We start from the raw sequence: 52,356 nt of genomic DNA, 5'->3' as shown, positions 1-52,356 counted from the left end.
CGGCGGCGCGGGCGACGACCTGCTCTACGGCGGGCGCGACGGCGACCGGCTGGAGGGCGGCACGGGCAACGACCGGCTTTACGGCGAGGACGGCAACGACACGCTGATCGGCGGGGCGGGGGCCGACACGCTGGACGGGGGAACTGGAAATGACAGGCTGGAGGGCGGGGAGGGGGACGACTGGCTTGAGGGCAGGGCGGGGGCCGATACGTTCGTCTTTTCTCTTGGGGCGGATGTGGTGGCCGACTTCCGCGACAACGAAGACAAGATCGTCCTTGACCGGGCACTATGGTCCGGCGTGGCCCCGACCGTAGCCAGTATCCTATCCGGCGCAACTGTGACCGATGCAGGGCTACACTTCGATTTCGGCAATGGGAATAGTCTGGACATTCATGGAATTTTCGACGCAAACCTGCTTCTGGATGACATTCTGTTCATGTGAGGCACGGCGGTTCTTATGGCGATCAGGGTGCTGGTGACGGGCGGAGCGGGGTATATCGGATCGCATGCCTGCAAGGCGCTGGCGCGGGCCGGGTTCGAGCCGGTGGTCTTCGACAACCTCTCGACGGGATGGAAGGGCGCGGTCAAGTGGGGGCCGTTGGCGCAAGGCGACCTCATGGATCGGGGCAGCATCGACGCGGCACTGGCGCAGTACCGCCCGGAAGCGGTCATGCACTTCGCGGCGCTGTCGCTGGTGGGCGAATCGATGAAGGACCCCGGCCTCTACTGGCGGGTCAATGTGGGGGGGGCGCTGAACCTGCTGGAGGCCTGCGCGGCGGCTGGGGTGCGGAACTTTGTCTTTTCCTCGACTTGCGCGACCTACGGCGACCAGGACGGGGTCATGCTGACCGAAGAGACGCCACAACGGCCGATCAACGCCTATGGCGGATCGAAGCTGGCAATTGAACAGATGCTGCGTGATTTCGGGATGTCCGCAGGGATTTCCCATGTGATCTTTAGATATTTCAACGTGGCTGGGGCCGACCCCGAGGGCGAGGCCGGAGAGCAGCATCTGCCGGAGACACATCTGATACCGCTGATGCTGGACGCCGTGGCAGGCAAGCGCCCGGCGCTGACGGTGTTCGGAACGGATTATCCGACGACGGACGGCACCTGCGTGCGGGATTATGTCCACGTCTCGGATCTGGCCGATGCGCATGTCCTGGGCCTGCGGCGGCTGCTGGACGGGAAGGGTGATGGCGTCTTCTGCCTTGGCACGGGCCGCGGGTTCTCGGTCCGCGAAGTGATCGAGGCCAGCCGGATGGTCACGAACCGGGAGGTGCCGGTGGTGATCGGCGCCCGGCGCCCGGGGGATGCGGCGGCGCTGGTCTCATCCTCGACCCATGCGATCGAGGAACTGGGGTGGGAGCCGCAGCGATCCACCCTGCGGCAAATGATCGGCGATGCCTGGGCCTGGGCCCAGAAACCGGGGTTCGACGCGTAATCAGAGGTCCCAGTCGAGCGCGGATCTGGGCTTTGCTGACGACTGCTGCCTGCCGATGCCAAGCCAGGCACCGCGCAGGGGCAGTTTCCGCTCGGCCCCCCAATCGCCGGTGATTGCAAGCACGTCGCCTTCCAGCATCACCCCCGCGACCGACTGGCCCGAGGGCCAGCGGATCGCACCGATCACGTGGCGGATGTCGATGCAGCCCTGCGGATCCAGCGTCATCTGCCCGGGCTGGCCGGCGGCGGTCAGCGGATCCGGGGTCTCGCGGGATGACAGGCCGAGCATCGGAAGGGCCGCGCCTTCCTCGACCCCGAGGCAGCCCGAATGGCGACCGTTCCAGGGGGCATAGTCGCGCCCTCCGTTGGAATGCCAGAGCATCGTCATCGGCAGTTGCGCCGGGTTGCGGAGCGATAGGAAAAGATCGCCTTCCGCAGGTCGGACGACAGCCGTCCAACCAAGGCGCGAGGCGGGGTCCTCGATCCCGGCGACGAAGTCCTCGTGCGCTTCACCCCAAGGATAACGGTGGAGGTTCACCGTGCCGCCGTCCGCAGTGGGAAACTCGGTGGCGTCCTCGGCGCGGCGGGGGTAGGCGAGGCGCGAGCGGCCGCGGGTGGTCTCCAGCGGCTCGGCCAGGGTTTCCCACCAGCGCTTGCGCGAGAAAGAGAGTTTGCCGCCGTTGGGCAGCGCGACCATCGCGTGATTGGCGACGGGGAGCGCCCCGGTGCCGCCGATGAAGAGGTGGCGTTGGTAGACGAAGGGGTGGTCGTCCTGAAGCGACAGCTCCTTGATGACGGTCGCACCCTGGATCGCACCGTCAAGAACGGCGCGGAGCGTTCCGGGCGAGGCAGGGACGATGCGCCAATCACCATTGGCCGAGAGACCGTGGAGGTCGTCCGTGCCGACGCCGAAGGGGGCGGCGAGAAAGTCTCCGGCAAGCCAGGCCTGATGGGGCGGGGCGTCGGCGGGGACCTCGGATGCGGACCAGGGGGCCTTGTGGAGGGGGGCGATGGTGGAGCCCTCATCGGTGACTTCCATGCTTTGAAGTACCCCTCCGCGCGGGGCGAAGGCGATGCGGATGCCTTTGGCGCTGAGTGTCTGGGTCATGGCGGCCCCTTTCCTGTGCTGCAGGCTAGCCGCCAGCCCAGCCCACGCGCAAGATCAGGCGGGCAAAAGCTCCAGCGCGACGCCCTGTCCGACACCGACGCAAAGCGAGACGAGGGCGGAGCGCGCGCCGCTCTCGGCCAGGCGGCGGGCGGCGGTGCCAGCAAGGCGGGCGCCGGACATGCCGAGGGGGTGGCCCATCGCGATTGCACCGCCGCAGGAATTCAGGCGCGGATCGTCGTCGTTCATGCCCCAGGCGCGGATGCAGGCCAGCACCTGCGCGGCGAAGGCCTCGTTGAGCTCGATGACGTCATGGTCCTGCGCGGCGCGCCCGGTGCGGTCTGTCAGACGGCGGGCGGCTTCGACCGGACCGATGCCCATGACGCGGGGTTCGACTGCACCCGATGCGGCGGCACCGATGCGGGCCAGGGGGGTGAGGCCGTACTGGCGGACGGCGGCAGAGGAGGCAAGGAGGACGCCCGCCGCCCCGTCGTTGACACCCGAGGCGTTTCCGGCTGTCACGGTGCCGGGCCTTCGGAACGGTGTGGGAAGGGCGGCCAGTTTCTCCAATGTGGTTGGCCGGGGATGTTCGTCGGCAGAGACGATGCTGTCGGCTCTCCGGCCCTGGATGGTAACGGGAAGGATGTCTTTCGCGTGCCATCCGGCGTCATAGCGCGTCTGGGAAAGAACAGCGTAGCGGTCCTGGTCCAGACGGCTGATCCCATGTTCGGCAGCAAGGTTTTCGGCAGTTTCGGGCATACTGTCGGTGCCCCAGGTCTGCGCCATCCGGGGATGGACAAAGCGCCAGCCGATTGTCGTGTCGAAGATCTCGGGCGTGCGGGCAAAGGCGGTCTCGGCCTTGGGCATCACCAAGGGCGCGCGGGACATGCTTTCGACGCCGCCTGCGATGATGACGTCCGCCGCCCCGTCGCGGATGGTGCGGGCGCCAATGATCACGGCATCAAGACCCGAGGCACAGAGGCGGTTCACCGTCAGCGCAGGGACCGTCGGGCCAAGGCGGGAAAGCAGGACGGCCATCCGAGCGACGTTGCGGTTGTCTTCGCCGGCCTGATTGGCGCAGCCGAAGATCACCTCGTCGACTGGCAGGTCGTGCAGATCAAGAAGGCCGTTGATGACCAGGGTGGCAAGGTCGTCGGGGCGGACCGGGGCAAGCGCCCCCGCATAGCGGCCGATGGGCGTGCGGCGGTGGGCGCAGAGAAAGACCTCGGTCATGCGGCCTCCAGCCCCGGTGCGGGGTCGTAGCGGGGTTTCAGGGCGTCCGGGGCAGCGGCACGGAGATGGGAGAGTTCAGCCAGGATGGCTGCGCGACCGTGGCGTGCCAGGGCCTCGAACGGCCCGCGCGGGAAGTTCAGGCCAAGGCGCATGGCGGTGTCGATGCTCTCGGGCGTGGTGCCGCCGTCGGAAAGCAACCAGTGGGCCTCGTTGGCGAGGGCTGCTTCAATGCGCAGGGCGATGGCCTGGGCATCGGGCGGGGGCGGGGCAGGCGGGTCTGGAAAAATGAAGCCGCGCCCGGTCTTGCGACCCAGGTTGCCGCTGGCAACCTGGGCTTTCAGCGGCGGAAAGACGTGATAGCGGGGATGGCCCTGCATCGCGGTCTGCATCCCTTCGGTCGCGGCCAGGTTGATGTCGGCACCAACAAGGTCGATCAGCGCGAAGGGGCCAAGCCTGTAGCCTGCAGCGGTCATGGCGGCGTCGATCTCGGCGGGGCTGCGGCCTTCGGTCAGCAGTGCCAGCGCCTCGCCGTAGTAGGGCCTGGCGCAGCGGTTGACGATAAAGCCGGGGCGGTCGGGGCAGTGGATCACGGTCTTTCCTGCGGCCTCGGTCCAGGCTTTCGCCTTGGCGAGAGCGCCGGGATCGGTGGCGGCCTGGGGCGCCATTTCCACGAGCTTCATCGCGGTGGGCGGGTTGAAGAAGTGAAGCGCCAGGACACGGTCGGGGTGTCGCAAGCCATCTGCGATGGCGTGGATCGGCAGCGAGGAGGTATTGGTGGCGAGGATTGCCTTGGTGGAAACGACGTCCTCGAGCGCGGCGAAGAGGCTGCGCTTTGCCGTCAGTTGCTCGGCGATGGCCTCGATCACCAGACTGCAAGGGGCGAAAGTGGTCAGGTCCTCGGCTACCGTCAGGCGGGATAGGACGGCGGCGCGGCCGGGATCTGTCAACTTGCCCGCAGCCACCCGGGCATCCAGCGCAGCGGCCAGCCGGTCGCGTGCAGTGTTGCGGGCCGGGGGATGGGCGTCGGTCGCAATCACGGGGAAGCCCGCCTGCGCATAGACCTGCGCAATGCCAAGCCCCATCGTCCCAAGTCCGACGACGCCGATGATGGGCAGATCAGTCATTCCAGTGTTTCCGAGTCATCTCTTGCGCATCCTGCACCAGCACCGAGGAATTTCAAGCTAGAAATTTCAAGCTTGAAATTGTTGCGGGCGGATGGCAGGCTTTCGGGGAACAGGACTCGGGGGTATCAGGTGAAGATTCTCTGCCTTGGGGGCGGGCCGGCGGGCCTTTACTTCGCGATCTCGATGAAGTTGCGCGACCCCTCGCACCAGGTCACGGTGCTCGAGCGGAACCGCGCGAACGACACATTCGGCTGGGGGGTCGTGCTGTCGGACGATGCGCTGGGGCGGATGCAGAAGAACGACCCCCAGTCGACCGAATCGATCCGGTCCAATTTTGCCTATTGGGACGACATTGCCGTGATCCATGACGGGGTCCGCACGGTGTCGGGTGGGCACGGCTTTGCCGGGATCGGGCGCAAGACGCTGTTGATCCTGCTTCAGGCCAGGGCGCGCGAGCTGGGGGTCGACCTGCAGTTCGAGACCGAGTTCCGCACCGCCGAGGACTACCGCAAGGAATACGACCTGGTGGTGGCGACCGACGGCATCAACTCGCTGGTTCGACGCGAATATGCCGAGGTCTTCCAACCCGACATCGACACGCGGCTCTGCAAGTTCGTCTGGCTGGGGACCAAGGCCAAGTTCGATGACGCCTTCACTTTCATCTTCGAACGCACCGAACATGGCTGGGTCTGGGCCCACGTCTACCAGTTCGACGCCGATACCGCGACGTTCATCGTCGAATGTCTGCCCGAGACCTGGGATGCCTGGGGCTTTGCCGACATGACCAAGGAGGAAACGGTCGAGACCTGCCGCAAGATCTTTGCCGCACATCTGGGTGGGCATGAACTGATGTCCAATGCGGCACACCTGCGCGGCAGTGCGGTCTGGATGCAGTTCCCCCGCGTGATCTGCCAGCGCTGGTATCACGAGAACGTCGTCCTCATGGGCGATGCGGCGGCGACGGGGCATTTCTCGATCGGGTCGGGCACGCGGCTGGCGATGGATTCGGCGATTGCGCTGGCGGACTACCTGCACTCCGAACCGACGCTGGAGGCGGCCTTCCAGCGCTACCAGGACGAGCGCCGGGTCGAGGTGCTGCGGCTGCAATCGGCGGCGCGCAACAGCCTGGAGTGGTTCGAGCGGGTCGAGCGCTACCTGGACATGGCGCCGATGCAGTTCGCCTATTCGCTGCTGACGCGCAGCCAGCGGATCAGTCATGAAAACCTGCGCCTGCGTGACCCGCAGTGGTTGCGCAAGGCTGAAGACTGGTTCCAGTCGCAGGCGGGTGGTCAGCTCGGCCGCCAGCCCCTGTTCGCCCCGTTCCAGTTGCGGGACATGCGGCTGGAGAACCGGGTCGTCGTCTCGCCGATGGCGCAGTACAAGGCGGTCGATGGCTGCCCGACCGATTGGCATTTCGTGCATTACGCCGAGCGGGCCAAGGGCGGGGCCGGGCTGGTCTATGTCGAGATGACCTGCGTGTCGCCCGAAGGTCGGATCACCCCCGGCTGTCCGGGACTTTACGCGCCCGAGCATGAGGTGGCCTGGAAGCGGCTGGTCGATTTCGTCCACGCCGAAACAAAGGCCAAGCTCTGCTGCCAGATCGGCCATTCAGGACGCAAGGGCAGCACACAGCTGGGCTGGGAGGAAGGCGACGCCCCTCTGCCGAACGGCAACTGGCCGGTGATGAGCGCCAGCGCGATCCCGTGGACCGACCGGAGCGCCGTCCCCCGCGAGATGACACGCGCGGACATGGACATGGTCAGGGACCAGTTCGTTGCCTCGACACTAATGGCCGCGCGGGCCGGGTTTGACATGATCGAACTTCATGCGGCGCATGGTTACCTGATTTCCTCATTCATCAGCCCCAAATCGAACATCCGCACGGATGACTACGGCGGCAGCCTTGAAAACCGGATGCGCTATCCGCTGGAGGTGTTCCGGGCGATGCGAGAGGCCTGGCCTGCGGCAAAGCCCATGTCGGTCCGAATTTCGGCAAGCGACTGGGTGGGTGACGGCGGGGTGACACCGGACGAAGCGGTCGAGATCGCCAAGGCTTTCTCGGCTGCAGGGGCCGACATCATCGACGTCAGCGCCGGGCAGACCTCCACTGACGCAAAGCCCGTCTATGGCCGGATGTTCCAGACACCGTTCAGCGACCGCATCCGCAACGAGGCGGGTCTGGCGACCATCGCGGTCGGCAACATCACCGAGGCGGATCAGGTCAATGGCATCCTGCTGGCGGGGCGCGCCGATCTGGTGGCGCTGGCCCGACCGCATCTGGCCGACCCCTACTGGACGCTGCATGCGGCGGTGCAGGCGGGGGATGACAGGGTCTTCTGGCCGAACCCGTATCTCAACGGCCGGGACCAGGCTTTGCGGCTGCAAGCCCGCGCGCAGGAGGCGATCCGCGCATGACCCTGGCCGGTAAACGCGTGTTGATCACCGGGGGCGGCTCGGGTGCCGGGGCCGACTTGGCGCGTGGCTTTGCCGGGGCGGGGGCGGAAGTTGTGATCTCGGGTCGCCGGGCCGACGCGCTGCGCGCCGTGGCAGAACCGCTCGGCGCACGATGGGTGCAGGCCGACGTTACCGACGAGACATCCGTGCAACGGATGTACAAGGAGGCCGGCCCTTGCGACATCGTCATCGCCAATGCGGGGGCGGCAGACTCTGGGGTGATGGCGAAGACGACACTGGCCCAGTGGAACGCGATGATCGCGGTCAACCTGACCGGGGTTTTCCTGACCTTCCGCGAGGCGCTGGGGCAGTTTCGCGCCGAAGGGCGGCTGATCGCCGTGGCCTCGACGGCTGGCCTGAAGGGCTATGCCAAGGTCGCGCCCTATGCGGCGGCCAAGCATGGGGTGGTGGGCCTGGTGCGGTCGCTGGCATTGGAAGTGGCGCGGAAGCGGGTCACGGTGAACGCGATCTGCCCGGGGTTTCTGGACACGCCGATGACCGATCATTCGGTGCAGGTGATTGCCGAGAAGACCGGCAAGACGCTGGCGGAGGCGCGGGCGGCGCTGGAGGGCCTCAGCCCGCAAGGGCGGCTTTACCAACCATCGGAAGTGACGGCTGCGGCCCTGTATCTGGCGTCGGATGCCGCGTCGGGCGTGAACGGGGCCTGCCTTTCGATCTCGGGGGGCGAGGTATGAGCGAGGGGTCGAAGCGGCGGCTCAAGATGTGGATCCGCCTGCTGGGCGTGACGCGGGCTGCGGAAAACGAGCTGCGGGAATACCTGCGGCTGAAGCACGAAACGACCCTGCCGCGCTTCGACGTGATGGCGGCGCTTTACCGCCGCCGCGAGGGCGTGACGATGAGCGAGCTTTCCCGGATGCTTCTGGTGTCCAACGGCAATGCGACGGCGGTCGTCGACCGGCTGGAGGGCGAGGGGCTGGTCCTGCGCACGCCCAGCGAAGTGGACCGCCGGACGGTTCATGTCGCGCTGACGACGGCGGGGACGGTGGCCTTCGAGATCATGGCCGAAGGGCATGAGGCCGAAGTGGCGCGGCTGTTCGCAGGGCTGACCGACGACGAATTGGACCAGATGACCGGAATCCTGAAGAGGATGGGACGATGACCAAGATGGCTGGCCTCGTGCCTAAGCACTTCCTGTGGGAAGTTCAGGAGCGCGTCGCGGTGATCCGCCTGAACCGGCCGGACCGCAAGAACCCGCTGACTTTCGAAAGCTACGCCGAATTGCGCGATACGTTTCGGGCACTGGTCTATGCGGACGACGTGGACGTGGTGGTCTTTGCCTCGAACGGGGGGAACTTCTGCTCGGGCGGGGATGTGCACGACATCATCGGCCCCTTGATCGGGCTGCCGATGAAGGACCTGCTGGCGTTCACCCGGATGACGGGGGACCTGGTCAAGGCGATGATTTCCTGCGGCAAGCCGATCATTGCGGCGGTGGACGGGGTGGCCGTGGGGGCCGGTGCGATCATCGCGATGGCCTCGGACCTGCGGCTGGCGACTCCGGCCACCAAATGCGCGTTCCTGTTCACCAGGGTTGGGCTGGCGGGCTGCGACATGGGGGCTTGCGCGATGCTGCCCCGGATCATCGGGCAGGGGCGGGCGGCAGAGCTGCTATATACCGGGCGGACGATGGCGGCCGAAGAGGGCCACGCCTGGGGTTTCTGGAACGCCTTGCATCCGGCAGAGGCGCTTGAGGCCGAAGCCCTGGTGCTGGCGCGGCGGTTGGCGACCGGACCCACCTTTGCGCATGGGATCACCAAGACGCAGCTGAACCAGGAATGGAACATGGGTCTGGAGCAGGCGATCGAGGCCGAGGCCCAGGCGCAGGCGATCTGCATGCAGACGAAGGACTTTGAACGGGCCTACCGGGCCTTCGTGGCCAGGGAAAAGCCGGTGTTTCAGGGGGACTGAGCGTCCCCGGTTTCCTGAACCGATGGCGCAACCGTGACCGCACGCGGAGGATATTTGGGCAAAGATGAAATGAGTGACCGGAGTTTCCTTGACTGGCCGTTTTTCCAGCCCCGCCACCGCGAGCTTGCGGCGGGGCTGGAAGACTGGTGCGCGGCCAACCTGCCGGTGCCGCATGACGATGTGGACGCGGCCTGCAAGGGGCTGGTGGCGGCGCTGGGTGCCGGAGGCTGGTTGCAGCACTCGGGCGCGGGCGAGGGGGAGCGGCTGGATGTGCGCTCGCTTTGTCTGATCCGCGAGACGCTGGCGCGGCATGACGGGCTGGCGGATTTCGCTTTTGCCATGCAGGGGCTGGGGATGGGGGCGGTAAGCCTGTTCGGGACGGCGGCGCAGCGGGAGTGGCTGGCGCAGACGCGGGCGGGGCAGGCGATTTCCGGCTTTGCGCTGACCGAGCCGGGGTCGGGGTCCGACGTGGCAGCGACGGCGACGGTGGCCGAACGGGTGCAGGGCGGCTGGCGGCTTTCGGGCGAGAAGACCTATATCTCGAACGGCGGGATCGCGGATGTCTATGTGATCTTCGCGCGGACGGGCGAGGCTCCGGGCGCGAAGGGGTTGTCTGCGTTCCTGCTGCCGGCGGCGACGCAGGGGCTGGAGGTGGTCAGCCGGATCGAGGTGATGGCCCCGCATCCGCTGGCGCATCTGCGGCTTGACGGGGTGGAGTTGCCGGAGACCGCACTGATCGGCAAACCTGGCGAGGGGTTCAAGATCGCCATGTCGGTGCTGGACGTGTTCCGATCCACCGTGGGCGCAGCGGCGTTGGGGTTCGCGCGCCGCGCGCTGGATGAGGCACTGGCGCGCACGCAGTCGCGGCGCATCCAGGGGCAGGCTTTGAGTGACCTGCAACTGGTGCAGGGGCATCTGGCCGACATGGCGCTGGAGATCGACGCCTCGGCGCTGCTGGTCTACCGGGCGGCCTGGGTGAAGGACCAGGGCGCCGCAAGGGTCAGCCGCGAGGCGGCGATGGCAAAGCTTTACGCCACCGAGGCCGCGCAAAGGGTGATCGACATGGCGGTCCAGCTGCATGGCGGCGACGGGGTGCGGCACGGGTTCGCGGTGGAAAGCCTTTACCGCGAGATCCGGGCGCTGCGGATCTATGAAGGCGCCAGCGACGTGCAACGCATCGTCATCGCGCGGAGCATCCTGGGGTGACCTACGAGCGCATCATCCAGATCGAGTTCAACCACTGCGACCCGGCGGGGATCGTCTTTTACCCGCGCTATTTCGAGATGGTGAATTCGGTCATCGAGAACTTCTTCGCCGATGTGGTCGGGCGGTCCTTCGCGGCGATGCATTTTGGCGCGTCGAACGGCGTGCCGACAGTGGCGATGGAAGCGGTCTTCCAGCGGCCCTCGCGGCTGGGCGAAAAGGTGCGATTCCGCCTGCGGGTGGAGAAGGTCGGCGGCTCTTCGGTGAAGATGTGGATCGAGGGGCACGGGGACGACGGGCTGCGACTGAAGGTCGGCATGACGCTTGCCTGGATAGATGGAATGAAGGCCGCGCCCTGGCCGGCAGAGATGCGGGCGGCGCTAGAGCGATACAGGGAGACGCAGGATGCATGAGGTCCTTCACCCGAAGCACTGGAAACCGGCGCGGGGCTACGCCAACGGTGTCGCGGCGGAGGGCCGGATGGTCTTTACCGGCGGGATCATCGGCTGGAACGCGGATCAGGAGTTCGAGACCGACGACTTCGTGGGCCAGGTGGAACAGGCCTTGAGGTCGATTGTCGAGGTCCTGGCCGAGGCGGGGGCGGGGCCAGAGCATCTGGTGCGGCTGACCTGGTATGTGACCGACAAGCGGGAATACCTTGGCAGCCTCAAAGAGCTTGGCGCCGTCTACAAGGCGGTGATCGGGCGGCACTATCCGGCGATGGCGCTGGTGCAGGTGGTGGCGCTGGTCGAGGACCGGGCCCGCGTCGAGATCGAGGCGACGGCCGTCATTCCTAAGGGGGTTGCGTGATGCTTGGACCGACCGGACATAGCGACAGCTTCACCCGCGACCGCCTGCCCGCGCCCGAGGATTGGCCCGAGATCCGGCTGGACGGGTTCGACTATCCCGACTTGCTGAACGCGGGCGTGGAGCTGACCGATGCCATGGTGGCCAAGGGCTTTGGCGACAACACCGCGCTGATCGGCAACGGCCGCAGCCGGACCTACAAGGAGCTGACCGACTGGTCGAACCGCATCGCGCATGCGCTGGTCGAGGACTATGGGGTCAGGCCCGGCAACCGCGTCCTGATCCGGTCGGCCAACAATCCCGCGATGGTGGCCTGCTGGCTGGCGGCGACCAAAGCCGGGGCGGTCGTGGTCAACACCATGCCGATGCTGCGCGCGGGAGAGTTGTCGGCCATCGTCGATAAGGCCGAAATCAGCCATGCCCTGTGCGACACCCGGTTGATGGAGGAACTGGTCACCTGCGCCAAGGGGTCGCGCCACCTGCGGACGGTGGTGGGGTTCGATGGAACCGCGAACCATGATGCCGAGCTGGACCGGGTGGCACTGTCGAAATCGGTGAAGTTCCAGGCGGTGCCGACGGGGCGTGACGATGTTGCGCTTCTGGGCTTTACCAGCGGCACGACGGGCGAGCCCAAGGCCACGATGCATTTCCACCGCGACCTGATGATCATCGCCGACGGTTACGCGAAAGAGGTTCTTGGCGTCACGCCCGAGGATGTCTTCGTCGGCTCGCCGCCGCTGGCCTTTACCTTCGGACTTGGCGGTTTGGCGGTCTTTCCCTTGCGCTTCGGGGCGGCGGCGGCGCTTCTGGAACAGGCAAGCCCGCCGAACATGATCGACATCATCCAGAAGCACCGGGCGACGGTCTGTTTCACCGCGCCGACCGCCTACCGGGTGATGCTGAAGGCGATGGCAGAAGGCGCCGACCTGTCCTCGCTGCGCGCCGCCGTCAGTGCTGGGGAAACCCTGCCGGGCCCGGTCTACGAGGAGTGGATGGCGAAGACCGGCAAGCCGATGCTGGACGGGATCGGCGCGACCGAGATGCTGCACATCTTCATCACCAACCGCTTCGACGACCACCGCCCCGCCTGCACCGGGCGGCCCGTTGCGGGATACGAGGCGAAGATCGTCGGCGATGACATGGCGGACCTTCCCCGCGGGGAAGTCGGGCGGCTGGCCGTGCGCGGGCCGACGGGGTGCCGCTATCTCGCGGACAAGCGGCAGAAGGCCTATGTGAAGGACGGCTGGAACCTGACCGGGGACAGCTTCTGGCAGGACGAAGACGGCCGCTTCCATTTCGCCGCGCGGTCCGACGACATGATCATCAGCGCGGGCTACAATATCGCGGGGCCAGAGGTTGAAGCCGCCCTGCTGTCCCATCCCGCCGTGCTGGAATGTGCCGTCGTGGGTGCGCCGGACGACGAACGCGGCCAGGTCGTCGAGGCGCATGTCGTGCTGGCCCAGGGGCACTCGCCCGATGGGCTATTGGTCAAGATCTTGCAGGACCACGTCAAGCGCGCCATCGCGCCCTACAAGTACCCCCGCCGGGTCGTTTTCACCGATGCCTTGCCAAAGACGCAGACCGGGAAGATCCAGCGTTTCCGCCTGCGAAGCTGACCTCGTCCAGATTCCGCTTGAATCCCGGCCCCATCAGGGGCATATCGCCCCCCGGAAGCCTGCGGGGACCAACCTGCGGGCCCATCTGCAATGGAGAGACCATGGCCAAGGAAGACATTCTCGAATTCCCCGGTGTCGTGAAGGAACTCCTGCCGAACGCGACATTCAGGGTCGAACTCGAGAACGGCCATGAGTTGATCGCGGTGATGGCAGGCAAGATGCGCAAGAACCGCATCCGCGTTCTGGCCGGTGACAAAGTCCAGGTCGAAATGACCCCCTACGACCTGTCGAAGGGTCGCATCAACTACCGCTTCAAATAAGTTGCGGTTCATTCTGGGATCGGGAAGCCCGCGCCGGAAAGAGCTTCTGGCGCAGCTTGGCATCGTACCCGACCTGATCCTGCCCCCCGACATCGACGAGGACCCCCGCAAGGGTGAACTTCCGCGGCCCTATTGCCTGCGGCTGGCCGAGGAAAAGGCCCGCGCGGTCCCGGCGGGGCCGGAGGACGTGGTTCTTTGCGCTGACACCACTGTCGCTGTTGGTCGCCGCATCCTGGGAAAGCCGGCGGATGCGGGCGAAGCGGCCCAGTTCCTGACGGCTCTTGGCGGGCGGCGCCACCAGGTCATCACCGGAATTGCCGTGCGCCGTGGCGACCGGGTTCTGGTGCGGGAATCCCTGAGCACGGTGAAGATGAAGCGCCTCTCGGATGCAGAGATGAACGCTTATCTTGCCAGCAACGAATGGCAAGGCAAGGCGGGCGGCTACGGAATTCAGGGGCTGGCGGGGGCGTTCATCCCGTGGATTTCGGGGTCGTTCACCGGCATCATGGGCCTTCCCGTCGCCGAGACGGCGGCCCTTTTGACAGCGATCGGCTACCCGGTCTGGAGGCAGGAATGAAGGGCCGCTTGCTGGTTCTGGATGAAATCGATGGTCGCCAGGCAGCGGCATTGCTGGTCGACGGGCAACTGGAAGAGCTGGCCATCGACCCCTTGGGCGATGTGGCGATCCCTGGTGCGATTTACCGCGCTGTGGCCGACCGTCCGGTCAAGGGGCAGGGTGGCATCTTCGTCAAGCTGCCGGACGGCGCTTCGGGCTTTCTTCGGCAGATCTCTGGCGTGGCACCGGGCCAGCGGCTTCTGGTCCAGGTTACCGGCCCGGCCGAACCTGGCAAGGCCATCCCCGTCACGTCGCGACTGCTGTTCAAATCCCGCTTTGCGATCATCACGCCCGACGCGCCGGGTCTGAACATCTCGCGCAAGATCAAGGACGAAGAGCGGCGGGCAGACCTTTCCGACCTCGCGCAGACCGGAATGGCCGGCGCAAGCGAGCGTCTGGGCCTGATCCTGCGCTCTGGCTGCCTGGAGGCCGAGGACCAGGCCATCGCCGAAGATATCATGGCGATGCGTGGCCTGGCCGAAGCCGTGCTGGCCGACACGTCCGGCCCGCCCGAGCTTCTGGTCGACGGCCCCACGGCACATGATCTCGCGTTCCGCGACTGGCTGGACCCGGCCGTCGACGACGCCGACACCGATCCCGAAAGCTTTGAACGCCACGGCGTGTCCGAGATGCTGGATGCCCTGCGGGCCCCGCATGTCGCTCTGGAGGCTGGCGGTCACATGATGATCGAGCCCACGCGTGCGCTGGTATCTGTCGACGTGAACACCGGCCCCGATACCTCGCCCGCTGCCGCGCTGAAAGCCAACATAGCCGCCGCCCGCGACCTGCCGCGTCAGTTGCGCCTGCGCGGCCTTGGCGGCCAGATCGTCGTGGATTTCGCCCCGATGCCGAAACGCGACCGGCATATCCTAGACCAGGTCCTTAAAGCGGCCTTCAAGACCGACGGCGAGGCAAACCTCGCGGGCTGGACCACGCTTGGGCTTTACGAAATGACCCGCAAGCGCGACCGCCTGCCACTGTCCGAGCTTTTGCCAGGGGGCCTGCCATGACCTGCCCGATCTGTGGCAAGCCCACTGCCGCCGATTACCGCCCGTTCTGCTCGCGCCGTTGCGCTGATGTGGACCTTGGCCGCTGGCTCAATGAGAGCTACCGTCTCCCTGCCGAGACCGAGGAAGAGGCCGAAGAACAGCAGCCCGACGCCACCCCGCCGAAGGCGCATTGAGAGACGTTTTCCCACTGGACAGCCCCCCGCCGCTTGGGTATCACCCGCCCACCAAACGGTGCCCAGATAGCTCAGTTGGTAGAGCAGCGGATTGAAAATCCGCGTGTCGCTGGTTCGATTCCGGCTCTGGGCACCACTTACACCCCCCGAAAAGTGCCGAAAAGCTGTTTAGCTTCAGCGACTTGCGCGGTTTTCGCGAGGCCGAAAAGTAGGCTCGGCTAAAAACCGAAATGTACGAATTCTTGATCGATTCCGGCTTTTCGTACATTATTGGCATGGCAAAAAGCATGGCAAAAACCTGCCTTCGGCTTCAAGCCGAATCCTCTTCATCCCACACGAACCCCGGCGGCAGAGGCCCGCCAAGTCGGTAGTGGTGCAGCCCCACGGCAATGACAGGAACCTTGGCGGCGAAAAGTCGTGCCAGCCGCTTTGCGTCATTCTCAAAGATTGGCTCATGTTGGCCTGTAGGGTGGCGGTGTCCCGGTCCTTTGATCATGGTCATCCTATCGGTTCTTTTGCGCGGCGCGCTGGCCAGCGGAAGCCATGTCGGCGGCGACCTGTGACTTGCTGCGCTTGAAGCTGTCTGCGTCGCTATTCGGGAAATTGAAGCTCATGTTCTGGACCACGGTCTGCCCGCCCCCGGCGCTGTCCCCGTTAAGCTCGACCCCGATCTTCCGACCCTTGCTCAGGGGGATGACCGCTTCGTTATCGTGGAGCATTGCCGGGATGCCTGACGTGTTTGCCGTGCCCTGAGAGAAGTGCGGGGCGTTCCGGAATGCGGACGGAGACACGTTTGCGAACCCGACAGGGGAATTGCTCATGCCGCCTTCCGAGAATGCGCCGATTGCCATTCCTAGGAGGCTTTCCCAAGAGAACATTCCGCCCCCGCCACCTCCACCGGCCCCGCCCGCGACTGCCGCAGACAGGATAGGTGCGCCTTGCTGGGCACCCTGTACAACGCCACGGCCTAGCTCTGCCCCGCCCGTGCTGGACGCGATGCGGATGTTGTTTGAACCCGTGGCGAGGCCCGTCTGTGCCGCCGTGCGGACGTTGGTTGAACCTGCCGCGAGTCCACTCTGGACGGCTCCGCCTGCTTGCTGTCCCCCAGAGGTCATTGCGGCTTGGATATCCATTGCCACTTGCTGGCCTGCGGTTGTCATGCTGGTGGCGATGGTCGTACCGGCCTGCTGTCCGCCTGTGGCGATTGCTGCGGCGTCACCACCAAACCCCGGAATCTCGGTGTCGCCTGTGGAAGAGAAGAGTCCTGCCAGCATGCCGCCAAAGCCGCCGGTCGGGGACTGTTCCCCACGGCCCATCAAGGTCATCAATTCCTTGACGGCCTTATCAGCGACGATATCGGCGACGAGTCCAAGGATCGACTCCCCAAGGCTTTCGAGGTCGAATTTGCCCGTCTTGATGAAGTCGGAGAGCGTCGATTTCAGGGAGTCGATTGCCCCCATTTCGATCTGCTTACCGGCCTCAAGCCAGTTGGGAACGGAGTCCATCCATTCCTTGACCGGGTCCCGCGCGGCCTTCTTAAGCTCTTCGTTTAGCTTGGCGGCGACGTCGATTTGCTTGATCATCGCCATTGTCTGGGCGTCTACAGCGCCGCCTCCTGCGACCATGGCCTGAGCGAAAAGCTCTGCGGCTTCTGCGCTTTCGAATTGGTTCTGGGCGAGGGCTTGAAGCGTCACCCGTTCTTGTTCGAGTCCAGTCAGGCGTTCCGTCAGACTCTTGTTGAGTTCGTCTGCGGCCTTGGCTTCCTCGCTGAGTCCGCCCGCTCGCCCGCCACCTCCACCGGCAGACTTGGCGGGTTTGTTTTTCTCGCTGATCTCAGAGCGGAGTCGGTCGGTTTCTTTCGAAGCCGCGTCCAGTTCGGCAATAGCCTGATACTCGGATGCGATCTGGTCGAAGTTCAGTTTCTGTCCGCGTGTTCCGGCAGTCGTGACCATCGTGTCAAGTTGTACCCGGCGGTTGGCTGCGGCGCTGGACAGGCCTTCGGACAGTTCGTAGTTGAGCGCTGAATTCTGGGCGCGGATGGACTCAATCTGGCCTTGGACAGAGCGCCCCATAGCCGCCAATGCGCCGGGAACGCTGTTCAGGTTGCCAAGGAGTCTGGCGGCTTCGTCAGCCGCCGTGCCGATGGTGTAGGCGAGGCCAGACGCGGCCCCGCTGGCATTGTTCGCAGCCCCCGCTGTGCCATCCGTGGCGGCGTTGAGACGCATGCCTGCGTCTTCGGCCTTTAGGAGTTGGGTTAGGAATGCGAGCGCCCCGCCCTCTGCTTTCTTGATTCCGCCCGTTACCGATTCCACCTCTGTCCGCATCGCCGTGACAGCGGCTAGTTGCTCTTCGAAGGTCCGCGCGGCTTTGATCTGTTCAAGCATGCCCAAGAGGACTCGGGCTTCGTCGTTTGTGGTCGAGAATGCTATGCGCATATCGTCCACGTCAGTGGTCAAGAAGCCGCCTAGGAATTCGTCACCCACGGCGGACAGGGCCGCAGACGTTTTCTGCGTCGCTTCGATCCGGGCGATTTCCTGAAGCTTTTCGAGGTGAGTCTGTAGCTCGGCATTCACCCGCCCATAGCCCTCTGCAAGGCTTCCAAGGGACGCCCCGGCTAGGAGGTCGGTAGCCTGTCTGACTGCCGAAATGGAGCTATTGGCGTCCCCCAGAGCGTCTGAGAATGACCGGGTTTCGTCACTGCCTGACATCATCCACTGGACGATTGCAGAACCGAACCCGATCACCCCGATAGTGATCAAGCTCACAGGCGATAGGAGGGCCATAAAGCCCCCTCCTAGGGTCGAGAGAATGGACGAACCCTTGCCCAAACTTTGGAACGTCTGGGCAAGCTGCGTACCCTGTCCTACGGCGATGGACAGAGGCGACATTCCCCCAGCCAGCATCACCCCGATATCGTTAAGCTGGAAACCGACCTGTTGCGAGGCCATGGCCGCGTGGCGGGACTGCGTGGCGTACATGTCGGCTGCATTGCCAGCGGTCAGGTAGGACTGTGCCGCACGGTCGCGCATGGCAACGGCTTGGGCTTCGCTGACCACGTTCGCAGCGACCAAGGAGTCGATTTCTGACAGGGCGACGGCGTAGCGCTGACTTGACGCGTAGATCGGATCATGGGCCGCACGAAGGCGTTGCAGGGCGTCGGCATGTGTCGAGGCGGCGCGGGCGGCTTGCTCAAGTGCTCGCTCTTCGGCGATGGCAATCGCGTTCAACCGTTCCGCTTCTCTGGCGGTTCTGTTGAGTTCCGATGCGAGGTCAGCGTACCCGGCGCGAGCTTCCCGGACGTCTAGGCCAGAGGTGGCGGCGATCAGGTTGGACCGAAGGCGGGCAAGACCGGATTCGAGCTTCGCGAGGCCTGCGGTATCGCCAACTGAAAGAAGGCGGTCGCGCAAACGGGAAGCCTGATCGGTCGAGACGCGCAAGGCGTTTGTGGATGCGAGGGCGAGCCTGCGAATATCTGCGGCGGCGCGGTCGGAAGCGCTGCCCGCGCCCGTCAGGGCGGTCGAGAGGCCCCCGGCAGCCTTGCCGGTTCTGCGGATAGCGGCCTCGGCATCGGTCAACCGAGAAACGTCAACCTTGTTCAGTTTCGAGAATGCGCCAGTGGTGTCCCGTTCGAGGGATTCCACGGCTTTCGCGACGGCGGCAATCGCGCCGGTAAAGCGTTTCGCCCCGGACTCAGCTTGAGTCGGGTCGATCTTCAAATGGAGAGTGTGGGTTTCGGACAAGAGGCGGTCTTTCGCGCTTGGCCGGTCGGGGCGGCGCGGTGTCATTAGGGATTTGTCAGGGCCGGGAGGTCTGAATAATCGGGGCGCGGGAAGGAAAGAGAAAAACCCGCGCCCCAATCGACCGCCTTGACTTAAGAATAGTCTCACGAATTGAGGCGAATGTCACGCAAACGGCCTGAACGGTTCGCAACAATTATCCGGTCCAAATTCTAAATAATTGGAGGGCAGTCGCAATTCCGAATAGGGGGTACGGGCTTCCGGGGAATTACTTGACAGAGCAACCATCGCAACGGGGAAAGTCGGCTTGAAGCCGAAAGTTGCATAGTGGAAGGGCAAAAGTTGCTGCAACGTCTCTCCACTGCTACTGCCCGCTTTCGATGGGCCACCCCGGTATCCCGTCACGGGCCCCCGGACACTATATTTTGTGGTTTTGTCCCGCTGACGCGGGGCACGACCACAAGCTATAGCTTCTATCTCTGCGTCTCGCCTCGGTCTGCCAGCACCTTAGCCTGCAAGCCTGTCGAGTACATTCTTGACAGTGGTTGCATACCATTTCCCACCCCGCGCCGTCTTGATGCCCCGCTTATTCAACTCTGCCGCCATGTCCGTAAGGGTAGTAATTCCAGAGGCTCGCACGTCTGCCAGTACGTCTGAGAGGTCGTGGGCGCGCGTGACCGCGTCACTGCGTTGTGCTTCACAGGATGCACCATTTCCCTTGCCAGCGCGACGCAGGGCAGCGGCACCGTTCGGGTTGCCCAAGGCCTGCCCACGGGCCTTTGCTGCCCTCAGTGCGACTCTGGTACGCTCGCTAATGGCGCGGGCTTCGTCCTGTGCCACAAGAGCGAGGATACCGATTGTCAGGGGTGTGGCGGTGGGGTTGTCGCAGGCCACGAAATCCACTCCAGACTCCTGTAGATTCAGGAGAAATGCGGCATTTCGGGACAGACGATCAAGCTTGGCAATCACCAGCCGTGAGCCGGTTACGCGGGCGAGCTTGAGGGCGGCTTGCAGTTGCGGGCGAGCGTTGTTCCGGCCCGACTCCACCTCGGTGAAAGAGCCGACGATATGGGCCGCGTTAGCGGCGGCATAGGCGGCAATAGCTGCCTCTTGAGCTTCCAGCCCTAGGCCACTGCGGCCTTGGGATGCACTCGACACGCGGCGGTAGGTAACGATCTTCAAGGCAAACCCTCCGAATATAGACCGGCGCAACGACCGTTACGCAGGTTTATATCACGCGACCTGCATGATTCGCGAGTCATTTCAATGGCTTCCGTGGGGATCGATTACCATTTCGCGGCGTCTCGTCCTGTTATACAACCGTACAAGAAAAGTTGCTGTAACGCCGGTCGAGGGCGGCTGCGAAGGTGTTTGAGAGATGATGAAACTCAGGTCTGCCGCGTTTACGGGCTTTTCGCGTGTCAAGAGTTAGTTTATACTTGACAAGAACACAACGAGAACAAATATAGCAGGCAAGCAAAAGATGGTGGTAGTGGGATCGAGAGAGTGAAGGCGGCGACGTACATCGCGGTCTTCATGGGCGGAGCGATTGTCTGCTTTCTTTTGATCTCTTTGGGGATGGTCGACAAGGTTGATGGCATCCCCGGCACTCAAGAAGAACCGGTCATCAGCCTGCCAACGTACCTGAGCTTCCTGAGCGTAATGCTTACAGGAATTACGGTGGTTCTCGCTGCGCTGGCAATCGGCATCGGCCTGATTGCGGCGTACACCTTCCGCGAACTTAAAGAGGAAGCGGCGAAAGCTGCAACCAAGAAGCTAGACGAAGCGCTATCGGAAGATGCGTTCAACGAGAGAATTAACAAGCTGCTAATTGCTCGTCGCGCTAACCCCACAGTCGCGGAGCTGGAGGCAGGGTTCGACCAAGAAGATGATGGAAATCGGTAGGAGGCAGACATGGGCTTGAAAGAACTTGGCAGGATTTCACCCGAAGAGAGGACAATCCTTGCTCAGTATATGAGCGAGTATCCAGTCAGAATCGGTCAACTCGCCAAAGACCTTGGTGTTGCGATCCGGGTCTCTAGCATGCCCACTGGCGTGTCAGGGCAGATTTCGCGTGAGGGGGACAACTACGTTATCCGTGTCAATCGGAATGAAGCTCGCGAACGTCAGCGCTTCACAATCGGGCATGAGCTGGCCCACTACCTACTCCACCGCAACATCATAGACAGTTCGCCCGATGGCATTACTGATACGGTTCTCTACCGCTCTGGTGCGCCAGAGAGGATTGAGTTTGAAGCGAACAGGTTAGCGGCGGAAATCGTCATGCCCATGCACCTTATAGAGAAAGAACTGAGTGAGAAGTTCGGAGGGCTGGTGACTGAAGCTACGATTGAAGGGCTTGCTTCTAGCTTCGAAGTGTCGAAAGCTGCGATGGAAATCAAGCTGTCAACTCTTGTCGAAGCATAACGAGCAAACATGGTCCTAGAGAACAAGACCTACGTTCCTACGCTGGCTATACGAGCCAGTGAGATGAATGGTCTAGAGTTTCTGCCCGGCGCGACGAAGGAACGGATGGCCCCCTGCATCCTTCTCGCGCCTTGGGCTAACTCCTCTTCTTTGCAGAAGTCTCTAGACAGGGTCGAGAAAGCCCTAAGGCACCAGAATTACTTTCTCGACATTGATCGAGACTACGAATTTACGAACATGGAAAGCGGACCGCAGCAAGAGCTGGTCGCGCTGCTCAATCCAGCCAATGCATTCGAGAACTGGTGCAACTTTGTTGTTGAACAAAAATGGGTCTGGCCTTGCGTACAGACGCGGGGACAATCCGAAGCTGACATTCGTACACAGATTGAACGTTTTCAGGAGGCGGAGCGCACCTACTGCATGCGCATCTTCATGAACCGGATGCCCGGCAACATGGCGGAGGTCGTCTCAGCATTCGCTGCATCAGGTGCTGCTGACTACGTCATTCTGCTTGAGGGTGGGTGGGTGCAAGACCCTCTTAGCTTGGCGGTCTGGTTTGACGGCATGATCGGGGGCCACCTTCAAGCAATCGACGCGAATGTACCTATCGTACTTTCTTGTACATCCATGCCGAAGCTCTTCACTGATTTCGATGGCGGCATAAACCAAGTTCCCTTCGGCAATCGCGTGTTGCTGGATCAGATTCGACAACGTTGGGCCAACAGAGCGCGGATAATTTATGGAGATTGGGGTAGTACCCGCCCGCGTGAACCGGGCGGATTTGCGAGTCGTCCGCTGGACAGGGTAGACTATCCCACTCAAAGCGCTTGGGACATATCTCGCAACAAGTCTCAGGGTTGGGGATTCAAGAGAGCGGCTCAGGAAATCGTTGATAGCGCGGATTGGGACGGGAACCTTGGCATATGGGGAGAAGTCCAGATAGTGAACACTACGATTAGCCCTGCACTAGGGATCGACACTCCACAGAAGAATGTTGCGGCGCGTGTGAACATCCACCTTCACCGTCAAGCTTTCTACGACGCTGGCAACCCAAGTGGCATGAACCTTGACGAAGATTGGGAAGACTGACCGCTGACGCGGTTGGACACCATGGGGCGAGAGGCCCCGTCTTTCCCTTTGTTGTAAATGTTGTTGTTGTTGTAAGAATAATAACTACCACAAAACAGCGGTGGCAGGACACGCATCGACGGGGAAACGCCCGCGCGGAAAATCCTTGCGAACCGCCGGAACGCTGCAACAAGCAACATTTGCAACATTCCTTTGATTTCAAGCACTTGGAAGAATCGACTTTACAACATCTACAACAAAAGGGCGGCTGACGCCGCCCCCGGTCAATTCTCCACCTCGGCAACCCGCCCAGTCCGGTCCCGGATCATGTCCAGAATGACCCCCAAGCCCGGCAGATGGTACATCGGCGTGTTGAATCCGAACGGCTGCCAAGCGTACTCAGCATCCGTCGCGCCTTCGTCAAGGGTCTGTCGCTCACCCGTCAACCGCGCGGCTTTGGGTCGGTCCAGCTCCACCCCGAAGATACGCTTCCAGACCGCCGCAGCCGGTCGCAGGTCGCTGTCATACCGACCTGCAAGGCTGCGTACCCATTCGTCCAGCGCGCGGGCCGGGATACGGTTCTCACCCTCGCCCAGAACGATCCGGAAGGTCTGTGCCCCATCCCGCCAGACAAATTCGCCGTCTTCCAACATCCGCAGAAACGACTTGTCAGAGACCCTCAGGCTTTCAACGAACATTTGCTTACGGGCGGCGGTGACCGGGGCCGTGCGGACGTCTGACCAATCCAACCCGGCTGACGCCGGTACCCACTGTCTCAGCCATGCGGCATATGCAGCCATCGCCGGGCCTTCGATGTGTTCGTACAGCGACTTGAACGCGTCCCGGTCGCCCTGCATGGACGTACCGACATTCAGGACCATGTAGCGGCGCTCGCTGTTGTTCCCTTCGATCCGCACCGCCGCGTCGTGGTTGCTGTCGATGATGATCCTAAAAAAGACGTCCATCTGGACGGACTGGACCTGCTTTGCTTCCACTCGCATGTCACATTGCGTGACCATGCCTTTCAACTGATCAGCGGCTTCCGCTGACTTTCCGAAGACCGCTTCTTCCGACACGACGCACATGCTTGTGGCCAGCGACGGGCCAGCGAACCGCCCTAGGAGGTGTTCCGGATGAGTTGCGAGAAGGTCGTAAGGTTCCACCAAACGCCGGACAATCCGTCCGAATGTGCCCTTCCCGACGCCGCCGGGGCCATACAACACTAGTGCAGTACCGGGCCTTTCGGCCGGACGCTGGACCATGTGCGCAAGATACAGCGTTACCCAGTTGTATGCAGGCACATCCCCGCCGCAGATTACATCTCGGATAAAGTCCCGTATCGGAGTGGAGTCGCCGGGGGCCGGTACGAGCGTCAACAAGTCCTTGTTGTACAGGTTGACGTCGTACTCGCGCGGGCGTTCGGAGGGATCGAATACAACGCGTGAATGCCGCTTCGCATCGGTGGTCCACCAGCGATCAACAGGGTTGATCCACTTTACGTCTTTGCCTTCGCCTTCGGCCCAAGCCTCGTGCGCATAGAAGTCCTTGAGCGCGGGCTTCGTCCAGAATTCCAGAATGTCGTCACCCGCCAACATCCCGCCCCGATCAACGTTGCGGATCACTAACACCTTGCCTTTGTAGTTCACGAGCTTGAACCGGGCGGAAAGGCTGGCAAGCTTCTGTTTCGCGGTCCTGCCAAGGGGCGCGGCGGGGTCCAGAGAGGGTGTTATCTTTTCGCCGTCATCTTCGATAACTTCGTCCGGATCGTCCGGGCCTTCCAGCATATACACGCTGTCGCCGAACAACTGCTCTTCATCGAACCACTGCTGCCGCAGCGCCTCTTCAAGGAAGGCAAGCTTGTGCCGCCCCTGACAAGCGTCGTGCTTGCAGAACCACGTCCAGTAGCCGTTCTGGCTGTCCAGTGCGTTGACCACCATCGTGGCGGTGCCGCCCTCGGACGAATGCTCGTGCTCGAAGGGGCACTCGATGTGGACATGGCCCTGCGCCTCGCCACCGGCATTCCGGATGTGATCGGCGCACAAGTCTTCCACAAGGTCCGCCATCTGGAAGCGTTCCTTGGCCTTGTAGTGCCAGTCGTTCAGGGACGCCCCTGAGGGTGTGAAGGCCTGTGGCGCGCGCTCACCATCGTGAGCGCCCGCGCCCCCTGCCTTCTCGAAGGCGTTCAGGTTTGCTGTCTTCCGGGTGTTCAGGTATGCGGACTTCCGCATGACCGGAACGTCCTCAAACTTCAGAGGATCACCACGCACGACAGCGCAATACCAGTCCTCGGCATCCTTGGCGTGACGGCCTGTGTAGAACAAACGCGAGGGGTCGGTGCACGAGGTATCAAAGTGGACGTCTAGGACTTCACGGGCCATGCCTGTGATCTTGTCTTCCCAGACTTCCAGCGCGGCTGCCTGCGTATCAGCGAGGTCGATGATCTTGACAGGCTTGCTCAACGGGAAAATCAAACGATACTTGTCCAACGCAGGCGTCGACAGCTCGATGACCAGCCCTTCCTTGGTCTGCTTCTTCGCGTTGGTGATCTCGACCTTCGCGATGAAGGACTCTTCGTACCGGTTCTTGTCGTGCTCGCGGAGGAACCGCTGAATCTGTGGCTTGGTCAGCTCGGACGGCTTGATCTTAAGCTTACGGAAGACCTCGTCATGCTTCAACGTCAGCCCGGATTTTCCGTGGCTGTGAGACGTGTAAACGAGGCAGAAGAGGCCCAGCCCCTCCAGCTTATCCAGCATAGCGTCCAGCGGGAACCCGGCGTCGATGTCGAGGCCCAGCGCGAACATGGTGTCCATCGCCTTGGTCTTGCGTGCGCCGCCCAGCGACGATCCCAGCACGACTGATGCACCGGCCTTGTCCTTGCCCACAGGGTGGCGAGAGAAGCCCCATGCAGCGGCATTCTTGTTGCCGTCACCGCCAACGATCCAGTTGGCCCACGGCATCGTGACGGCCTTCCAGTCTTCGTCCTGCGTGTTCCGCCGGTCTTTGGCTCCCCACATCTCCCCAAGGAGAAGGGTAGCGTCCTTTTCCAGAAGCGCGTTGAAGGCATCCGTTTCGACCCCAAGCAATTCGGCGTCGTTCAACTTCGTCTCGGTCGGTTCCTGCGGCGCAACATCGCTTTCGGTCGCGAAACCGCTGACGCGGTCCACGGCCTCTCGCCAAAGTGCCAGTATCTCTTCCTCGGTCGGATCGTTCATAAGGTCCCGCGCCAAACGGCCAAGCAGTTCCAAGGACTCGGTGTCGGGGTCAACGGCCTCGGTACGGGTCCGCTGTAGATCGAGGATGGAGTCCGCAATCGACTCCGCGTTCACCCGCCCGGCTTCGTCATAGGTGACGTCGCCAAAGGTCGGGTCAGGGTCCGGCCCTACATGGGCCAGCATCGATTCAATCAGGGTAGGGGTCAGGTCGGTCAAGGGCTGTCTTTCTTTCAGGTCAGGGTGGCCAGCCGTTCGGCTGTTTCGTGGATTCGGCGTGAAAATTTCAGGACGTCCGACACCCCCGGAACCCCACGAAGTGCGGCGTCGTGAAGGGCGGCGGACAGGATCACAAGCTCGGACTCGCATTGCTCTGCGGTCTGTTCATTGGTCGCTCTGCGGATCGGTGTAACGTTCATGTTCTGTGGTCCTTTCGATGGGTGTCAAACCCTGTACCCGAATCGCCGAACGGGAGTCAAGTCTTTGATTTTATTAGGCTTCAAGCCGAATTTGAGGCTTAGAGCCTGCCTTTCGGCTTGAAGCTCAAGCGTCGAAAAGACTCGGCGTCAGACACTTCGTCACCATCCCTTCGGCCAGCCTTTCCGCGATCTCAGCTTGAAGCCGAAGCTCTTCCTCGGCCACATCTTCCGCCGAAAACCGGCTTCGAAGGGCGTGAGCATTCCGCCATTTCCGGACGAATTCTTCCCGGCGTTTTCGTGCGGCTGCGATCCTCGCACGGTCGGAAGCGACCCGCCGTGAAGCTGCCTCGCGCGGGGTCATACCTGCGACCTACCGACCAGAAGCGGCGCTAGGAGGCCAAGCGGGTCGAGGTCAAACAGGGCTTCGTTCATGGCGTCCGCAAGTAGGCCCACGTCCATGGTGGCCTCACCCTCGCCACGCCCATAGGAGCGATACCAGAGCGCCCCATCGTCGGGCGAAAACCCGGCCCTGCGGGCGATCATCCGGGCGTATTTGGTGCCGACAAGCTGAATCAGGTCGGGCATCCGAAACCGGATAACGGCCCGCTGAGGGGTATAGTTGAATTGCGCGTCTTGCGCGAATTCCCGGAACAAAAATGTAGCCTCGGTGAGAAACTGCCTCTCGGTGGCAGCAATAAGTACGTCATTCATGACGCGTCCTTTCGATGATGGTTTTGTGAGGGGCGGATCCGACCTAACCGGCCCGCCGTGGGCGCTGTACGCGCCCTACCAGCGGCCCCGCCGCCGGTCTCCGTGGGCCACAAGCGCGGCCCACAGGCTAACTACTTGTGGGGGGCGATAGCCCTGTCGTGAGCGCGCATGAGACGGTTGCGCCCGTCCGCCGTTATGGCCTGCGACGGGAACAACGCCGCCATAACTGCCCGGTACTCTTCGGCTGTCACCGTTCCGCCTCCCACAAAGGGGCGGACGCTGTCACGTCGGGGCGGGCCGAAGGCGGCAAAACGCGACAAGTCGGGGTGTGTTTCGAGGTAGTCCAGAACCTCTCGGACACGGGGAGTCATGCTGCGACCCCGCGATTTTTCGGCCACCCGCCTAGCTCCGCTGCAACCGCTGGTAGGTCGTTCTGGCTGATCGGGTAGGTAATGCCATCGGGGGCCAAAAATGCCCACTTGTTGCGGGTGAAGTTGTACTTGAACGAGTCGAGCCAACATCCTGACAGACGGCGACAAATGGCAACAATCTCGGAAACGGTCAGTGGGGATTTGGGCGAGTCTATCATGCGAGTCCGATCTCGCGGGCAGCGGCAAGCCGGGTCGCAGGATGCGAGATTCCCCGCAACATTTTCAACGCTGCCGCCTCTTCCTCGGCTGTCATCTGGGGCTTAGGGGTCGCGGCCTCTACGGCCTGACGCTGGGCTTCAAGCTCCCTGCCAAGCGACATGCGGCGGGCCGGGGACATGGCGGCGATTTCCTTGGTGTGGAGGTCTGACGACGAGTCGTTGAGCGCATTGCGCAAGGCATGGGTGCGCAACTGGGCCTGCACCTCAGGCAGTCGCTTGGCTTCGTCCAGAGCGCCGCCCGCATCGTGATCACTGAGAACGAAGAGCCGGACCGAAGGGAGGTATTCAACCTGTTCGCGGGTCAACGTCAGACCTGCGGCGCGGGCGTCGGCAATCAGCTTATCGCTGATCAGGTCAAGGCGAGCGCGCTCGCGGGCCGTATACTCAATTTCAGCCATATCAAGCGGCCTCCTCTAGGTCATTGTCGCGGTTGCGGGCGCGCCGGTCGCGGTCCTCGCGCCGGTCGTTTTCGGCGATCAGTAGATCGAAGTTAATGCGGTCCTGTCGGGCCATCTCATCGGCTTCCTCTAGGGTCAGGCCTTCGCCGCGTAGCGCATGGGTGAGGTCTTCCACGCTCTCCCACATCTTGCGCAGGCGGGCCTGACCGGCGGCAATCGACCCGTCCGGAAACGGTAGATGGGCGTCAGATTCTAGGAGGTGGAACGATCCGGGGCTGGCGAGAATCCTCGCCCTCAGGTCGGTTAGTTCAGACATATGCTTGCATCCTGATTGTTGCCGCGTCTTGGACGCTGGCAGGTGAAAATTCGCCCTCGGTCACGGGGCCAAGGAGGTGGTCAAGTTCTTCGCGGGTCAGCCGTCCAGCCGCCATGAGCGCCCCGGCAAGCGTGGCCTCGCTATCGAGTGCGGCTAGGAGCGCGCAGTCGGTCGGGAAACGCCTGTGCAGCGCGCGAGCGGTCCGTGTGTGGGAAAGCGCATGTCTGCGCAAAAGCTCGAGTCGATTCACGCTGCGACCCTCTCAAGGCCAGCATGTACAACCGCAAACTCGCGCCCCCAGTTGACCCAGTCGCGCGGCAATGTCGCGGCGTCACCGGTGATCAGGTACGCGAGAATGGCACCATGGCGGGGCAGAATGAGCCGCAAAAACTCGGTCTCGCCCATCAGCGCGGATGACCGGAAGCCAAGGGCAAGCCCGCCGAAAAAGGCCTGCCTCACGTTAAACAGGCGAGCGCCAGCTTCCGGCATGTGAAGGTTAAGCCAACCGTCCAAAGCGCGGGCACGTTCGAAGTCGCCAACGTCCGCCACAACCGGATTATTTTCATTGCGGCACAATCTGACTAGGTCAGGGGCAGAGGCGGCGTACTTCCCGCCCAAAGCCGGTAGGAGGTCAGCTAGGTTGTACCGCTTGCTATGGCCTTCCCGGACAGACGGCAGGCCCTTGCACCATAGGGACGCGGATCGGGCGCTAATTTTGAAGGCTTTGCACAGGTCGGGCTGACTAAGGGTGAGCATGTTTCACGTTTTATTTCATTGCTACGATTTCTCTTGCTGTCTTATACCATGCGGCTGCGACTTCTCCGAATCACCCGAGCAACAACGGTTCAAAAGTGCATGTTTTCCTATTGACTGTGTCAAAAAAGACACACCACAGAATCGGGCAGTTGTGCAGGCTCCGCTAACGCGGACTACGCCTTCCCGAACCTTCCACCCCTCGCTATCAATGCGTTACACGGGTTTGGAGGTGGGAATGAGCTTTACAAGGATTGGCGAGATAGTAGCCCGGCTGGCATTCGGACTAGGCATCCTTACAGTCATCATGGGGCTGCTGTTGCGGACGGACCCTGACCCGGAAGCCGCCCGACAGGTCTATCTTCGTGGGATGCCCATCGGTCGATTTATCGACACGGGAGTCTATTCGATCTTGGTCGGGATCGTGCTCGGCATTCTATGCGAAATCTCGCGGGCTGTTGCGCGGGAACAGGAATAGCAAAGGCCCCTGACGGGGCGCGAGGCAAGGGCGTCACTGGCAGGAAGCAGTATGGAAATTCCGGCGCGAGCAAAGCACAAGTTTCTGACAAACAGAGGCCTTACGGTCGATAGGCTGGCGTCTATAGGCGCGATTGCCGTTCTGGCGTCTCATTGTGAGTTCTACGCAGAACAGGCGGTCTGGTCGATTGACGCCATTCCGGTTCAAGGCACAAGGCCGCGCACAGACGCAAAGCCGATATCGGAGCTTATCCGACTTCTGGCGGATTTCGAGGAAGGCAAGCTTAAGGTGGGCCTAACGCCCTTGGTTGCCCAATGGTGCAAGTCGGCTGACCTATGCTTTTCTTGTCGAAACAGCCTCATGCACGGGTCGACAATGTACATGGACGGGGAGTTCACTACGTTTGCCCGCAACGTGCCCACTCAAGGCGCAAAGCGCAAGCGCGAGTTCCGGGACTTCTACGCGTCTCAGAATACCCTCAACCTTCTTGAGCAAGCTTTCGAGTACCTGCTGCACGGTATCTATGTGATCTGGACGGAGTCTGAGAAGCCCGACGCTCTGGGGGATATATCGAAGATCATGCGCGGTCTTAGAGAGGCGTGGTCGATTGCAGCGGAATTGGACAACCTCGCGGCTGCGGTAAACCATGAGAAGTACTAGCTGCGCTTCAAGCTGACTTTGCGTCTTGACGTTGTCCGCGTCAGCGGGGCACGATACCGACACACGGAATCAGGCATGGCATAAAATGGCGTACGTCACCGAAAAGATGGTATCTGGCAAAGGCGGGAAAGAGCGCAAGCGCTACCTCGCGAAGTGGAAGCAAGATGGAAAGGAACGTGAGAAAGCCTTCGATATGAAGCGCGAGGCTAAGGCCTATGCAGCCGAGATGCAGTCGAAATTCGAGGGGCGCGACCTGTCGGACCTGCAGGAAACACAGCGCAAGAAGGTGGTCTTCGAAGACCTGATGAATGACTACCTTCGCGAGTTGGAAGAGGGAAAGGACGGCGGCGACCCACTAGAAGGCCAGACTCTTCGGACCTATCGTCGATACCTTGAAAACCACGCGTTGCCCTACTTCCGTTTGAAGGGTGGGACGGTTGCTTCGATCACCAAGGGCGACATGGAAGAGCTTCGCACCAGATGCGCGAGGGTGATCGTGTCAGCACGGTCAATCCGCGAGGTTCTGCGACTGACCAAAGCGGTTCTGGCTTACGGAGTCGGGCGCGGAGTCATTGACGTAGTGCCGGGAGCGGATGTGACCATCAAGACAACGCGGCTTGAGAAAGCGCAGAACAAGCTAAACAAGGATCAGGCAGCATTCACCCCGGCGCAGTTGGCGGCACTTCTGGCAGCGGCGGACAGCCTTGCAGAAGACCGAAACAGAGGCGTTGCGAGGGCGTGGCAGTTATACCGGCCTCTGGCCTATTTCCTTGCTCATACGGGTGTCCGGATTTCCGAAGCGCGGGGGTTTCCTCGGTCGGCATTCGACAAGGCCAATGACAAGATACACATTCGCCAGCGTGCGGCAGAGAAGGGCGAGATTGGGGTCACCAAGAGCGCGGAAGGTATTCGCTCGATACCTCTGCACGATGACCTGATTTTACCGTTAGAGGCCGCGTTGAAGCTCCACAACCGTGACCTGCTTTTCGGAAGCGCTAAGGGTACACCACGCAGCTACCACAACCTGTACAACAGAATGCTTACGCCTCTCGTGGAGCGCGCCAACAAGCGGGCGGAGGCGGGCAAGGGCGTCCCCGTCCCCGCGCTAGGCTTCCATGCGTTCCGCCATTCCTTTGCGGCCCGTCTGATCAAAGGGGGTGCCAACCTCAAGCAACTACAGGTGTGGATGGGCCACCATGACCCCGCGTTCACGCTGAAAGAGTACGGCCACCTCTTCGAAGATGCCGCCGGGGATCAGGCCATAATGGCGCGGATGACTCTGCCATCCTGACGGCATGGCAAAGACGGTGGACATGGCAAAACCATGGCAAAAGGTCCGCTGACGCGGACCTTAACCAATTCATGAAGATACCAAATTTATCATTGCGTGTACCCGGATTGAAAATCCGCGTGTCGCTGGTTCGATTCCGGCTCTGGGCACCACTTAAATCTTCTACTTATGATCGTCGCGGGGTCGTGGATGCGACGTCCGTGAGTTCGCTCCGCTGGACGCGACAGTCATTCGGATCGCTCCTTCCGCAAGGCGAAGTCAGTTGCTCGGGGTTGCGGCACCTGCCGGCTCCCGCGAAGTGATCAGGGATGTGCGTTTCTCAAGTCGGGCTGCTGGACATGGCCGGTTCAGCAGCTGTCCGACTACAGGTCATGCAGCCAGCCCATCCGTTCGGCCAGATCGGGGGCACCGAAGGCCAGTGATCCCAGCACCACCGTTTCCGCACCCGCCGCACGCAAGAGGGGAACAGTCGTGTCGCGGATGCCGCCGTCGGCGGCAAGGACGATCCGACGTCCGGTCGCGGCAATCAGGCGCCCTGCCTCTTGCAGGCGGTCTGTGGCGGCGGGGTTCAGGCCCTGACCCTTCACTCCGATCGCCGTGCCGAGCAGTGTCAGCATGTCCAGCCGACCCAGCCACGGGGCGGCCTTGGCCACCGGGGTTTCCACCCGCAGGACCATGCCCGCCCTTACCCCATGCGCCGCAATCCGGTCCAGCCCTTCGACGGCATTGGCGTTCTCGACATGCAGGCTGATCAGGTCGGCACCGGCCTCGGCGAACTGGTCGATCTGCGCCAACAGAACCGGGTCCGAGACCATCAGATGCACATGGATCGGCAGAGCGGTCTGCTCCCGCATCCGGGCGACAAGGTCGGGGAAGAAAAGCAAGGCCGGGGCGAAGTAACCATCTGCCACGTCGACATGCAGGATATCGGCGTGCGGCGTGATGCGCACCAGGTCGTCGGCCAGGCGGATCAAGTCGGCGGACCACATCGAAAACTCGGCCAGCAGACGGGTACGAGGCAAGGTGTCCATCCAGTTGGCGGTGGGGCGGGGCATGTCAGATCTCCTTGAGGAATTGGCGCATGGCGGCGGCGAGGGCGGCCAGATGGGCGGGCTTGTCGCGGCCCTTGGGTGGCAGGTGCACCAGCCGGGCTTTGGGGATGATCCCGGCCAGTGCTTCGGCATGGGCGGCAGGGTGGACGGCGTCCTCGGACGTTGCGCAAACCAGCACCGGCAGGGTCAGAACTGCCAGGTCATCGGAAGAAATGCCCGGACCATCCGCCGAGATTGCCGTCAGCAGCCGGGCGGTCGCCTCCTGCGGCGTGCGGTCGAAGAACCCCATCAGCGAGGCAAGGTTGTCCGGCGCGACGACCGCCAGATGGCGTGCCGTGGGGCTGGCGGCGAAGATGCCGCGCGCCTGACCGGCCGTCAGGCGCGCCAGAAGCGCGCCGACTTCGGCGTTGGGGGCCATAGTGGCCGGCGCGGCCTCGGCCACCCAGGCCGGGCGGACCAGCACAAGCGCGCGGACAAGGTCCGGGCGCGTCACGGCAAGGCGGGTGGCAATGGCTGCGCCCATCGAAATGCCACCCAAGACAACCGGGCCGTCGAACGTTTCGGCAAGCGCAGCCACATGATCGGCGAAGCTTGCAAGGGAGGGTGTGGGGTCCATGTCCGAAGCCCCGTGGCTCGGACATTCAAGGCAAACCCAGCGCTGCGGAGCGAGGCCCGCCATCGCCTCGGCCACCTGCCGCGCATCGCCGCAAAGCCCGTGCTGGAACACCAGCGCCGGGCCAGTGCTGCCTGCGCCGTGGAGCGCGAGGCGCAGGCCGTTGCGGTTCAGCCATCCGCTTTGGGTCATGACCGGGCCAGGAAGGCGGCCACGCCGGGGGCCTCGGTCGCGGTCAGGCCATGGGTGACAAGATCACCGTCGAAGCCCGCGGCCCGCAGTCGGTTCAGGAAATGCGGAAAGTCGACGACGCCCGTCCCCGCCGCCACAAAACCCCCGGACGGGTCACGGTCCTTGGCATGGGCCATCGCGATGCGGTCGGCCAGAAGGTCGACGGCACTGGAAAGTATGTCGCGCTGCACGGCCAGAGGCGCCACCTCGAACAGGTTCGCCGGGTCCAGCACTATGGCCAGGGCGGGACTTTGCAGGCTGTCGATCAGGCGGCGCGCCTTGGCTGCGCCGTCGATCACATTGGCCAGCTCCGGCTCGATCCCCAGCTTCACCCCGGCGCGTTCGGCCAGGGCGCAGGCCTTGGTCATCTCGTCCAGCAGATCGCGCCATGCCTCGGGCAGGGCGTTGTCGGGGTGATGCCGCCACTGGTCCTCCGGGTCCCGGGTCCCGGTGCAAAGTGTGACCATCCCGGTCCGCATCGCTGCGGCATGGTCGATCAGCACCCCCAACCGGCGCAGGCCCGTGGCGCGGACAGAGGGGTCGGGATGGATCATGTTGTAGGTGCCGGACACGGCGGCAATCGTCACCCCGGTCGCGGCACTTGCCTGGGCCACGTCAGCAGCCTGCGCTTCGGTCAGGACATCGGGCATGGCGGGCAGGCCCGAACAGGCCATGTTGTATTGCACGGCGGCATACCCCGCGTCCTTCGCGGCCTGTAGCACCGCCAGCGGGTCGGTCCCGGCAAAGGTCTTGGCGAAGATCCCCAGCCTCATAGCGCGCCCGACACGTCGGCAAGCTTGACCGGCGTCCCGCTGCGGGCCGACTGCGCAATCGCCACCATCGCCCGGACCGAGGCGATGCCGTCCTCCAGATCCGCGCCATACTGCGGCGCGCCGGTCAGGATGGTGTCGGCAAAGCCCTCCAACTGACGCCGATAGAAATGCCCGTCCGCGCCCAGCACGCGGTGGGTGCTGGCGTCGGCTTCATGGAAGATGTCGACCTCGGAGGACTTGTAATACCAGGGGTTGTAGGTTTTCCCCAGGATGGACCCCTGCTCGCCGTAAACCTGGAAACCTTCGTGCCAATCCATGCGCACCGCGACCGTCAGATCGAGGTGCCCCAGCGTCCCATTGGCGAATTCGACATCCACGAACCAACAGCGGATGCCTGCACGGTTCAGAAGCCGCGCATCGACCGCCACGATCTCTCCGGCAAAGAATCGCGCGGTGTCGACCAGGTGGCTGCCATGCGCCAGCATGTAGTAGCGGTCGAGATCGGCCTTGGGGTTCTCGGACGGCTTCCTGGCGTTCTTTGACGTCACCATCAGCGGCTGCACGGCATCGGTCATCGCGTAGCGGTGCGTGTTGTCGCAATACCAGGCCTTCAGCGCCACCATCTGCCCCATCGGCCCGTCGATGAAGGTCTTCGCGGCCTGCAACCCCGCGTCGAAACGCTTCATGTGCCCGACCTGCAGCACTTTGCCGCTGGCCTTCACCACCGCGCGCAGCGATTCCGCCTCTTCGATGCCGGTGGCCAGAGGCTTTTCGCACAGCACATGCTTGCCCGCCTGCAACGCGCGCAAGGCGGCGGGAACGTGGAACGCGTCCGAGGTGGCGATCACCACGGCCTCAAGCTCGGGGTCGGCGAGCATCGCGTCATAGTCGGCGTAGCTGCGGGTGGGCGCATGGGTCGCGGCCATCCGGTCGCGCAGGTCATCGGCCACATCGCAGATTGCGTAAAGCTCGGCGTTGCGGGCCTTGGTGCAGGCCTCAAAATGCGCGGCCTGGGCGATGGGACCGCAGCCGAGGACTCCGACGCGCAGCAAACGGGGGTCTTTGGCGGGCATCTCAGACTCCTTCAGGTTTCAGAACGGCGGCAATCTCTGCCAGAGTAGAGTTCCCTTCCATCGGACCAAGCCTGCCGACAGCCAGCGCCCCCGCCGCATTGGCCTGGGCCAGCGCCTCGGCCAAAGGTCGACCAGCGGCAGCAAGAGTGACGAAGGTCGCGCAGAAGCAGTCGCCCGCGCCGGTCGGATCGACCACGGCAACAGGGTGCGCGGCGAGGTCCACCGTCCCCTCTGCATCGCGCCCGATGCAGCCCTGATCGCCGCGCTTCAGGACGACAGCCCGCGCGCCATTGGACAATAGCCAGGCGGACCAGTCGTTGAAATCCTGACCGGGAAACAGAAGTTCGGCATCGGCGTCCGAGGGCAGGACAAAGGCCGCCACCTCCATGATCCGGTTCACTGCGTCCAGATAGCCCCGGTCGGTCATCAACTCGGTTCGGATGTTGGGGTCGATGGAGATCGCCACGCCCCGCGCATGCAGGCGCTGGCAGATATCCACCGCCGCCGCCCGCATCGCCGCTCCGCCCAGCATGGAACCCGAGATATGCAGGACCGTGATCCCCGCCGCCAGAAAGCCCGCCTCGATCCTGTCGCCCGGGGGCAGATGAGCCGCGGCAGAGTGCGCCATGTTGAAGACGAAATCCCGGCTGCCGTCGCTGTTGTAGCTGACATGCGCGGTCCCGGTCGGGACGCCGGGGATGACCCCGATCAGCCCCGGCTCCACCCCGTCGTCCCTCAGCCGCTGCAGGATGACCTCGCCGAAGGCATCGTCCCCCACCGCCCCGGCAAAGACCGCCCGCCCGCCAATCGCGCCCGCAATCCGCGCCGCCTGATCGATGAAGATGCCCGGCGCCCCGCTTGGAAATGGCCCGACATAGGGGGCCGCGCGCAGATGCCGGTGATCCTTCTCGGTGCAGACGAATTCGACCAGCAGTTCGCCGACCGAGCCGATGCAGATGCCGGACATGGCCTAGCCGCCGACCATCAGCTTGACGACCTCGTCATGCGTGGTGTCCGAAATCCGCCGCTCACCGGCCTGCACACCCCGCCGCAGGACCACGATCCGGTCAGCGACGGCAAAGATGTCCTGCAGGTTGTGGCTGATGAAGATCACCCCGCGCCCCTGTGCCTTCAGCTGGTGGATCAGCTGGATCACCTTGCGCTGTTCGGGCACGCCCAGGGCCGCAGTCGGTTCGTCCATGATCAGGATCTGCGCGTTCCAGTAGACCGCGCGGCCGATCGCCACCGCCTGCCGCTGCCCACCCGAGAAGTTTGACACGGGCGCATCCAGACGGCTGACGTGGAAATCCAGCAAAGCCATGGTGGACTTCGCCGCTTCGGCCATCTTGGCGCGGTCCAGCACCGGCAGGAACCCGAAGGCCCGGCGCATCGGCTCACGCCCAAGGAAGATGTTCGCGCCGATGGTCAGGTTGTCGGCAAGGGCAAGGTCCTGGTAGATCGTCTCGATCCCCTGGTCCCGCGCCTCTTGCGGCGAGGCAAAGCTGACCGACTTGCCCTTCAAGAGGATCTCCCCGGACGAAGGCGCATAGACCCCCGAAATCGCCTTGATCAGCGTCGTCTTGCCCGCACCGTTGTCACCGGCCAGGGCCACGACCTCACCCGCATGAACCTTCATCGACAGATCGCTCAGGGCCTGTACCGGGCCGAAGTTCTTCGACAGGTGGCGAACCTCAAGCAGCGTTTCGCCCATTGGAGTGTTCACCATTGGAGTGTTCGGGGGGCTCATGTCATTCACTCTGCCGTCCTCCCGAGAACCGCCTTTGCGCCTGGTCGATCAGGACCGAGATGATGATCACGACGCCCACAGAGATGAACTGCCAGAACGGGGCGACATTGATGAAGACAAGGCCATATTGAATGACCGCAATCACCAGGGCCCCCGCCACGGTCCCCAGGATCGTGCCTGACCCGCCGAAGAGACTTGCGCCCCCGATGACCACCGCTGCAACTGAATCGAGTAGCAACGGCTCGCCCGCCTGTGCCGCCCCTGCGGTGAAGCGCGCGGCATAAAGGACGCCCGCAAGGCCCGCACACATCCCCGACAGGATATACAGCCGCAAAAGATGCCATTTGATGTTGATGCCCGCCCGCCGTGCGGCCTGGGCATTGGCGCCGATGGCATAGTTGTGCTGGCCGAATTTTGTCTGGCTCAGCAGGTAATGCATGATCAGCACGAAGATGGCCGTCACGATGACGATGTAGGGAACGCCGTAGAACCGACCGTTGCCAAGGGCGGCAAAAACCTCGTTCTTGACCGGAACCGTTGTGCCGCCCGCCAAGAGGAAGGCCACCCCACGCGCCACGCCGAACATGCCAAGCGTGCCGATGAAGGGGGGCACTTTCAGGAAGGCCACCAGCATCCCGTTGACCATGCCCGGTATCGCCGCGACAAGCACGGCCACCAGCCCTCCGAACAGAACCGCCATCCCGAACCCCATGCCGGGTGTGGCCCAGTTGATCACATGCGCCGCGACCACTGCCGCCAGCCCCATGATGAAACCCATCGACAGGTCGATCCCGCCAGAGATGATGACGAAGGTCTGCCCCGTGGCCAGCAGCAGGGGGGCCACTGCGAAGACGGCGATGGACTGGATGTTGAACGGGTTGAAGAGGAACGTCCCCCCGAACGAGATGCGCGACCAGACCTCGAACCCAAGGATCAGGAAGGCCAGGAACAGCCAGGCCCGCAGATCGGCAACCCTTTGCAGGAAGGTGCGGGCCGTGTCGGCGTGATCGGCCTGCGGGGCGACATGGGGATCAGAGGTCTGCGTCATTGTTGGCGGCTTTCCGTCCGGGGGATGACGGTGGCCATCCACATTCAGCGCGAAAGGTGGCGACCCGCGATCGGGGCCGCCACCGAAAGACATCCGGGCAGCGGGGAGAGCAATCTCCGCCACCCGACTGGCCCTTATTCGGAGTACAGGTACTTCGCGACTTCCGGGTCGTCGATGTTCGACGCATCCATGATGGTGAAGCCGGTGCCGATGCTGACCGGGATCGAGTTGCCGGTCAGGTGGGCAAAGGCCGAAACCACGCCGAAGTAGCCGATTTCCGCCGGATGCTGGGCAATCGCCACGTCCACGAGGCCCGTCTTGATGTTGTCAACGATGCTGACCGGGGCGTCGAATGCCACCACCTTGATGGTTCCGGTCTGGCCCGCCTGCTGCACGCCGGTCGCCGCGCCAAGGGCCGAGAAGAGGTTGGCCCCGAACACACCCTTCAGATCGGCATCGCGGGCAAAGACGCCCTGAAGCTGCGAGGCCGCCTTGTTGGCGTCGTTGTCGTTGAACTGGGTTTCCAGAACGGTGATGTTCGGGAACTCTTCGGCCATTGCGGTCTTGAAGCCTTCTTCCCGCTGGTCGGTGGTGGAAATGCCGGGCTTCACGTTCGACACGAAAACCTTGCCCGTGCCACCGATTGCTGCCGCCAGCGCTCGTGCGGCGATCTTGCCACCCAGAACGTTGTCAGACGCAATGTAGGACAGCGGGAAATCGCCGTCGCCCGCGCCGGTCTGGTAGTTCCCGGTACCGATGAACGTATCGACCGTGATCACCGGAATTCCGGCATCATGGGCTTTCTTCAGAGGCTCGACCAGCTGCACCTTGTCGGTCGGCGCGATCAGGATCGCATTTGGCGCCCGGGCGATAACGGCGTCCAGCACGGGGACCTGGGTGACCGGGTTGAAGTCCGGCGCGCCCTGGAAGACCAGTTCGACGCCCAGGGCATCGGCCGCTGCCTGCGCACCGCGGTTCATCGTGATGTAGAAGCCGTCCGTGGTCAGACCCGGAATCAGCGCGATTGTGAATTTCTTGTCCTGCGCCTTGGCCATTGTGGCTGCGGCGGCGGTCAGCGGCAATGCAGAAGCAGCGCCCAAAAACTTACGACGGTCCATTTTCATTCCTCCCTGAATGCCCGGAGGACAGACCCATAGACGGGCGCCCCGGATCGCTGGCTCGCCCCTCGCGGGCGCTTTCAGCCACTCCGATAACACGCCGCGACTGCCTCTGCGTCAAGAGCAATTTTTTGCTGCAACTATTTTCTTGATGCGATTGAAGGGTCACGCGCCCTGGACGAGGGACTCGAGCAAGGCCTCGGCCGTGCGTGTGTCGGTGATCAGCGCGGTGATCAGCCGTGACCGGGCGGCGCCCAGGATCGAGGTGACCTTGGCCTCTCCGACTGCGAGGCCGATCACCAGCGGCGTCGCCCGCAATTGCTGGGCCGACACAGCGATCATCTGGCCTTCGCCACGCCAGTCCAGCACTTGCCCGTCACGGGTGAAATAGTGCCGAACGACATCGCCTGCGGCGTTGGCCAGGGCCGGCTCGACCGGCGCGGCCCCGCCGCTGACCGCCCGCTCCAATCCGTAAGGCTGGCCGATGCCCACGACCGCGGCGTCGATCCGGTCCCAAAGCCCGACCGACTCCTGCACTGACGAATCGGCAAGAAAGAAGGTCCGGGCCTCGGGATCCGGCAGATAGGGGGCGTGGATGAAATGGGGCACACCGCCCGTCGCCTCCGCGGCGCGGCGCGCGAACTCGTTGCTTTGGAAATGCTGGGCGTGCTGCTGCATCCCCCCGGTCGAAGGCACCACAAGGACACCCGGCATCGGCGGCAGGCCCGCCTCGATCACGGCCGAGACGGTCCGGCCCCAGCCGATCATCAGCACCCGGCCTGCCCGCAAGTCCGCCGCCGCCAGCATCCGCGACAGCGGAACCGCCAGCGCCCCGCTGACCGGCGCGTCCACAACCTCGACCCGAGACAGCCCCAGCTTGCGCGCCAGTTCCAACCCCAGCTCGTCCGGCGCGTAGATGTCGCGCACCTCGATCCGCACGATCCCCTCGGCCCGCGCCCGTTGCAGAAGCCGCGAGATCGTGGCCGTCGACAGCCCAAGCTGCTTGGCGATCTGCACCTGGCTCATCTCGCCGATGTAGTGCATCTTCGCGACGGTATGCAGCATCACCCGGCTTTCGCCGATGACGGTGCCACCGCCCGGACCGATCGGAGCTGCGCTGGAAACTGACAGGTTGCAATTCCTTTCTGCAAGGTGTTACACACACCCAGGTCGCTTATCCCGCAATACTCCACGTCAGGCAACTGACAAGTGGGCACAGCGACCAACGTGCCCGAAAATTCTCTGGAGAGACCGCCATGCCCGCCATGACCACCGCCGAACGCCGCGGGTATCAACAGATCTGCGGCGATGATGGCGCGATGATGGTCATCGCCTGTGACCAGCGCGGCGGCATGCGGACGTTGCTGGCCAAGACCCCCGAGGCCCAGGCCGCGATCAGCAACGATGTCCTTGGACTGACCAAGATGGACATAACCGCCTACCTCGCCCGCCATGCGGGCTGTGTTCTGGTTGATCCGATCTGCGCCGTGCCGGGACTGGTGGATCAAGGGGTGCTGCATCGGTCGACCGGCCTTCTGATCGGGCTGGATGCCTCGGGCTTCGATCTGACGCCCGAGGGCTACCGAATCTCCAACATGGTTCAGGGCATCACCGCCCGTCGCGTGCGCGAACTGGGCGGAACCGGCGCCAAGATCATGATCTACCTGCGCTCGGACACTCCTGCGGCCAACACCGCCAACATGGCCACCCTGCGCGACGTGATCGCCGATTTCGCCGCCGAAGACCTGCTGCTGGTGGTCGAGTTCCTGACCTACGCCCTGCCTGGCGAAGCGCCCGAAGCCTACGCCGCCAATATCCCCGAGCTGATCGAGGGCGGATCGAAGCTGTGCCTTGATGCCGGATCGAAGGTCCTGAAGATCCCTTACCCTGGAACCCCGCAGGCCTGCGCCAACATCACCGCTATGTGCGGGGATGTGCCCTGGGCGGTCCTGTCGGCCGGAGTGGACCATGCGACATTCCTGGGGCAGGTTGAGACCTCGATGGCCAATGGGGCATCGGGGGTGATTGCCGGGCGGTCGCTGTGGAAAGACTGCATCTCGCTGGACCGCGCAGTGACGAAAGAGCGGCTGGAGACGGTCGCCGTGCCCCGTTTGCGCGAGATTCAGGCGGTGATCGCGCGGCACTTCAAGGGGTAGACATGGCATCTGCCATCGGGATCGACATCGGCGGAACCCGCCTCCGCGCCGCCCGGATCACCGACGGCGTGATCGAAGACCGCGCCGCCGCACCCAGCTCTCCCGACCCCAAGGTGGTCCTGAACCGTGTCCTTGATCTGGTGGCCCAGGTCGGTACACCAGGGGTCGCGGCTCTTGGCATCGGCGTGCCGGGGCAGGTCCATGCCCACACCCGACGCGTGCTGTCGGGCGGATATGTGAACCTCTCCGGCTTCGACTTCGCCACCGAGGTGGAAGCCGCGACCAGCCTGCCCGTCACTATCGAGAACGACGCGACAATGGCGCTTCTGGGCGAGACCGCGCATGGTGCCGCAAAGGGCCTGCAGAATGTGGTGATGCTGACCATCGGCACCGGAATCGGCGGAGCCATTCTGGACGGCGGCCGGGTCCTGCGTGGCAGCGGCGCGGCCGGGCAACTTGGCCATATCTGCGTCGATCCGAACGGGCGCCCTTGCGTCTGCGGCCGCATCGGTTGTGTGGAAACCGTCAGCTCAGGCACCGCCTTCGCCACCCACCTGGCCGAGGCGGGCCTCCCGGCATCCACCCGTGCCGAGGACCTCCTGGCGCGCAGTGACGCTGTCGCCCGCGCAGTGATCGCCGCCTGGGCAACCCCCCTTCGCGCGGCAATCGACAGCCTGATCGCCACCTGCAACCCCGATTGCGTGGTAATCGGGGGCGGAGCCGGGGCGGGAGCCTTCGCCGCCCTGGCCACCGTGCCCCCGCGCGGCGTCTGGTACAGCGCGCCGGTCCTTGCCGCTACTCTCGGCGACGACGCCGGTGTGATCGGCGCCGCCAGCGCCGCCATCGCCGCCCGGCCCGCCAAGCGCGTGGTCATGATCAACGGCGTGCCGGCTTCGGGCAAATCCTCGGTCGCCCGCGCCCTGTCCGATGCGACAGGCTGGCCGATCCTGACGCTGGACACGATCAAGAACCCGTTTCTGGCCACCCTTCCGCCTGGTGACCGGCTGTTCAACCGCACGCTTGGCCGCGCCACTTATGCCGCGATCTTCGATCTGGTCGCGGATGCGCCTGCCGCAAGCTCTTTCATTCTGGATGCGTGGTTCGGGTTTCAGCCCATCGACGTGCTGAAGGCGGGACTTGTCCGGGCCGGGGTCACCGATCTGGCCGAGGTCTGGTGTCATGCGCCGCCGCAGACCGTGGGCGATCGCTATGCTGCCAGACTGGCATCGCGGCCTGCGGGCCACCCCGGCGCCGAATACGTGCCTGAACTCATCGCCCTTGCCGAGCGCGCGACACCGACCGGCCTTGCCCCGTGCCACGACATCGACACCACGAGATCGGTCGACATCCCCGCGTTGACCGACTGGCTGCAGGCTGTCTGGCGCAACTCTTCGCCTTGATCCGCTGGTCAGGCCGAACGGCGCTTTCTTGTTGTTCCGACCAAGAATTGAGCAGTCCTGTGCAGGACTGCCGAAGCAACACGCAAATGTGGACCCCGTCGCAGTCGATACTCTGCCCCATCGTTGCTTCCCCACAAGGTCGATGGTCTTGAAGGCCGATGAACCGGCGACTGTCCATCATCGTCGTCGAAAAGGACCGTGACCGTGCCGTCATGATCGTCGACGGCCTGCGCGAGGCTGGCGACCACGACGTTCTGGTCATCGCCGACGAGCTTGGCCTTGCGCGCCGGATTTCCGAACGCAATCCCGATCTGGTCCTGATTGACGCTGGCAACCCCTCGCGCGATGCGATCGAGGAGCTGACGCTTGCAAGCGCCCCCTTGCAGCGACCCGTCGCGATGTTCGTCGATGAAAGCGACGGGGCGCTGACCCAGGCGGCAATCGAAGCGGGCGTCTCGGCCTATGTCGTCGCGGGATTGTCGGCAAACCGGATCAAGCCGGTCCTCGACGCGGCCATCGCGCGCTTTCACCTGATGCAGAAGATGCGGGTGGAGCTGGCCGAGACCCGCCGGGCACTGGAAGAGCGCAAGGTGATCGACCGCGCCAAGGGCATCGTGATGCGCGCCAAGGGGATCGGCGAGGACGAAGCCTATGCCTTGTTGCGCAAGGCCGCGATGGATCAGGGCAGGAAGCTGGCCGAGGTCGCTCAGGCGCTGGTGACGGCGGCGGAGCTGCTGAAATGACGGTGACGCTGCGTCTGGGGTTCGTGCCGCTGGTCGATGCCGCACCGCTGATCGTGGCCGAAGCGATGGGCTTCGCCGAGGAAGAAGGGCTGGCGCTGGATCTGGTTGGTGCGCCCAGCTGGTCAAGCCTGCGTGACCTTCTGGCCGTAGGGCAGGTCGCGGGTGCGCAGATGCTGGCCCCTGTGCCGGTGGCCCTGGCATTGGGTCTGGGTGGCCCGGCACGGTTCGAGGTGCTGTCGGTCCTTAACCTGAACGGCAATGCGATCGGCGTCTCGACGGCCCTGGCAGCGCGGATGCAGGACCATGATTTCGCGCTGTCCGACGCGCGGGCTGCGGGGCTCTCGCTCTTGGCGGCGGTTGAGCAGCGGTTGCGGATCGGTGTCCCGTTCGCTTTTTCCATGCACAATGAACTGGTGCGCTACTGGCTGGAGGGGCTGGGGGTCCCGCTGCCCCAGGGGCTTGAGATCGTCACGGTGCCACCCCCGCTGATGCCGGACGCGCTGGCGACTGGCGAAGTCGATGCCTTCTGCGTGGGCGAGCCGAGGGGGTCGGTCGCGGTGGACCGTGGGGCCGGGGTCCTCCTGTTGCCGACCAGCGCGATCTGGGCGGCAGCGCCGGAAAAGGTGCTTGCGGTCAGGGCAGGCTGGGCCGAAGCCGACCCAGATCTTGCCGGCCGGCTGATCCGGGCGATCTGGCGCGCCGGGCGCTGGCTGGGACAGGCGGCAAACCTGACGGTGGCGGGCGAGGTTCTGGCAGCCCGGCTTGGCGTATCGGCCGAACTGATCGAACGCAGTCTGACCGGGCGTCTGGTGATCGCAGCGGACGGCGCCGAGCGATTTGCGCCAGCGTTCCTGCGGTTCGATGGCGGGGCTGCGGGCTTTCCCTGGCGCAGTCAGGCGGCCTGGATCGGGGCGCGGCTGGGACGGCGGCATGGGCTGAACCCGCTGGGCGCGCAGGTCATCGCGGCCGAGGTCTTCCGAAGCGACATCTACCGGCTGCACCTGGGCCCGGCGGGGGCCGATCTGCCCGCCGCAAGCGCAAAGGTGGAAGGGTCGCTGCTGCTGCCGACTCCGGTTGCGTCCTCGCGCGGGAAGCTGATTCTGCCGCCGGACCAGTTCTACGATGCCCAAGTCTTCGACCCGGGCCTGGCTGGATGATCAATTCTTAGGCGCTGCGCTGCGGCATCGGGAAATTCCGTGCTGCTGGTGACTTCCAAGCGACCAAGCCCGTTGACGCCGCGTCGCAGCATGGCATGCTGACCTCAAGCGCCGAGGCAATGACGTCTCACCGCGCCATCCCACCATACCGGGAAAGCCGAGCAATGCCGCTTGGGTCCATCGTCTTATGACGAAGGGTCCGGCGGCTTTTTCCATTTCAACGCCCGGTCGCGGGCCACGAGGAACCAAGCCATGACACGTCTTTCCGCGCTTTTGCTCTCGACCGCCCTCTGCCTGCCTGCCCATGCCCAGACCCCCGGAATTGAAAAGGATGAACTGACCCTTGGCTTCATCAAGTTGACCGACATGGCTCCGTTGGCGATTGCCAAGGAGAAGGGGTTCTTCGAGGACGAGGGCCTGTCAGTGACGCTGGTCGCCCAGTCGAACTGGAAGGTGCTGCTGGACGGCGTCGTCTCGGGAGAGCTGGACGGCGCGCACATGCTTGCGGGGCAGCCGATTGCGGCAAGCATCGGGTACGGGACCAAGGCGGCGCTGGTGACGCCGTTCTCGATGGACCTGAACGGAAATGCGATCACCGTGTCGAACGCGGTGTGGGACGAGATGAAGCCCAACGTCCCGATGGCGGACGGCAAGCCCGTGCATCCGATCAAGGCGGATGCCTTGAAGCCGGTGATCGAGGCCTATGCCGATGCGGGCACTCCGTTCAATCTGGGCATGGTCTTCCCGGTGTCGACCCACAATTACGAACTGCGCTACTGGCTGGCGGCGGGCGGGATCAACCCCGGCCTTTATTCGCCGGACGATGTGTCCGGCCAGATCGGTGGCGATGTGCTGATCAGCGTCACCCCGCCGCCGCAGATGCCCGCGACGCTGGAGGCCGGCACGATCCTTGGCTACGCGGTGGGGGAACCCTGGAACCAGGCGGCGGTGGCAAAGGGCATCGGCGTGCCGGTGATCACCGATGCCGACATCTGGAAGAACAACCCGGAAAAGGTGTTCGGCCTGACGGCCGAATTCGTCCAAGCGAACCCGCAGACCACGCTGGCCCTGACCAAGGCCCTGATCCGCGCGGCGATGTGGCTGGACGAAGGCGACAACGCCAATCGCGCCGAGGCGGTCGAGATCCTTGCGCGCTCGGAATACGTCGGTGCCGATGCGGCGGTGATCGCCAACAGCATGACCGGAACGTTCGAGTTCGAACCCGGCGACACCCGACCCGCCCCCGACTTCAACGTATTCTTCCGCTACAACGCGACCTTCCCCTATTACTCGGATGCGGTCTGGACCCTGACCCAGATGCGCCGCTGGGGACAGATTGCGGAACCGCAGACCGACGTCTGGTATGACGAGACCGCGAAATCGGTCTACAGGCCCGACATCTACAGGCTGGCCGCCGAGGCGCTGATCGCCGAGGGCAAGGCGAGCGCCGAGATGTTCGACTTTGACGCCGACGGCTACCGTGAACCTACGGCGGAGTTCATCGACGGGGTGGCTTACGACGGCAAGGCCCCGAACGCCTATATCGACAGCCTGGCTATCGGGCTGAAGGGCGACCAGACGGTCGTTGGCGGCGAAGTGACGAACTGAGGGGGCAATCATGACCATGCTTGACCCCGCCGCCCTGCCGCAAGAACAAGCTCCGCTGCGCGCGGAACGGCTGGCCCGGCTTTCGACATTGATTTCCCGCTGCGACCCCTGGTTCAGGGTGCTTGGGCTGGCCTGGCTCACGCCGCTGTGGCGGATGCTGGCGGGTGAGAACCCGAAAGGACAGCTCAAGGACCTGTGGCGACTGGCGATCGTTCCACTGCTTGCGATCCTGGCGTTCCTTGCGCTTTGGGCCTGGGCGGCGCCGAAAGTGCAGACCTCGCTGGGCGCGATCCCCGGCCCGGTGCAGGTCTGGGAGCAAGTAGGCGTCTTGCACGCGGATGCCTTGGCCGAAGGCGCGAAGGAAGCAGAGTTCTACGCCAGGCAGGCCGAGAAGAACGCGGCCCTGCTGGCCGAGGGCAAGGCGGACGAGGTGAAGGACCGCACCTACACCGGCAAGCCGACCTATTACGCGCAGATTTTCACCTCGATCCAGACGGTGTTCTTCGGCTTCCTGCTGGCGACGCTGGTGGCAGTGCCCTTGGGGATCGTCTCGGGCATGTCGGCCACCGCCAATGCGGCTATCAACCCGCTGGTGCAGATCTTCAAGCCGGTCTCGCCCTTGGCGTGGCTGCCCATCGTCACGATGGTCGTCTCGGCGGTCTATGTCGGCGACGGGGGCATGTCGAAAAGCTTCGTGATCTCGGCGGTGACGGTGACGCTGTGTTCGCTCTGGCCGACCCTGATCAACACGGCACTGGGCGTGGCAAGCATCGACAAGGACCTGGTGAACGTGGGCCGCGTCCTGAAGCTGACGACATGGACCAAGATCACCCGCCTTGTGCTGCCTTCGGCCCTGCCGCTGATCTTCACCGGGCTGCGGTTGTCGCTGGGCGTGGGCTGGATGGTCCTGATCGCGGCAGAAATGCTGGCGCAGAACCCCGGCCTTGGGAAATTCGTCTGGGACGAGTTCCAGAACGGGTCCGAGCAATCCCTCGCCCGGATCATGGTCGCGGTGCTGACCATCGGCATCATCGGCTTCCTGCTGGATCGGGTGATGTTCGCGCTCCAGCAGGCCTTCACCTTCAGCGGGAAGCGGTGACGCGATGAGCATCCTTGAATTCAAGGGCGTGTCGAAGGGGTATGGCGAGACGCCAGTCCTGAAGCGGTTGAACCTGTCGGTCGCAGAGGGGGAGTTCCTGGCGGTGCTGGGCTTTTCCGGGACCGGCAAGACCACGCTGATCAACCTTCTGGCCGGGCTGGAATTGCCCGACGCGGGCGAGGTCCTGTTTCGGGGCGCCCCTGTGACCGGGCCGGGGCCGGAACGGGGGCTGGTCTTCCAGTCCTACGCGCTGATGCCGTGGCTTACGGTGGCGGGCAACATCGCGCTGGCGGTGGATGCGGTGTCGAAGGGCTCACGCGCCGAACGTGCCGCGCTGGTGGCGAAGTATATCGGGATGGTGGGGCTGGGCCATGCCGCCGACCGCCGCCCGGCCGAACTGTCGGGGGGCATGCGCCAGCGGGTTGCCGTGGCCCGCGCGCTGGCGATGCAGCCCGAGGTCCTGTTGATGGACGAACCCCTGTCGGCGCTGGATGCATTGACACGGGCCAATGTGGCAACCGAGATCGAGGCGATCTGGGCCGCCGAAAAGCGGACCGTCGTGCTGGTCACCAATGACGTCGATGAGGCGTTGGTGCTGGCCGACCGTATCCTGTGCCTGAACCCCGACGGAACCCTTGGTGCCATGTTCCAGGTCAATCTTCCCCGACCTCGAGACCGTTCGGCGATGAACGACGATCCGGCCTTCAAGACCCTGCGGGCCGACGTGACGGCCTACCTGATGGACGTGGGAATCAAGGGAAAGGTCGAGGGGTCTCGCCTGCTGCCCGCCGTCACCCCGCGCCACGCCTTGCCGCGCGCCTATGCGCAGGCCGCGAAAAGCTTTACCGACGACCGCTATCTGCAATTTTCCCAACTGCACAAGGTCTACGCCACGCCGAAGGGACCTTTGACTGTGGTCAAGGACTTCAACCTGACCTTGAAGAAGGGCGAGTTTGTCAGCCTGATCGGCCATTCCGGCTGCGGCAAGTCCACCGTGCTGACGATGGCGGCTGGCCTCAACGACATCTCGAAGGGTGCAATCAAGCTGGATGGTCTCCACGTCGAAGGGGCCGACCCGGAACGCGCGGTGGTCTTTCAGTCGCCCAGCCTGTTTCCCTGGCTGACCGCCCGCGAAAACGTCGCCATAGGCGTGGACCGCGTCTACCCCAAGGCCACCCAGGCCGAACGGCAGGATGTGGTGGAATACTACCTTGAACGGGTGGGCCTTGCTGAGGCCATGCACAAGCCTGCCGCCGAGATGTCGAACGGGATGAAGCAGCGGGTCGGCATCGCGCGGGCCTTTGCCCTGTCGCCGAAGCTTCTCCTCCTGGATGAACCCTTCGGGATGCTGGACAGCCTGACCCGCTGGGAGTTGCAGGAAGTGCTGATGGAGGTCTGGTCGCGCACGCAAGTCACCGCGATCTGCGTCACGCATGACGTGGACGAGGCGATCCTTCTGGCGGACCGCGTGGTGATGATGACCAACGGCCCGGAGGCGACCATCGGCAAGGTGACCGAGGTCAAGCTTCCCCGCCCCCGCACCCGCCGCGCGCTTCTGGATCACCCTGACTATTGGCACTACCGCGCCGAGGTTCTGGGCTTCTTGGAAGAGTACGAGCACGGGCACAAGAAAAAGGACGCGGCATGATGCGGTTGGTTGTCATCGGGGCCGGAATGGCCAGTGGCCGGATGTTGGAGACCTTGTTCGAGGCGGGCTTCGCCGGTCGGGTCACCCTCTTCAACGGCGAGCCGCGCGGGAACTACAACCGGCTAATGCTGTCGCCGGTCCTGTCGGGCGAGAAGACCTATGCCGAGATCGTCACCCATGACGACGCCTGGTATGTGGCGCATGGGGTGCAGTGCCATTTCGGCGAGCATGTGACCAAGATCGACCGCGAGCGGAAGGTTGTCGTCAGCAAGACCGGCGAGACGCCCTATGATGCGCTGGTCATCGCAACCGGCTCGGCGCCCTTCATCATCCCGGTGGCGGGGAAGGACTTGCCCGGTGTCTGCACCTACCGCGATCTGGAAGACACCAATGCGATGATTGCGGTGTCAAAACCCGGCGCGAAGGCTGTGGTGATCGGTGGCGGGCTTCTGGGTCTGGAAGCGGCGGCAGGGATGGCGGCGCGGGGGGCAGAGGTCACCGTCATTCACCTGATGGGTCACCTGATGGAGCGGCAGCTTGACCCCTCGGCCGGGTATCTCTTGCAGAAGGACCTGGAACGCCGGGGTATCCGCATCCATTGCAAGGGCGCGACGAAGGCGATCCTTGGGACCGACCGGGTCGAGGCGGTGCTTTTGGAGGACGGCACGGTCCATGACGCCGACCTTGTCTGCATGGCCGTCGGCATCCGCCCCGAAACCCGCATTGCCACCGACGCGCATCTGGAGGTCGGGCGCGGGGTTGTGGTCAACGACCAGATGCAGACCAGTGACCGGGCGATCTATGCGCTGGGCGAATGTGTGGAGCATGACAAACAGCTCTTCGGGCTGGTGGCCCCGCTTTACGACCAGGCCAAGGTGCTGGCCGCAACGCTGATGGGGCAGGAGGCCGCGTTCAAGCCGGTGCAGACCGCGACCAAGCTGAAGGTCACGGGCGTGGACCTCTTCAGTGCGGGCGACTTTGCCGATGCACCGGGGCGTGAGGACATCGTGTTCCGCGATCCGGGGCGCGGGGTCTACAAGCGGCTGGTGCTGGAGGGCGAAAAACTTGTCGGAGCAGTCATGTATGGCGATACCGCCGACGGCGCCTGGTTCTTCGACAAGATCAAGTCTGGAGAGGACGTCAGCGCGATGCGGGAGACGCTGATCTTCGGCCCGGCCTTCGCGGGAGGTGCCCAGGCGGACCCTCTGGCAGCCGTTGCAGCCTTGCCGCCTGAGGCGGAAATCTGTGGCTGCAACGGCGTCTGCAAATCGAAGATAACGGCGGCGGTTCAGGGCGGCGCGGTGACGCTGGATATGGTTCGGGCCACGACCAAGGCCAGCTCAAGCTGTGGCACCTGCACCGGGCTGGTCGAAAAGGTGATGGCGCTGACGCTGGGCGACGGCTTCCAGGCCAACGCCAACCCGCCGATGTGCAGATGCACCGACCACACGCATGAAGACGTCCGGCGGCTGATCAAGGCTCAGGGCCTCAAGTCGATCCCGGCAGTGATGCAGAACCTGGGCTGGAAGACGGTCGGGGGCTGCGCCTCGTGCCGGCCGGCGTTGAACTACTACCTCTTGTCGGACTGGACTCTGGACTACGCCGATGACCGGCAGTCGCGGTTTGTGAACGAACGCAACCACGCGAATATCCAGAAGGACGGGACCTATTCGGTGGTGCCGCGCATGTGGGGCGGGGTGACGACTTCGGCCGAGTTGCGCGCGATTGCCGATGCGGCTGACCGATATGCGGTGCCGATGATCAAGGTCACGGGCGGGCAGCGGATCGACCTTTTGGGCGTAAGGAAGGAAGACCTGCCCGCGATCTGGGCCGACTTCAATGAAGCTGGCATGGTCAGCGGTCATGCCTATGCCAAGGGCCTGCGGACGGTGAAGACCTGTGTCGGCAAAGAGTTCTGCCGCTTCGGGACGCAGGATTCCACGGGCCTCGGGATCAAGCTGGAGAAGCTCCTTTGGGGGTCATGGACCCCCGCCAAGGTCAAGCTGGGCGTCTCGGGGTGCCCCCGGAACTGCGCGGAAGCGACATGCAAGGATATCGGCGTGGTCTGCGTCGACAGTGGCTACCAGATCAGCGTCGCGGGCGCGGCGGGGATGGATGTGAAGGAGACCGAGCTTCTGTGCGCGGTGCCGACCGAAGAGGAGGCGATGGAGGTCATCGCGGCCTTCGTCCAGCTTTACCGCGAGAACGCCCGCTACCTGCACCGGATCTACAAATGGGTCGCAAAGGTCGGCCTCGACTGGTGCAAGGCGCAGATCATGGACCTTGAGACGCGGCGCGCCCTTTATGACCGCTTCATGCAAAGCCAGTCGGTCTACCAGACCGACCCCTGGGCCGAACTCGCCGAACGCCCGTCCGACTGGGCCCCCATCGCCGACCTGACCCTGAGGGCCGCCGAATGACCGCCATGATCGACATTGCCGCACTGGATGACATTCCCCGCCAAGGCGCGCGGGTGGTCAAGACGGATGCCGGGTGCGTGGCAGTGTTCCGCACCGCCGACGACCAGGTCTTTGCGTTGGAGGACCGCTGCCCGCACAAGGGCGGGCCGTTGTCGGAAGGCATCGTCCACGGCACCTCGGTCACCTGCCCCCTGCATGCCTGGGTGTTCGATCTGTCCACTGGCGTCGCGCAAGGCGCGGATGAGGGAGCGGTGCGCACGTTCGCGGCACGGACCGAAGGCGGACGGGTGTTTCTGGACGCGACCCGCCTGCGCCAAAGGTCGGCGGCATGACCGCAGTCCCCCCTAACCTTCCCCGCGGGGAAGGTCCATCCGTCCGATCCACCTGTCCCTACTGTGGGGTGGGCTGCGGGGTGATCCTGACGCCCGACGGGGCGGGGGGCCTGTCGGTGAAGGGCGACCCGATGCATCCGGCGAATTACGGTCGGCTCTGCTCGAAAGGCACGGCACTGGGTGAGACGGTGGGGCTTGAGGAGCGGCTTTTGACACCGCGCGTCTTCGGGCAAGAGGTGGGCTGGGACGCGGCGCTGGGTGTGGTGGCCAAGCGGTTCGCCCGGACGATTGCCGAACATGGGCCGGATGCGGTGGCGCTTTATGTCTCGGGCCAGTTGCTGACCGAAGATTACTATGTCGCCAACAAGCTGGCGAAGGGGTTCTGGGGCACCGCCAACATCGACACCAACTCGCGCCTGTGCATGGCCTCCAGCGTGGCGGGCCATCGGCGGGCCTTCGGAACGGACACCGTGCCCGGACAGTATGAGGACCTGGAACTGGCCGACCTCGTGGTGCTGGTGGGGTCGAACCTGGCCTGGTGCCACCCGGTCCTTTACCAGAGGCTGTCGGCGGCAAAGGCCGCCCGTCCGGGCATGAAGGTCGTCGTCATCGACCCCCGCCGCACGGCTACTTGCGAGATTGCCGACCTGCATCTGGCAATCGCTCCGGGTGGGGACGTGGCGGTGTTCAATGCGCTTCTGGCCGGGATCGAGGCGAAGGGCTGCGGCGATCCGGCGTTTCTGGCGCATGTCACCGGGGCCGAAGCTGCCTTCGCTGCGGCGCGGGCAACGGACGCCTCCGGGACGGGGCTGTCCGACGGTGACCTGCGCGCGTTCGTCGACCTGTGGTGCGGAACCGAGAAAGTGATCACCGTCTACAGCCAGGGCGTGAACCAGTCCTCGCACGGGACGGACAAGGTGAATGCGATCCTGAACTGCCACCTCGCGACGGGCCGCATCGGGCGACCGGGAATGGGGCCGTTCAGCGTG

Annotated in this window: 51 protein-coding genes and 1 tRNA gene (1 of these 52 only partly in view); 31 read left to right on the top strand and 21 right to left on the bottom strand. The window is 63.9% G+C overall.

Going from position 1 to position 52,356, the window contains the following annotated elements; translation table 11 throughout:
• Both Q8M85_RS12930 and galE read left to right on the top strand, forming a co-directional pair.
• The coding region (locus Q8M85_RS12930; RefSeq protein WP_305545205.1) for a calcium-binding protein at positions 1-442 on the top strand (442 nt) is incomplete at its 5' end.
• Between the two features lie 15 nt (positions 443-457).
• Positions 458-1,444: a UDP-glucose 4-epimerase GalE gene (gene galE, locus Q8M85_RS12925; RefSeq protein WP_305545203.1), complete on the top strand. Its 987-nt coding sequence runs from the start codon at positions 458-460 to the stop codon at positions 1,442-1,444.
• Here galE and Q8M85_RS12920 read toward each other — a convergent pair whose 3' ends face one another.
• The 3 genes from Q8M85_RS12920 to Q8M85_RS12910 are packed head-to-tail and all read right to left on the bottom strand — an operon-like array spanning position 1,445 to position 4,905.
• Complete coding sequence (locus tag Q8M85_RS12920; protein WP_305545200.1) at positions 1,445-2,551, bottom strand: hypothetical protein; 1,107 nt, start codon at positions 2,549-2,551, stop codon at positions 1,445-1,447. It lies immediately after the preceding gene.
• 54 nt (positions 2,552-2,605) lie between these two features.
• Positions 2,606-3,781 (bottom strand): acetyl-CoA C-acyltransferase, encoded by a 1,176-nt coding sequence (locus Q8M85_RS12915; protein ID WP_305545197.1) that lies wholly within the window; start codon positions 3,779-3,781, stop codon positions 2,606-2,608.
• Positions 3,778-4,905, bottom strand: coding sequence for a 3-hydroxyacyl-CoA dehydrogenase NAD-binding domain-containing protein (locus Q8M85_RS12910; RefSeq protein WP_305545194.1), 1,128 nt, complete (start codon positions 4,903-4,905; stop codon positions 3,778-3,780). The genes Q8M85_RS12915 and Q8M85_RS12910 overlap by 4 nt, the downstream gene beginning before the upstream one ends.
• 129 nt (positions 4,906-5,034) lie before the next feature.
• Between Q8M85_RS12910 and Q8M85_RS12905 the strand changes: the two genes are divergently transcribed.
• The 13 genes from Q8M85_RS12905 to Q8M85_RS12845 all read left to right on the top strand — a co-directional run bounded on the left by Q8M85_RS12905 (position 5,035) and on the right by Q8M85_RS12845 (position 15,169).
• Positions 5,035-7,320 carry a bifunctional salicylyl-CoA 5-hydroxylase/oxidoreductase gene (locus tag Q8M85_RS12905; protein ID WP_305545191.1) on the top strand — a complete coding sequence of 762 codons (2,286 nt, stop codon included), beginning with the start codon at positions 5,035-5,037 and terminating at the stop codon, positions 7,318-7,320.
• On the top strand, positions 7,317-8,054 hold the full coding sequence (locus tag Q8M85_RS12900) for an SDR family NAD(P)-dependent oxidoreductase (protein WP_305545188.1): 738 nt from the start codon (positions 7,317-7,319) through the stop codon (positions 8,052-8,054). The genes Q8M85_RS12905 and Q8M85_RS12900 overlap by 4 nt, the downstream gene beginning before the upstream one ends.
• On the top strand, positions 8,051-8,479 hold the full coding sequence (locus Q8M85_RS12895; RefSeq protein ID WP_305545186.1) for a MarR family winged helix-turn-helix transcriptional regulator: 429 nt from the start codon (positions 8,051-8,053) through the stop codon (positions 8,477-8,479). Before Q8M85_RS12900 ends, Q8M85_RS12895 begins: the two co-directional genes overlap by 4 nt.
• Positions 8,476-9,288, top strand: a complete 813-nt coding sequence (locus Q8M85_RS12890; protein WP_305545183.1) for an enoyl-CoA hydratase family protein — start codon at positions 8,476-8,478, stop codon at positions 9,286-9,288. Before Q8M85_RS12895 ends, Q8M85_RS12890 begins: the two co-directional genes overlap by 4 nt.
• Positions 9,289-9,357: 69 nt before the next feature.
• Complete coding sequence (locus Q8M85_RS12885; RefSeq protein ID WP_305545180.1) at positions 9,358-10,494, top strand: acyl-CoA dehydrogenase family protein; 1,137 nt, start codon at positions 9,358-9,360, stop codon at positions 10,492-10,494.
• On the top strand, positions 10,491-10,904 hold the full coding sequence (locus Q8M85_RS12880) for a thioesterase family protein (protein WP_305545178.1): 414 nt from the start codon (positions 10,491-10,493) through the stop codon (positions 10,902-10,904). Before Q8M85_RS12885 ends, Q8M85_RS12880 begins: the two co-directional genes overlap by 4 nt.
• Positions 10,897-11,301 (top strand): RidA family protein, encoded by a 405-nt coding sequence (locus Q8M85_RS12875; RefSeq protein WP_305545176.1) that lies wholly within the window; start codon positions 10,897-10,899, stop codon positions 11,299-11,301. Before Q8M85_RS12880 ends, Q8M85_RS12875 begins: the two co-directional genes overlap by 8 nt.
• Entirely contained in the window at positions 11,301-12,914 is a 1,614-nt protein-coding gene (locus tag Q8M85_RS12870; RefSeq protein ID WP_305545174.1) for an AMP-binding protein, read from the top strand. Before Q8M85_RS12875 ends, Q8M85_RS12870 begins: the two co-directional genes overlap by 1 nt.
• A 101-nt stretch (positions 12,915-13,015) precedes the next feature.
• Positions 13,016-13,234, top strand: coding sequence for a translation initiation factor IF-1 (gene infA, locus Q8M85_RS12865; RefSeq protein WP_050523081.1), 219 nt, complete (start codon positions 13,016-13,018; stop codon positions 13,232-13,234).
• Between the two features lies 1 nt (position 13,235).
• On the top strand, positions 13,236-13,811 hold the full coding sequence (locus tag Q8M85_RS12860) for a nucleoside triphosphate pyrophosphatase (protein ID WP_305545171.1): 576 nt from the start codon (positions 13,236-13,238) through the stop codon (positions 13,809-13,811).
• Complete coding sequence (locus tag Q8M85_RS12855; protein ID WP_305545169.1) at positions 13,808-14,860, top strand: ribonuclease E/G; 1,053 nt, start codon at positions 13,808-13,810, stop codon at positions 14,858-14,860. Before Q8M85_RS12860 ends, Q8M85_RS12855 begins: the two co-directional genes overlap by 4 nt.
• Entirely contained in the window at positions 14,857-15,033 is a 177-nt protein-coding gene (locus Q8M85_RS12850) for a DNA gyrase inhibitor YacG (RefSeq protein WP_305545166.1), read from the top strand. Before Q8M85_RS12855 ends, Q8M85_RS12850 begins: the two co-directional genes overlap by 4 nt.
• A gap of 60 nt (positions 15,034-15,093) precedes the next feature.
• Positions 15,094-15,169: transfer RNA gene (locus tag Q8M85_RS12845), tRNA-Phe, on the top strand.
• Between the two features lie 174 nt (positions 15,170-15,343).
• Here Q8M85_RS12845 and Q8M85_RS12840 read toward each other — a convergent pair.
• The 3 genes from Q8M85_RS12840 to Q8M85_RS12830 form a co-directional block, all read right to left on the bottom strand.
• A complete protein-coding gene (locus Q8M85_RS12840) occupies positions 15,344-15,535 on the bottom strand; it encodes a hypothetical protein (protein ID WP_305545164.1) in 192 nt (63 codons plus the stop codon).
• A 1-nt stretch (position 15,536) separates the two neighbouring features.
• Positions 15,537-18,773 (bottom strand): phage tail length tape measure family protein, encoded by a 3,237-nt coding sequence (locus Q8M85_RS12835; RefSeq protein ID WP_305545162.1) that lies wholly within the window; start codon positions 18,771-18,773, stop codon positions 15,537-15,539.
• A 504-nt stretch (positions 18,774-19,277) separates the two neighbouring features.
• Positions 19,278-19,952 (bottom strand): recombinase family protein, encoded by a 675-nt coding sequence (locus Q8M85_RS12830; protein WP_305545160.1) that lies wholly within the window; start codon positions 19,950-19,952, stop codon positions 19,278-19,280.
• A gap of 324 nt (positions 19,953-20,276) precedes the next feature.
• On the opposite strand from Q8M85_RS12830, the gene Q8M85_RS12825 reads away from it, so the two are divergent.
• From Q8M85_RS12825 to Q8M85_RS12815, 3 genes are read left to right on the top strand one after another with little or no spacing between them, the layout of a single operon-like run.
• Positions 20,277-20,675, top strand: coding sequence for a hypothetical protein (locus Q8M85_RS12825; protein ID WP_305545158.1), 399 nt, complete (start codon positions 20,277-20,279; stop codon positions 20,673-20,675).
• A gap of 9 nt (positions 20,676-20,684) precedes the next feature.
• On the top strand, positions 20,685-21,197 hold the full coding sequence (locus Q8M85_RS12820) for an ImmA/IrrE family metallo-endopeptidase (protein ID WP_305545155.1): 513 nt from the start codon (positions 20,685-20,687) through the stop codon (positions 21,195-21,197).
• A gap of 9 nt (positions 21,198-21,206) precedes the next feature.
• On the top strand, positions 21,207-22,286 hold the full coding sequence (locus Q8M85_RS12815; protein WP_305545152.1) for a beta family protein: 1,080 nt from the start codon (positions 21,207-21,209) through the stop codon (positions 22,284-22,286).
• 263 nt (positions 22,287-22,549) lie between these two features.
• Here Q8M85_RS12815 and Q8M85_RS12810 read toward each other — a convergent pair whose 3' ends face one another.
• The 6 genes from Q8M85_RS12810 to Q8M85_RS12785 form a co-directional block, all read right to left on the bottom strand.
• On the bottom strand, positions 22,550-25,693 hold the full coding sequence (locus Q8M85_RS12810; RefSeq protein WP_305545149.1) for a primase-helicase family protein: 3,144 nt from the start codon (positions 25,691-25,693) through the stop codon (positions 22,550-22,552).
• A 14-nt stretch (positions 25,694-25,707) separates the two neighbouring features.
• The gene (locus Q8M85_RS12805) at positions 25,708-25,893 is read right to left on the bottom strand and encodes a hypothetical protein (RefSeq protein WP_305545146.1); all 186 of its coding nucleotides are present in this window, start codon (positions 25,891-25,893) and stop codon (positions 25,708-25,710) included.
• 357 nt (positions 25,894-26,250) lie between these two features.
• A complete protein-coding gene (locus Q8M85_RS12800; RefSeq protein ID WP_305545144.1) occupies positions 26,251-26,604 on the bottom strand; it encodes a hypothetical protein in 354 nt (117 codons plus the stop codon).
• A 585-nt stretch (positions 26,605-27,189) separates the two neighbouring features.
• Entirely contained in the window at positions 27,190-27,651 is a 462-nt protein-coding gene (locus tag Q8M85_RS12795; RefSeq protein WP_305545142.1) for a hypothetical protein, read from the bottom strand.
• Position 27,652: 1 nt separating this feature from the next.
• Positions 27,653-27,967, bottom strand: coding sequence for a hypothetical protein (locus Q8M85_RS12790; RefSeq protein WP_305545139.1), 315 nt, complete (start codon positions 27,965-27,967; stop codon positions 27,653-27,655).
• 246 nt (positions 27,968-28,213) lie between these two features.
• Positions 28,214-28,543 (bottom strand): hypothetical protein, encoded by a 330-nt coding sequence (locus tag Q8M85_RS12785; protein ID WP_305545136.1) that lies wholly within the window; start codon positions 28,541-28,543, stop codon positions 28,214-28,216.
• Positions 28,544-28,958: 415 nt separating this feature from the next.
• Here Q8M85_RS12785 and Q8M85_RS12780 point away from each other — a divergent pair, with 415 nt between their 5' ends.
• From Q8M85_RS12780 to Q8M85_RS12770, 3 genes are all read left to right on the top strand, one after another.
• On the top strand, positions 28,959-29,198 hold the full coding sequence (locus Q8M85_RS12780) for a hypothetical protein (protein WP_305545134.1): 240 nt from the start codon (positions 28,959-28,961) through the stop codon (positions 29,196-29,198).
• A 51-nt stretch (positions 29,199-29,249) separates the two neighbouring features.
• Positions 29,250-29,858: a hypothetical protein gene (locus tag Q8M85_RS12775; RefSeq protein WP_305545132.1), complete on the top strand. Its 609-nt coding sequence runs from the start codon at positions 29,250-29,252 to the stop codon at positions 29,856-29,858.
• A gap of 85 nt (positions 29,859-29,943) precedes the next feature.
• On the top strand, positions 29,944-31,149 hold the full coding sequence (locus Q8M85_RS12770; protein WP_305545129.1) for a site-specific integrase: 1,206 nt from the start codon (positions 29,944-29,946) through the stop codon (positions 31,147-31,149).
• A gap of 362 nt (positions 31,150-31,511) precedes the next feature.
• On the opposite strand, the gene Q8M85_RS12765 is transcribed toward Q8M85_RS12770, so the two are convergent.
• The 9 genes from Q8M85_RS12765 to Q8M85_RS12725 all read right to left on the bottom strand — a co-directional run bounded on the left by Q8M85_RS12765 (position 31,512) and on the right by Q8M85_RS12725 (position 39,869).
• Entirely contained in the window at positions 31,512-32,204 is a 693-nt protein-coding gene (locus Q8M85_RS12765) for a ribulose-phosphate 3-epimerase (RefSeq protein WP_305545126.1), read from the bottom strand.
• Between the two features lies 1 nt (position 32,205).
• Positions 32,206-33,006 (bottom strand): alpha/beta fold hydrolase, encoded by an 801-nt coding sequence (locus tag Q8M85_RS12760; RefSeq protein WP_305545123.1) that lies wholly within the window; start codon positions 33,004-33,006, stop codon positions 32,206-32,208.
• Positions 33,003-33,818, bottom strand: a complete 816-nt coding sequence (locus tag Q8M85_RS12755) for a sugar phosphate isomerase/epimerase (protein WP_305545120.1) — start codon at positions 33,816-33,818, stop codon at positions 33,003-33,005. The genes Q8M85_RS12760 and Q8M85_RS12755 overlap by 4 nt, the downstream gene beginning before the upstream one ends.
• On the bottom strand, positions 33,815-34,891 hold the full coding sequence (locus Q8M85_RS12750; protein ID WP_305545117.1) for a Gfo/Idh/MocA family protein: 1,077 nt from the start codon (positions 34,889-34,891) through the stop codon (positions 33,815-33,817). Before Q8M85_RS12750 ends, Q8M85_RS12755 begins: the two co-directional genes overlap by 4 nt.
• Position 34,892: 1 nt before the next feature.
• On the bottom strand, positions 34,893-35,858 hold the full coding sequence (locus Q8M85_RS12745; protein ID WP_305545114.1) for a sugar kinase: 966 nt from the start codon (positions 35,856-35,858) through the stop codon (positions 34,893-34,895).
• Positions 35,859-35,861: 3 nt separating this feature from the next.
• A complete protein-coding gene (locus Q8M85_RS12740) occupies positions 35,862-36,638 on the bottom strand; it encodes an ATP-binding cassette domain-containing protein (RefSeq protein WP_305545112.1) in 777 nt (258 codons plus the stop codon).
• A 1-nt stretch (position 36,639) separates the two neighbouring features.
• Positions 36,640-37,686 carry a ribose ABC transporter gene (locus tag Q8M85_RS12735; protein WP_305545110.1) on the bottom strand — a complete coding sequence of 349 codons (1,047 nt, stop codon included), beginning with the start codon at positions 37,684-37,686 and terminating at the stop codon, positions 36,640-36,642.
• A 134-nt stretch (positions 37,687-37,820) separates the two neighbouring features.
• Positions 37,821-38,804, bottom strand: a complete 984-nt coding sequence (locus tag Q8M85_RS12730; RefSeq protein ID WP_305545107.1) for an ABC transporter substrate-binding protein — start codon at positions 38,802-38,804, stop codon at positions 37,821-37,823.
• Positions 38,805-38,969: 165 nt separating this feature from the next.
• A complete protein-coding gene (locus tag Q8M85_RS12725; protein ID WP_305545105.1) occupies positions 38,970-39,869 on the bottom strand; it encodes a sugar-binding transcriptional regulator in 900 nt (299 codons plus the stop codon).
• Positions 39,870-40,060: 191 nt separating this feature from the next.
• On the opposite strand from Q8M85_RS12725, the gene Q8M85_RS12720 reads away from it, so the two are divergent.
• The 10 genes from Q8M85_RS12720 to Q8M85_RS12675 form a co-directional block, all read left to right on the top strand.
• Entirely contained in the window at positions 40,061-40,960 is a 900-nt protein-coding gene (locus Q8M85_RS12720) for a tagatose-bisphosphate aldolase (RefSeq protein WP_305545102.1), read from the top strand.
• Positions 40,961-40,962: 2 nt separating this feature from the next.
• Positions 40,963-42,360, top strand: coding sequence for an ROK family protein (locus Q8M85_RS12715; RefSeq protein WP_305545099.1), 1,398 nt, complete (start codon positions 40,963-40,965; stop codon positions 42,358-42,360).
• Between the two features lie 158 nt (positions 42,361-42,518).
• Complete coding sequence (locus tag Q8M85_RS12710; protein ID WP_305545096.1) at positions 42,519-43,103, top strand: ANTAR domain-containing response regulator; 585 nt, start codon at positions 42,519-42,521, stop codon at positions 43,101-43,103.
• Positions 43,100-44,260 (top strand): ABC transporter substrate-binding protein, encoded by a 1,161-nt coding sequence (locus Q8M85_RS12705; RefSeq protein ID WP_305545093.1) that lies wholly within the window; start codon positions 43,100-43,102, stop codon positions 44,258-44,260. Before Q8M85_RS12710 ends, Q8M85_RS12705 begins: the two co-directional genes overlap by 4 nt.
• 252 nt (positions 44,261-44,512) lie before the next feature.
• The gene (locus tag Q8M85_RS12700) at positions 44,513-45,868 is read left to right on the top strand and encodes a CmpA/NrtA family ABC transporter substrate-binding protein (protein ID WP_305545090.1); all 1,356 of its coding nucleotides are present in this window, start codon (positions 44,513-44,515) and stop codon (positions 45,866-45,868) included.
• Between the two features lie 10 nt (positions 45,869-45,878).
• The gene (locus tag Q8M85_RS12695) at positions 45,879-46,967 is read left to right on the top strand and encodes an ABC transporter permease (protein WP_305545087.1); all 1,089 of its coding nucleotides are present in this window, start codon (positions 45,879-45,881) and stop codon (positions 46,965-46,967) included.
• 4 nt (positions 46,968-46,971) lie between these two features.
• Positions 46,972-48,615 carry an ABC transporter ATP-binding protein gene (locus tag Q8M85_RS12690; protein WP_305545084.1) on the top strand — a complete coding sequence of 548 codons (1,644 nt, stop codon included), beginning with the start codon at positions 46,972-46,974 and terminating at the stop codon, positions 48,613-48,615.
• The gene (gene nirB, locus Q8M85_RS12685) at positions 48,612-51,035 is read left to right on the top strand and encodes a nitrite reductase large subunit NirB (protein WP_305545081.1); all 2,424 of its coding nucleotides are present in this window, start codon (positions 48,612-48,614) and stop codon (positions 51,033-51,035) included. The genes Q8M85_RS12690 and nirB overlap by 4 nt, the downstream gene beginning before the upstream one ends.
• Positions 51,032-51,367, top strand: coding sequence for a nitrite reductase small subunit NirD (gene nirD, locus Q8M85_RS12680; protein WP_305545078.1), 336 nt, complete (start codon positions 51,032-51,034; stop codon positions 51,365-51,367). The genes nirB and nirD overlap by 4 nt, the downstream gene beginning before the upstream one ends.
• Positions 51,364-52,356, top strand: partial view of a nitrate reductase gene (locus Q8M85_RS12675; RefSeq protein WP_305545076.1) — the 5' end (the start) only. It continues 1,656 nt past the right edge of the window; the window shows 993 of its 2,649 coding nt (coding positions 1-993); its start codon is at positions 51,364-51,366; its stop codon lies beyond the right edge, outside the window. The genes nirD and Q8M85_RS12675 overlap by 4 nt, the downstream gene beginning before the upstream one ends.

Source organism: Tabrizicola sp. (assembly GCF_030694085.1).
In the GTDB taxonomy this organism is placed as follows: Bacteria; Pseudomonadota; Alphaproteobacteria; order Rhodobacterales; family Rhodobacteraceae; genus Tabrizicola.
The sequence above is the reverse complement of the archived record's forward strand: the minus strand, read 5'-3'. Positions and strand labels throughout refer to the sequence as shown.

Coding starts and splice junctions, on each gene's coding strand:
- Q8M85_RS12920 (WP_305545200.1), bottom strand. CDS start 2,551: ATGACCCAGACACTCAGCGCCAAAGGCATCCGCATCGCCTTCGCCCCG.
- nirB (WP_305545081.1), top strand. CDS start 48,612: ATGATGCGGTTGGTTGTCATCGGGGCCGGAATGGCCAGTGGCCGGATG.
- Q8M85_RS12855 (WP_305545169.1), top strand. CDS start 13,808: ATGAAGGGCCGCTTGCTGGTTCTGGATGAAATCGATGGTCGCCAGGCA.
- Q8M85_RS12720 (WP_305545102.1), top strand. CDS start 40,061: ATGCCCGCCATGACCACCGCCGAACGCCGCGGGTATCAACAGATCTGC.
- Q8M85_RS12895 (WP_305545186.1), top strand. CDS start 8,051: ATGAGCGAGGGGTCGAAGCGGCGGCTCAAGATGTGGATCCGCCTGCTG.
- Q8M85_RS12780 (WP_305545134.1), top strand. CDS start 28,959: ATGAGCTTTACAAGGATTGGCGAGATAGTAGCCCGGCTGGCATTCGGA.
- Q8M85_RS12815 (WP_305545152.1), top strand. CDS start 21,207: ATGGTCCTAGAGAACAAGACCTACGTTCCTACGCTGGCTATACGAGCC.
- Q8M85_RS12755 (WP_305545120.1), bottom strand. CDS start 33,818: ATGAGGCTGGGGATCTTCGCCAAGACCTTTGCCGGGACCGACCCGCTG.
- Q8M85_RS12885 (WP_305545180.1), top strand. CDS start 9,358: ATGAGTGACCGGAGTTTCCTTGACTGGCCGTTTTTCCAGCCCCGCCAC.
- Q8M85_RS12805 (WP_305545146.1), bottom strand. CDS start 25,893: ATGAACGTTACACCGATCCGCAGAGCGACCAATGAACAGACCGCAGAG.
- Q8M85_RS12765 (WP_305545126.1), bottom strand. CDS start 32,204: ATGCCCCGCCCCACCGCCAACTGGATGGACACCTTGCCTCGTACCCGT.
- Q8M85_RS12770 (WP_305545129.1), top strand. CDS start 29,944: ATGGCGTACGTCACCGAAAAGATGGTATCTGGCAAAGGCGGGAAAGAG.
- Q8M85_RS12820 (WP_305545155.1), top strand. CDS start 20,685: ATGGGCTTGAAAGAACTTGGCAGGATTTCACCCGAAGAGAGGACAATC.
- Q8M85_RS12735 (WP_305545110.1), bottom strand. CDS start 37,686: ATGACGCAGACCTCTGATCCCCATGTCGCCCCGCAGGCCGATCACGCC.
- Q8M85_RS12705 (WP_305545093.1), top strand. CDS start 43,100: ATGACGGTGACGCTGCGTCTGGGGTTCGTGCCGCTGGTCGATGCCGCA.
- Q8M85_RS12875 (WP_305545176.1), top strand. CDS start 10,897: ATGCATGAGGTCCTTCACCCGAAGCACTGGAAACCGGCGCGGGGCTAC.
- Q8M85_RS12745 (WP_305545114.1), bottom strand. CDS start 35,858: ATGTCCGGCATCTGCATCGGCTCGGTCGGCGAACTGCTGGTCGAATTC.
- Q8M85_RS12910 (WP_305545194.1), bottom strand. CDS start 4,905: ATGACTGATCTGCCCATCATCGGCGTCGTCGGACTTGGGACGATGGGG.
- Q8M85_RS12695 (WP_305545087.1), top strand. CDS start 45,879: ATGACCATGCTTGACCCCGCCGCCCTGCCGCAAGAACAAGCTCCGCTG.
- Q8M85_RS12700 (WP_305545090.1), top strand. CDS start 44,513: ATGACACGTCTTTCCGCGCTTTTGCTCTCGACCGCCCTCTGCCTGCCT.
- Q8M85_RS12890 (WP_305545183.1), top strand. CDS start 8,476: ATGACCAAGATGGCTGGCCTCGTGCCTAAGCACTTCCTGTGGGAAGTT.
- Q8M85_RS12790 (WP_305545139.1), bottom strand. CDS start 27,967: ATGTCTGAACTAACCGACCTGAGGGCGAGGATTCTCGCCAGCCCCGGA.
- Q8M85_RS12915 (WP_305545197.1), bottom strand. CDS start 3,781: ATGACCGAGGTCTTTCTCTGCGCCCACCGCCGCACGCCCATCGGCCGC.
- Q8M85_RS12730 (WP_305545107.1), bottom strand. CDS start 38,804: ATGGACCGTCGTAAGTTTTTGGGCGCTGCTTCTGCATTGCCGCTGACC.
- Q8M85_RS12900 (WP_305545188.1), top strand. CDS start 7,317: ATGACCCTGGCCGGTAAACGCGTGTTGATCACCGGGGGCGGCTCGGGT.
- Q8M85_RS12840 (WP_305545164.1), bottom strand. CDS start 15,535: ATGACCATGATCAAAGGACCGGGACACCGCCACCCTACAGGCCAACAT.
- Q8M85_RS12800 (WP_305545144.1), bottom strand. CDS start 26,604: ATGAATGACGTACTTATTGCTGCCACCGAGAGGCAGTTTCTCACCGAG.
- Q8M85_RS12750 (WP_305545117.1), bottom strand. CDS start 34,891: ATGCCCGCCAAAGACCCCCGTTTGCTGCGCGTCGGAGTCCTCGGCTGC.
- Q8M85_RS12740 (WP_305545112.1), bottom strand. CDS start 36,638: ATGAGCCCCCCGAACACTCCAATGGTGAACACTCCAATGGGCGAAACG.
- Q8M85_RS12725 (WP_305545105.1), bottom strand. CDS start 39,869: ATGCTGCATACCGTCGCGAAGATGCACTACATCGGCGAGATGAGCCAG.
- Q8M85_RS12690 (WP_305545084.1), top strand. CDS start 46,972: ATGAGCATCCTTGAATTCAAGGGCGTGTCGAAGGGGTATGGCGAGACG.
- Q8M85_RS12715 (WP_305545099.1), top strand. CDS start 40,963: ATGGCATCTGCCATCGGGATCGACATCGGCGGAACCCGCCTCCGCGCC.
- nirD (WP_305545078.1), top strand. CDS start 51,032: ATGACCGCCATGATCGACATTGCCGCACTGGATGACATTCCCCGCCAA.
- Q8M85_RS12775 (WP_305545132.1), top strand. CDS start 29,250: ATGGAAATTCCGGCGCGAGCAAAGCACAAGTTTCTGACAAACAGAGGC.
- infA (WP_050523081.1), top strand. CDS start 13,016: ATGGCCAAGGAAGACATTCTCGAATTCCCCGGTGTCGTGAAGGAACTC.
- Q8M85_RS12760 (WP_305545123.1), bottom strand. CDS start 33,006: ATGACCCAAAGCGGATGGCTGAACCGCAACGGCCTGCGCCTCGCGCTC.
- Q8M85_RS12870 (WP_305545174.1), top strand. CDS start 11,301: ATGCTTGGACCGACCGGACATAGCGACAGCTTCACCCGCGACCGCCTG.
- Q8M85_RS12710 (WP_305545096.1), top strand. CDS start 42,519: ATGAACCGGCGACTGTCCATCATCGTCGTCGAAAAGGACCGTGACCGT.
- Q8M85_RS12795 (WP_305545142.1), bottom strand. CDS start 27,651: ATGGCTGAAATTGAGTATACGGCCCGCGAGCGCGCTCGCCTTGACCTG.
- Q8M85_RS12850 (WP_305545166.1), top strand. CDS start 14,857: ATGACCTGCCCGATCTGTGGCAAGCCCACTGCCGCCGATTACCGCCCG.
- galE (WP_305545203.1), top strand. CDS start 458: ATGGCGATCAGGGTGCTGGTGACGGGCGGAGCGGGGTATATCGGATCG.